The 53681-nt window shown below is 65.3% G+C and carries 58 protein-coding genes, 3 tRNA genes and 1 pseudogene (2 of these 62 cut by a window edge); 25 read left to right on the forward strand and 37 right to left on the reverse strand.

Annotation, left to right across the window (positions count from 1 at the left end):
- From GA0061098_RS16330 to GA0061098_RS16345, 4 genes are all read right to left on the reverse strand, one after another.
- Positions 1 to 299 carry the 5' end (the start) of an MFS transporter gene (locus GA0061098_RS16330; protein WP_091957548.1) on the reverse strand. It extends 907 nt beyond the left edge of the window, so the window shows 299 of its 1206 coding nt (coding positions 1–299); the start codon lies at positions 297 to 299; the stop codon falls past the left edge of the window.
- A 134-nt stretch (positions 300 to 433) separates the two neighbouring features.
- Positions 434 to 1261 (reverse strand): 3-oxoadipate:acetyl-CoA acetyltransferase, encoded by an 828-nt coding sequence (locus GA0061098_RS16335; RefSeq protein WP_091957551.1) that lies wholly within the window; start codon positions 1259 to 1261, stop codon positions 434 to 436.
- A 122-nt stretch (positions 1262 to 1383) separates the two neighbouring features.
- Positions 1384 to 2781, reverse strand: coding sequence for an MFS transporter (locus GA0061098_RS16340; protein WP_091957556.1), 1398 nt, complete (start codon positions 2779 to 2781; stop codon positions 1384 to 1386).
- Between the two features lie 270 nt (positions 2782 to 3051).
- Positions 3052 to 3780, reverse strand: a complete 729-nt coding sequence (locus GA0061098_RS16345; RefSeq protein WP_091957560.1) for an NUDIX hydrolase — start codon at positions 3778 to 3780, stop codon at positions 3052 to 3054.
- Between the two features lie 101 nt (positions 3781 to 3881).
- Here GA0061098_RS16345 and GA0061098_RS16350 point away from each other — a divergent pair, with 101 nt between their 5' ends.
- Complete coding sequence (locus GA0061098_RS16350) at positions 3882 to 4928, forward strand: SPFH domain-containing protein (RefSeq protein ID WP_091957831.1); 1047 nt, start codon at positions 3882 to 3884, stop codon at positions 4926 to 4928.
- Complete coding sequence (locus tag GA0061098_RS16355) at positions 4912 to 5847, forward strand: diacylglycerol kinase catalytic domain-containing protein (RefSeq protein ID WP_091957563.1); 936 nt, start codon at positions 4912 to 4914, stop codon at positions 5845 to 5847. Before GA0061098_RS16350 ends, GA0061098_RS16355 begins: the two co-directional genes overlap by 17 nt.
- Before the next feature lie 23 nt (positions 5848 to 5870).
- On the opposite strand, the gene GA0061098_RS45005 is transcribed toward GA0061098_RS16355, so the two are convergent.
- From GA0061098_RS45005 to GA0061098_RS16370, 4 genes are all read right to left on the reverse strand, one after another.
- Positions 5871 to 6041 carry a hypothetical protein gene (locus tag GA0061098_RS45005; RefSeq protein WP_018322208.1) on the reverse strand — a complete coding sequence of 57 codons (171 nt, stop codon included), beginning with the start codon at positions 6039 to 6041 and terminating at the stop codon, positions 5871 to 5873.
- Positions 6042 to 6079: 38 nt separating this feature from the next.
- Complete coding sequence (locus GA0061098_RS16360) at positions 6080 to 6283, reverse strand: hypothetical protein (protein WP_091957567.1); 204 nt, start codon at positions 6281 to 6283, stop codon at positions 6080 to 6082.
- Positions 6284 to 6350: 67 nt separating this feature from the next.
- The gene (locus GA0061098_RS16365; protein WP_091957572.1) at positions 6351 to 7688 is read right to left on the reverse strand and encodes a PQQ-dependent sugar dehydrogenase; all 1338 of its coding nucleotides are present in this window, start codon (positions 7686 to 7688) and stop codon (positions 6351 to 6353) included.
- The gene (locus GA0061098_RS16370; RefSeq protein WP_091957579.1) at positions 7685 to 8137 is read right to left on the reverse strand and encodes a DUF2231 domain-containing protein; all 453 of its coding nucleotides are present in this window, start codon (positions 8135 to 8137) and stop codon (positions 7685 to 7687) included. The genes GA0061098_RS16365 and GA0061098_RS16370 overlap by 4 nt, the downstream gene beginning before the upstream one ends.
- 224 nt (positions 8138 to 8361) lie before the next feature.
- Here GA0061098_RS16370 and GA0061098_RS43795 point away from each other — a divergent pair, with 224 nt between their 5' ends.
- Positions 8362 to 8952 carry a hypothetical protein gene (locus GA0061098_RS43795; RefSeq protein WP_129590871.1) on the forward strand — a complete coding sequence of 197 codons (591 nt, stop codon included), beginning with the start codon at positions 8362 to 8364 and terminating at the stop codon, positions 8950 to 8952.
- 81 nt (positions 8953 to 9033) lie between these two features.
- Here GA0061098_RS43795 and GA0061098_RS16380 read toward each other — a convergent pair.
- Both GA0061098_RS16380 and GA0061098_RS16385 read right to left on the reverse strand, forming a co-directional pair.
- A tRNA-Gly gene (locus GA0061098_RS16380) sits at positions 9034 to 9107 on the reverse strand.
- Positions 9108 to 9436: 329 nt separating this feature from the next.
- Positions 9437 to 11842, reverse strand: a complete 2406-nt coding sequence (locus GA0061098_RS16385; protein WP_091957588.1) for an ATP-binding protein — start codon at positions 11840 to 11842, stop codon at positions 9437 to 9439.
- Positions 11843 to 12187: 345 nt separating this feature from the next.
- Here GA0061098_RS16385 and GA0061098_RS16390 point away from each other — a divergent pair, with 345 nt between their 5' ends.
- Positions 12188 to 12901, forward strand: coding sequence for a substrate-binding periplasmic protein (locus GA0061098_RS16390; RefSeq protein WP_091957592.1), 714 nt, complete (start codon positions 12188 to 12190; stop codon positions 12899 to 12901).
- Between the two features lie 12 nt (positions 12902 to 12913).
- Here the strand turns inward: GA0061098_RS16390 and GA0061098_RS16395 are convergent, their stop codons facing one another.
- A complete protein-coding gene (locus GA0061098_RS16395) occupies positions 12914 to 13117 on the reverse strand; it encodes a hypothetical protein (protein WP_018322198.1) in 204 nt (67 codons plus the stop codon).
- Between the two features lie 21 nt (positions 13118 to 13138).
- Positions 13139 to 13321 (reverse strand): hypothetical protein, encoded by a 183-nt coding sequence (locus tag GA0061098_RS16400; RefSeq protein WP_038950498.1) that lies wholly within the window; start codon positions 13319 to 13321, stop codon positions 13139 to 13141.
- A 213-nt stretch (positions 13322 to 13534) separates the two neighbouring features.
- Between GA0061098_RS16400 and GA0061098_RS16405 the strand changes: the two genes are divergently transcribed.
- The gene (locus tag GA0061098_RS16405) at positions 13535 to 13915 is read left to right on the forward strand and encodes a YciI family protein (RefSeq protein WP_165637408.1); all 381 of its coding nucleotides are present in this window, start codon (positions 13535 to 13537) and stop codon (positions 13913 to 13915) included.
- A gap of 9 nt (positions 13916 to 13924) precedes the next feature.
- Here GA0061098_RS16405 and GA0061098_RS16410 read toward each other — a convergent pair whose 3' ends face one another.
- Positions 13925 to 14515, reverse strand: coding sequence for a TMEM175 family protein (locus GA0061098_RS16410; RefSeq protein ID WP_091957595.1), 591 nt, complete (start codon positions 14513 to 14515; stop codon positions 13925 to 13927).
- 127 nt (positions 14516 to 14642) lie between these two features.
- On the opposite strand from GA0061098_RS16410, the gene GA0061098_RS16415 reads away from it, so the two are divergent.
- Both GA0061098_RS16415 and GA0061098_RS16420 read left to right on the forward strand, forming a co-directional pair.
- Positions 14643 to 16700 carry an ATP-dependent helicase gene (locus GA0061098_RS16415; RefSeq protein ID WP_091957599.1) on the forward strand — a complete coding sequence of 686 codons (2058 nt, stop codon included), beginning with the start codon at positions 14643 to 14645 and terminating at the stop codon, positions 16698 to 16700.
- Positions 16701 to 16756: 56 nt separating this feature from the next.
- Positions 16757 to 17737: an NADPH:quinone oxidoreductase family protein gene (locus GA0061098_RS16420; RefSeq protein WP_091957604.1), complete on the forward strand. Its 981-nt coding sequence runs from the start codon at positions 16757 to 16759 to the stop codon at positions 17735 to 17737.
- 51 nt (positions 17738 to 17788) lie between these two features.
- Here GA0061098_RS16420 and GA0061098_RS16425 read toward each other — a convergent pair whose 3' ends face one another.
- The 3 genes from GA0061098_RS16425 to GA0061098_RS16435 are packed head-to-tail and all read right to left on the reverse strand — an operon-like array spanning position 17789 to position 20906.
- Complete coding sequence (locus GA0061098_RS16425) at positions 17789 to 19036, reverse strand: metal-dependent hydrolase family protein (protein WP_091957608.1); 1248 nt, start codon at positions 19034 to 19036, stop codon at positions 17789 to 17791.
- A gap of 17 nt (positions 19037 to 19053) precedes the next feature.
- Positions 19054 to 19551 (reverse strand): GAF domain-containing protein, encoded by a 498-nt coding sequence (locus tag GA0061098_RS16430; RefSeq protein ID WP_091957612.1) that lies wholly within the window; start codon positions 19549 to 19551, stop codon positions 19054 to 19056.
- The gene (locus GA0061098_RS16435) at positions 19548 to 20906 is read right to left on the reverse strand and encodes an MFS transporter (RefSeq protein ID WP_091957617.1); all 1359 of its coding nucleotides are present in this window, start codon (positions 20904 to 20906) and stop codon (positions 19548 to 19550) included. Before GA0061098_RS16435 ends, GA0061098_RS16430 begins: the two co-directional genes overlap by 4 nt.
- Positions 20907 to 20993: 87 nt before the next feature.
- Between GA0061098_RS16435 and GA0061098_RS16440 the strand changes: the two genes are divergently transcribed.
- Positions 20994 to 21941 carry a LysR family transcriptional regulator gene (locus GA0061098_RS16440; RefSeq protein ID WP_283807994.1) on the forward strand — a complete coding sequence of 316 codons (948 nt, stop codon included), beginning with the start codon at positions 20994 to 20996 and terminating at the stop codon, positions 21939 to 21941.
- Positions 21942 to 22086: 145 nt separating this feature from the next.
- The gene (locus tag GA0061098_RS16445; RefSeq protein WP_091957622.1) at positions 22087 to 23118 is read left to right on the forward strand and encodes an LLM class flavin-dependent oxidoreductase; all 1032 of its coding nucleotides are present in this window, start codon (positions 22087 to 22089) and stop codon (positions 23116 to 23118) included.
- A gap of 121 nt (positions 23119 to 23239) precedes the next feature.
- Here GA0061098_RS16445 and GA0061098_RS16450 read toward each other — a convergent pair.
- Positions 23240 to 23325: transfer RNA gene (locus GA0061098_RS16450), tRNA-Tyr, on the reverse strand.
- A 206-nt stretch (positions 23326 to 23531) separates the two neighbouring features.
- Here GA0061098_RS16450 and rlmB point away from each other — a divergent pair.
- Entirely contained in the window at positions 23532 to 24362 is an 831-nt protein-coding gene (gene rlmB, locus GA0061098_RS16455; protein ID WP_165637398.1) for a 23S rRNA (guanosine(2251)-2'-O)-methyltransferase RlmB, read from the forward strand.
- Positions 24363 to 24485: 123 nt separating this feature from the next.
- On the opposite strand, the gene GA0061098_RS16460 is transcribed toward rlmB, so the two are convergent.
- Both GA0061098_RS16460 and GA0061098_RS16465 read right to left on the reverse strand, forming a co-directional pair.
- Positions 24486 to 24977: a hypothetical protein gene (locus tag GA0061098_RS16460; protein WP_091957632.1), complete on the reverse strand. Its 492-nt coding sequence runs from the start codon at positions 24975 to 24977 to the stop codon at positions 24486 to 24488.
- Positions 24978 to 25020: 43 nt separating this feature from the next.
- Positions 25021 to 25506, reverse strand: a complete 486-nt coding sequence (locus tag GA0061098_RS16465; protein WP_091957636.1) for a hypothetical protein — start codon at positions 25504 to 25506, stop codon at positions 25021 to 25023.
- A 283-nt stretch (positions 25507 to 25789) separates the two neighbouring features.
- On the opposite strand from GA0061098_RS16465, the gene GA0061098_RS16470 reads away from it, so the two are divergent.
- Both GA0061098_RS16470 and GA0061098_RS16475 read left to right on the forward strand, forming a co-directional pair.
- Positions 25790 to 26251, forward strand: a complete 462-nt coding sequence (locus GA0061098_RS16470) for a hypothetical protein (protein ID WP_091957640.1) — start codon at positions 25790 to 25792, stop codon at positions 26249 to 26251.
- 166 nt (positions 26252 to 26417) lie between these two features.
- A tRNA-Thr gene (locus tag GA0061098_RS16475) sits at positions 26418 to 26492 on the forward strand.
- A gap of 18 nt (positions 26493 to 26510) precedes the next feature.
- Here GA0061098_RS16475 and GA0061098_RS16480 read toward each other — a convergent pair.
- From GA0061098_RS16480 to GA0061098_RS16495, 4 genes and pseudogenes are all read right to left on the reverse strand, one after another.
- Positions 26511 to 26925: pseudogene (locus GA0061098_RS16480) on the reverse strand (GFA family protein).
- 213 nt (positions 26926 to 27138) lie between these two features.
- Positions 27139 to 28971, reverse strand: a complete 1833-nt coding sequence (locus GA0061098_RS16485; RefSeq protein ID WP_091957842.1) for an outer membrane protein assembly factor BamB family protein — start codon at positions 28969 to 28971, stop codon at positions 27139 to 27141.
- A gap of 93 nt (positions 28972 to 29064) precedes the next feature.
- Positions 29065 to 29778 (reverse strand): class I SAM-dependent methyltransferase, encoded by a 714-nt coding sequence (locus tag GA0061098_RS16490; protein WP_091957643.1) that lies wholly within the window; start codon positions 29776 to 29778, stop codon positions 29065 to 29067.
- Between the two features lie 195 nt (positions 29779 to 29973).
- A complete protein-coding gene (locus tag GA0061098_RS16495) occupies positions 29974 to 31671 on the reverse strand; it encodes a methyl-accepting chemotaxis protein (protein WP_091957645.1) in 1698 nt (565 codons plus the stop codon).
- A 262-nt stretch (positions 31672 to 31933) separates the two neighbouring features.
- On the opposite strand from GA0061098_RS16495, the gene GA0061098_RS16500 reads away from it, so the two are divergent.
- Positions 31934 to 32134: a hypothetical protein gene (locus GA0061098_RS16500; protein WP_091957647.1), complete on the forward strand. Its 201-nt coding sequence runs from the start codon at positions 31934 to 31936 to the stop codon at positions 32132 to 32134.
- Positions 32135 to 32137: 3 nt separating this feature from the next.
- Here the strand turns inward: GA0061098_RS16500 and GA0061098_RS43800 are convergent, their stop codons facing one another.
- A complete protein-coding gene (locus GA0061098_RS43800) occupies positions 32138 to 32404 on the reverse strand; it encodes a hypothetical protein (protein ID WP_129590872.1) in 267 nt (88 codons plus the stop codon).
- Here GA0061098_RS43800 and GA0061098_RS16505 point away from each other — a divergent pair.
- Both GA0061098_RS16505 and GA0061098_RS16510 read left to right on the forward strand, forming a co-directional pair.
- Positions 32403 to 32780 carry a hypothetical protein gene (locus tag GA0061098_RS16505; RefSeq protein ID WP_091957845.1) on the forward strand — a complete coding sequence of 126 codons (378 nt, stop codon included), beginning with the start codon at positions 32403 to 32405 and terminating at the stop codon, positions 32778 to 32780. The genes GA0061098_RS43800 and GA0061098_RS16505 overlap by 2 nt on opposite strands.
- A gap of 304 nt (positions 32781 to 33084) precedes the next feature.
- Positions 33085 to 33339, forward strand: a complete 255-nt coding sequence (locus GA0061098_RS16510; protein ID WP_091957649.1) for a hypothetical protein — start codon at positions 33085 to 33087, stop codon at positions 33337 to 33339.
- Positions 33340 to 33366: 27 nt separating this feature from the next.
- On the opposite strand, the gene GA0061098_RS16515 is transcribed toward GA0061098_RS16510, so the two are convergent.
- The 4 genes from GA0061098_RS16515 to GA0061098_RS16530 form a co-directional block, all read right to left on the reverse strand.
- Positions 33367 to 33609, reverse strand: a complete 243-nt coding sequence (locus GA0061098_RS16515) for a DUF6719 family protein (protein ID WP_091957651.1) — start codon at positions 33607 to 33609, stop codon at positions 33367 to 33369.
- A 252-nt stretch (positions 33610 to 33861) separates the two neighbouring features.
- Positions 33862 to 34569, reverse strand: coding sequence for an outer membrane protein (locus tag GA0061098_RS16520; RefSeq protein ID WP_165637400.1), 708 nt, complete (start codon positions 34567 to 34569; stop codon positions 33862 to 33864).
- 287 nt (positions 34570 to 34856) lie between these two features.
- Positions 34857 to 35291, reverse strand: a complete 435-nt coding sequence (locus GA0061098_RS16525) for a hypothetical protein (RefSeq protein WP_179879913.1) — start codon at positions 35289 to 35291, stop codon at positions 34857 to 34859.
- A 210-nt stretch (positions 35292 to 35501) separates the two neighbouring features.
- Positions 35502 to 35939, reverse strand: a complete 438-nt coding sequence (locus tag GA0061098_RS16530) for a His-rich protein BRANT (RefSeq protein WP_091957661.1) — start codon at positions 35937 to 35939, stop codon at positions 35502 to 35504.
- A 250-nt stretch (positions 35940 to 36189) separates the two neighbouring features.
- Between GA0061098_RS16530 and GA0061098_RS16535 the strand changes: the two genes are divergently transcribed.
- Together GA0061098_RS16535 and GA0061098_RS16540 are read left to right on the forward strand one after the other, a co-directional pair.
- Positions 36190 to 36732, forward strand: a complete 543-nt coding sequence (locus GA0061098_RS16535) for a tetratricopeptide repeat protein (RefSeq protein ID WP_028141095.1) — start codon at positions 36190 to 36192, stop codon at positions 36730 to 36732.
- 106 nt (positions 36733 to 36838) lie between these two features.
- Positions 36839 to 38224: a serine hydrolase domain-containing protein gene (locus GA0061098_RS16540; protein ID WP_091957667.1), complete on the forward strand. Its 1386-nt coding sequence runs from the start codon at positions 36839 to 36841 to the stop codon at positions 38222 to 38224.
- On the opposite strand, the gene GA0061098_RS16545 is transcribed toward GA0061098_RS16540, so the two are convergent.
- Entirely contained in the window at positions 38214 to 39782 is a 1569-nt protein-coding gene (locus GA0061098_RS16545; RefSeq protein ID WP_091957671.1) for a S10 family peptidase, read from the reverse strand. The genes GA0061098_RS16540 and GA0061098_RS16545 overlap by 11 nt on opposite strands.
- A 248-nt stretch (positions 39783 to 40030) precedes the next feature.
- On the opposite strand from GA0061098_RS16545, the gene GA0061098_RS16550 reads away from it, so the two are divergent.
- The 3 genes from GA0061098_RS16550 (at position 40031) to GA0061098_RS16560 (ending at position 42062) form a co-directional block, all read left to right on the forward strand.
- Positions 40031 to 40810 (forward strand): NAD kinase, encoded by a 780-nt coding sequence (locus GA0061098_RS16550; RefSeq protein ID WP_091957674.1) that lies wholly within the window; start codon positions 40031 to 40033, stop codon positions 40808 to 40810.
- 99 nt (positions 40811 to 40909) lie between these two features.
- Positions 40910 to 41455, forward strand: coding sequence for a response regulator (locus tag GA0061098_RS16555; protein ID WP_008549760.1), 546 nt, complete (start codon positions 40910 to 40912; stop codon positions 41453 to 41455).
- A gap of 28 nt (positions 41456 to 41483) precedes the next feature.
- Entirely contained in the window at positions 41484 to 42062 is a 579-nt protein-coding gene (locus tag GA0061098_RS16560) for an Hpt domain-containing protein (protein ID WP_091957678.1), read from the forward strand.
- 153 nt (positions 42063 to 42215) lie between these two features.
- Here the strand turns inward: GA0061098_RS16560 and GA0061098_RS16565 are convergent, their stop codons facing one another.
- The 4 genes from GA0061098_RS16565 to folE all read right to left on the reverse strand — a co-directional run bounded on the left by GA0061098_RS16565 (position 42216) and on the right by folE (position 46124).
- Positions 42216 to 43391, reverse strand: a complete 1176-nt coding sequence (locus GA0061098_RS16565) for a DUF2336 domain-containing protein (RefSeq protein ID WP_091957682.1) — start codon at positions 43389 to 43391, stop codon at positions 42216 to 42218.
- 282 nt (positions 43392 to 43673) lie between these two features.
- Positions 43674 to 44753 (reverse strand): transglycosylase, encoded by a 1080-nt coding sequence (locus GA0061098_RS16570; protein WP_091957685.1) that lies wholly within the window; start codon positions 44751 to 44753, stop codon positions 43674 to 43676.
- A 172-nt stretch (positions 44754 to 44925) separates the two neighbouring features.
- Positions 44926 to 45348 carry a phosphoribosyl-AMP cyclohydrolase gene (gene hisI, locus GA0061098_RS16575; protein WP_091957688.1) on the reverse strand — a complete coding sequence of 141 codons (423 nt, stop codon included), beginning with the start codon at positions 45346 to 45348 and terminating at the stop codon, positions 44926 to 44928.
- Positions 45349 to 45431: 83 nt separating this feature from the next.
- On the reverse strand, positions 45432 to 46124 hold the full coding sequence (gene folE, locus GA0061098_RS16580) for a GTP cyclohydrolase I FolE (RefSeq protein ID WP_018322161.1): 693 nt from the start codon (positions 46122 to 46124) through the stop codon (positions 45432 to 45434).
- A 235-nt stretch (positions 46125 to 46359) separates the two neighbouring features.
- Between folE and GA0061098_RS16585 the strand changes: the two genes are divergently transcribed.
- On the forward strand, positions 46360 to 46815 hold the full coding sequence (locus GA0061098_RS16585) for an iron-sulfur cluster assembly scaffold protein (protein ID WP_028141104.1): 456 nt from the start codon (positions 46360 to 46362) through the stop codon (positions 46813 to 46815).
- 66 nt (positions 46816 to 46881) lie between these two features.
- On the opposite strand, the gene GA0061098_RS16590 is transcribed toward GA0061098_RS16585, so the two are convergent.
- On the reverse strand, positions 46882 to 47781 hold the full coding sequence (locus GA0061098_RS16590; protein ID WP_165637401.1) for a COG3904 family protein: 900 nt from the start codon (positions 47779 to 47781) through the stop codon (positions 46882 to 46884).
- A 247-nt stretch (positions 47782 to 48028) separates the two neighbouring features.
- Between GA0061098_RS16590 and yidD the strand changes: the two genes are divergently transcribed.
- Both yidD and GA0061098_RS47215 read left to right on the forward strand, forming a co-directional pair.
- Positions 48029 to 48367, forward strand: a complete 339-nt coding sequence (yidD, locus tag GA0061098_RS16595; RefSeq protein WP_091957692.1) for a membrane protein insertion efficiency factor YidD — start codon at positions 48029 to 48031, stop codon at positions 48365 to 48367.
- A 93-nt stretch (positions 48368 to 48460) separates the two neighbouring features.
- Positions 48461 to 48700 (forward strand): hypothetical protein, encoded by a 240-nt coding sequence (locus GA0061098_RS47215; protein ID WP_091957696.1) that lies wholly within the window; start codon positions 48461 to 48463, stop codon positions 48698 to 48700.
- Here GA0061098_RS47215 and GA0061098_RS16605 read toward each other — a convergent pair whose 3' ends face one another.
- Positions 48701 to 49915, reverse strand: a complete 1215-nt coding sequence (locus tag GA0061098_RS16605; protein WP_091957701.1) for a hypothetical protein — start codon at positions 49913 to 49915, stop codon at positions 48701 to 48703.
- Positions 49916 to 49917: 2 nt separating this feature from the next.
- Positions 49918 to 51285: an APC family permease gene (locus GA0061098_RS16610; protein ID WP_091957706.1), complete on the reverse strand. Its 1368-nt coding sequence runs from the start codon at positions 51283 to 51285 to the stop codon at positions 49918 to 49920.
- Positions 51286 to 51636: 351 nt separating this feature from the next.
- On the opposite strand from GA0061098_RS16610, the gene GA0061098_RS16615 reads away from it, so the two are divergent.
- Complete coding sequence (locus tag GA0061098_RS16615) at positions 51637 to 52926, forward strand: alpha/beta hydrolase (protein WP_245323374.1); 1290 nt, start codon at positions 51637 to 51639, stop codon at positions 52924 to 52926.
- 171 nt (positions 52927 to 53097) lie between these two features.
- A complete protein-coding gene (locus GA0061098_RS16620; protein WP_091957716.1) occupies positions 53098 to 53424 on the forward strand; it encodes a GrlR family regulatory protein in 327 nt (108 codons plus the stop codon).
- Between the two features lie 34 nt (positions 53425 to 53458).
- Here the strand turns inward: GA0061098_RS16620 and GA0061098_RS16625 are convergent, their stop codons facing one another.
- Positions 53459 to 53681, reverse strand: partial view of a hypothetical protein gene (locus tag GA0061098_RS16625; protein WP_028141112.1) — the 3' portion only. The gene runs 155 nt beyond the window's last position; 223 of the gene's 378 nt are visible here — the last part of the coding sequence; the start codon falls outside the window, past its right edge; its stop codon occupies positions 53459 to 53461.

Raw genomic sequence — 53681 nt, forward strand, 5'->3', positions numbered from 1 at the left:
GGCTCATGCGCGAGAGACAGCAGCACGAAGCCCGGCGCGGTGACGACCGTGCCGACCATCATGACCGTCCGCGCGCCATGCCGTGCAAACGATCTGGCGAGCCACGGCGCGCACAGCCCCATCGAGACATAGAGAACGGATGTCCCGGCGAACACCGCCGGCAGGCTCATGCCGAGATCGGCAGCGAGATCGCGCCCGACGATGGCAGGAAGACCTATTGTACCCCATCCAACAAGCTGGGTGATCGCGAGCACCAACAGGACCCCGATGAGCCTGCTGTCAGATTTCAAGAACCGCATTCCAACCGTCGCCTGCCCGGCAGGCGCCGATCACGCCTGTGACACCTCTCTTAGCCGGAGACTCAGCGCACGGGAACGCCGACCGCCGAATGGCAGAAGGCAGCCCGGAGCATGTCAGGAGGAGGCCGTAGCCTCTACCGCGCGATCCCGAGCAAGGATCGCGCCTCGGCGGCGGTCGCAACGCGGCGACCGTGGCGCGTGACAGCCTCGCAGGCGATGGTCACGAGCTCTGCATTGCTGGCGGCCAGGCGTGTCTTGTCGATCCTGATATTGTCCTCGAGCCCGGTCCGAACCGCGTCGGCGCCCCGCGCCAGCGCCCAGCCCATGACCTCGGCCTGGTGACGTCCGATTCCGGCCGCGGTCCAGGTCGCGTGCGGGATCAGCCGCCTGAGCTCTGCCAGCAGGATGTCGAGGACATGCTCATCGGCTGGCATCGCGTTCTTGACGCCCATGACGAACTGGACGTGCGGACGTGAGTCCATCAGCCCCGCCTCGATCAGGCGGCGGGCACCATGGATATGAGACAGATCGAAGATCTCGATCTCCGGCCGGATGCCATTCGTCTGCATGCCGGTGGCGAGGGTCTCGACCAGGGCGGTGCTATTCTCATAAACGATCGTCGGGAAGTTCACCGATCCCGTGGACAGCGAGGCCATGTCCGGCCGCAGATAGAGCGACGATCCACGCGCCGAGGGATCGCGGCCCCGCCCGCCGGTCGAGAACTGGACAATCATGCCAGGACAATGCTTCCTGATCCCCTCCGCTACCTTCGCAAAACGTTCGGGATCGGACGACGGCGTCTCGTCATCGTTGCGAACGTGGATGTGGGCAAGCGTGGCGCCGGCCTCGAAGGCCTCCTGCGTCGACTCGATCTGTTCGGACGGCAGAATCGGCACCGCCGGATTGTCCTTCTTGCGCGGAACGGAGCCGGTGATAGCGACAGCAACGACGACGGGGTTCATCCTGCAACCTCATGATGATCGCGCTCACGCGCACCAAGTTCGATCAGGCCCTGACATAGCGCGCGGAGCCCTGCCGCCGCAAACATCAATTGTCGCAGCGGCACGGCTTCCTTGCGTTCGCGTCAGGTCTGAACTGCGGCCACACCACTCGCCGCTTCCGCCCGCTGCCGCTCATAGTCGGCTCGGGCGATCGGAACGGCCTTGGGATTGCCGAGATCATCGATGCTGATCCGATAGGTCTCCCGGGCCGTGACGGCCGCCAGCGCCGCGATCACCGTAATGCCGAAGGCGATCGCGCCCACCGTCAAGGGAATGTTGGCCGAGCCGGGAGGCGCTACGACGGCGAACAGGGCCGGAAGCAACGCGGTGATGGTCGTTCCGATGTTCTGCGAGATCGCCATCGCCGACACCCGTGTGCGCGTCGGAAACAGCTCCGGGTAAAAGCTCGGGAAGATCGCATTATAGCCCTGATAGACGACGCCCCACATCAGGAGCGACAGCAGGATCGCCAGCGGCACGTTCCTGATGCTGATGGCGTAGAGATAGCCGAAGGCGAGCAAGCCGGAGAGCAGCGCGCCCACGACGATCGGAGGCTTGCGCCCGACCTTGTCCGAGAGATTGCCGACAAAGGGAATGACGAACACGGCCAGCATGTTTCCGAGGACCGGGATCCACAGATAAACGTCCTTGGCAAAGCCGATGCCGTAAGCCGGCTGCACCGCGTAGGCCGCGCCGAAGATGGTCGCGACAACCGGAATGACATTCATCAGCGCCATGCAGATGACCCTGAGCATGTCGGGCCAGTTCAGCTTGATGGCCTGAACGATGGGCGCCCGCGGCGTTTCTCCCCGCTCGCCCTCGCGCGCAAAGGCGGGGGTCTCGTCGACTTCGCGGCGAATGATGTAGCCCGCGACGATGACGAAGAAGCTGAGCAGGAAGGGAATCCGCCAGCCCCAGCTGTTGAAGGCGTCGGTCGGCATATAGGCCGCCAGCGGCAGGAAGACCGCAGCTGCGAGAATTTGTCCAGCCTGTACGCCCTGAAGGGCGAAGCTTGCATAGAAGCCGCGTCGACCGAACGGCGCATGCTCAAGGATCATCGAGCTTGCGCCGGAGATTTCACCGGCAACGGCAAATCCCTGCACGAGGCGCAACATGACGAGCAGGATCGGCGCCAGGATGCCGACCTGCTGATAGGTCGGCAGGATGCCCACCGCCATGGTCGAGATGCCCATCAGGAACATGCAGACGATGAGGACGGTCTTGCGGCCATGGGTGTCGCCCCAATGTCCGAGCACGAAGGCGCCGATCGGCCGGGCCACATATCCAACGCCATAGGTCGCCAGCGATGCGACGATCGCGACCGTGGGATTGTCCGACGGGAAGAAGATTTGCGGGAAGATCAGCGACGCAGCGGTCGCGTAGATGAAGAAGTCATAATATTCGAGAGCCGACCCGATCCAGCCGCTGGCAGCAGCCTTCCTGGACTGACTCATGTCGTGGATCGCGCGCGTGGTACCCATCACAAAAGTTCCTCCCGATCTGTTCGTTTGTTGGCGTCCCGTTGGCGGGCTTCGCTGGACAAATTGGACAGCAATCCCCGGGCGCTCTGCGGAGCTCCGCGAGCGCTTGGCACTGCCGGTCGGTGTCTTGAGTGAGGACAACACTAGGCTTTCGCTGGCCTAACACAATTACCCAGTTATGCGATAAACCTAACATGATGTTATCAGGGCTAGGGGCCGGAGCCGGCCGTCCTGCACGCTGACCGACGGCTCGGCATGCCGCCGCGGAGTTCATTCCGGCGGATTGAACGTCCGCACGAAATACACGGGATCCCGGCCCTTTCTGAGGCGATAAAGCTGAGCCGGGCGGTTCGGGCCGCGCCGCATCTTCGCGACCGGCTCGATCATGTCGGCCGACAGGATGCGGGTGCGGAAGGCGCTTTTCTCCAGCGGGCGGTCGAGCACGATCTCGTAGACGCGCTGCAAATCCGGCAGGGTGAATTCCGCAGGCATCAGAAACGCAGGCAGCGAGGTGTACTCCACCTTGTTGCGCAGGCGCTGGATCGCGGTTGCCAGGATGTCGCCGTGATCGAAGGCGAGCTTGTCCTTGAGCCTGCCCCCTCGAATTGGAAACCACCGCGCATCGTTCGCCAGCACGCTTGCGTCCGCCGGGATCAGCGCGAAATAGGCGTGCGTCGCCGACCAGCCGCGCGGATCGCGCGTCGCGCTTCCCCAGCTTCCGAGTTGCTCCAGATAAGGGCTGGTGACCCCGGTCTTCTCCCTCAGCTTGCGGGCCGCGCAAGCCGCGAGGTCGCGGTCCTTCGTGACGTCCACGAAGCCGCCCGGCAGCGCCAAGCTGAGCGGAAACGGCTCGCCCTCGCCCGCCGGGCGCTGCATCAGCAGCACCTGAAGGCTGTCGTCGAGGATCGTAAAGATCACGACATCGACCGTGGTCAGGGGTCGCGGGAAGTCCAATTGCCTTGATTTACCAGACCCTTCAGCCCGACCTTCGCCCGCCATCGGCAGCCTCCCCTGTTCGAACTTGACAGTAGCATAGTTAGTTGTACAGTCCAACTTACTTAGTTGCTCAGACACACTTATTATAGCCGTTGGAGAAGCACATGTTCGGCGTCAGGTTCATCAAGGCCCAGCCCACCACCTATCTGATGAAGTACCGCGCCGGCGCGATCGTCGCCGAGGGTGCTGGTCTTTCCGCGCTGTATTACGCGCCGGTGACCATGCTGGTGGCGGTGCCCATCGGCAGCCGCGACGCCTCGTTCATCTTCGAGCAGACCGCGCGCGACTTTCAGACGCTGACCGTGCAGGGTCAGGTGACTTATCGCATCAGCGAACCGAAGAAGGCGGCATCGATGCTCGACTTCACGCTGAAGGCCGACGGCAAGTCCTATGCGAGCGACGATCCGGAAAAGCTGCCGGAACGCATCCTCAGCGCGGTCGAGGTCCTCGCCCAGCAGGCGGTGAAGGAGCTGACGCTGAGGGACGCGTTGCAGGCGTCCGATCGCATCGCCGACATCATCGCGGGTGGCTTGAGGGCGCGCGCGGACATCGCCGCTCTGGGTCTCGAAATCCTCGGGGTGTCGATCCGCGGCATCAAGCCGACGCCGGACACCGCAAAGGCGCTGGAGGCGCAAGCGCGCGAAGCGATCCTGAAGAACGCGGACGAAGCCATCTTCGCCCGGCGCAACTTCGCCGTCGAGCAGGAGCGCGCCATTCGCGAGAGCGAGCTCGACACCGAGATCGCGGTCGAGCAGAAGAAGCGGTCAATCCGCGAGACCCAGATGGATGCCGAGGCGAGCGTTGCGGCAAAGCGCAATGAGCTGCGCGAGGCCGGCATGGCCGCGGACATCGTGCTGGAAGGCAAGCGCAAGGATTTCGTCGGCCTCAACGCCGAGAACACCAGGACGCTGGCCGACGCCGAGGCCTACCGCGTCGGTGCGCTGATGAAGATCTTCGAGGGCGTCGACACCCGCGTGATCCAGGCGCTTGCCGCCGCCGGCATGCAGCCGGGTCAGCTGATCGCACAAGCCTTCTCCGGCATTGCCGAGAAGGCCGAGAAGATCGGCCAGCTCAACGTCTCTCCGGACCTGCTCAGCCAGTTGATGGAGAAGCCGAAGCCGACGGAGGCCGCCAATGCCCGCCGCCAATGACCGCAAGGTGGTGCTGGTGACGCGCAAGACCAGGCTGGAGGACCTGATCGCGCGCCACCTGACGGCGGCGCAGGCGCGCTTCTATGTCGAACATCTCGGCGCCGACTTCTCCGACTATGAGCGCGAGCACGAGGTCTATCGTGCGCAGCGTCACACGACGCTGCAAGTGCTGGAGCAATGGGGGCGCTATCAGGTCATCGACCGTGGCTTCCTGCCGAACTTCCTCTTCGGGCCAGACGACATCGTGGCCGCGCTCGGCCAGGATGGCGTCGTCGCCAACACGATGAAATATCTCGACGACCATCCGCTGATCGGGCTCAATCCGGATCCCGCGCGCCACGACGGCATCCTCCTGCCCTTTGCGCCGCGCGAGTTCGCAAAACTCCTGCCCGAGGTCGCTGCCGACAAGCGCGACAACCAGGCCGTGACGATGGCCGAAGCGCGGCTCAACGACGGCCAGGTGCTCTACGCCGTCAACGATTTGTTCATCGGCGCCCGCACGCATGTCTCCGCGATCTACGAGCTTGCGGCTGGCGGGGCGACGGAACGGCAATCTTCGAGCGGATTGATCGTCTCGACCGGGCTCGGATCGACCGCCTGGTTCAAGAGCATCGTCACCGGCTCGCTGGCCATTGCCGGCAGCTTTGGCGGGCCTCCCCCGCTGACCGGTTACGAGGCCCTGCCCTGGGACGCGCCGGAGCTGCGCTTCGCGGTGCGAGAACCCTTCCCCAGCCGCCATTCGCAGACCAATCTCGTCTGCGGCCGGCTCGCCTCTGTAGACCACTTGCGCATCCGCTCCTTGATGGCGGAGAACGGCGTCATCTTCAGCGACGGCATCGAAGCCGACCGTCTCGACTTCAACGCGGGTGCCGAGGTGACGATCGGGGTTGCCGCGCGGCGCGGGCGGCTGATCGTGTGATCATGTTGGGCCGCCAAGCCGCATCACGCGGTGTGGCCGGGATCGACATGCTTTGGCGTCTTCTTGTCGCGCTGCGGCGTCATCTTGGCCGGATCAGGCGCACCGGGCACGCCGCGGGGACCCAGCTGTTCGCGCTGGATGTCGTCCTCGGAGCGGGATGGCTCGACGCCGTTCGGCTCACGCGGCTTGGTCATCGCGGCCTCCTTCTCGAATGCTGCTTCGTGGTTCGGCTCTAGACGCCGAGCGCGTTGCCGCCGGCTTCGCGTCCGGGCACGCTGACCTGGACTTCATGTCCCTCACGCAGCGCGAGGGATGCGGCGGCAACCGCCGATTCGAACGCAGCTTCCTTGGTGGCGTATGTGTTCTTGACGTCGCCGTCGTGCAGCACGCCCCATTCGTCCTGCACCGGCACGATGGCATATTGAGCAAGGCCCATTGTCCAACTCCTGGCTTGAGTTTCAGAATTTGGCTTTCACCGTCTGTCCGATAACGCGCCGGCGGACTTAACGTTGCGTCAGCTGCGGATGCGCGGTGGTGACGCGCCACACCGTGTCGCCGCTGTCGTCTGCGACCAGCAACGCGCCTGATTTGTCGATGGCGACGCCGACGGGCCGGCCGCGCGCCTTGTCGTCGCTGTTGAGGAAGCCGGTCACGACGTCCTGCGCCGGTCCGCTCGGCTTGCCATCCTTGAACGGCACAAACACGACCTTGTAGCCGTTGAGCACCTGCCTGTTCCAACTGCCATGCTCGCCGACGAAGGCGCCGCCGCGATAGGCGGCCGGCAGGCTGGAGCCGGTGTTGAAGGCGAGCCCGAGCGGGGCGACATGCGAGCTCAGGGCATAATCCGGCACGATCGCCTTGGCGACGAGATCCGGCCGCTGCGGCTTGACGCGGGGATCGACATGCTGGCCGTAATAGCTGTAGGGCCAGCCGTAGAAGCCGCCGTCCTTCACCGAGGTCATGTAGTCAGGAACGAGATCGGGACCGAGTTCGTCGCGCTCGTTCACCACCGTCCACAACGCGCCGGTCTGCGGCTCGAAGCTGAGCCCGTTCGGATTGCGCAGGCCGCTTGCGAACACGCGCCACCGGCCGCTGCCACGATCCACCTCGAGGATCGCGGCGCGATTGTGCTCGGCCTCCATGCCGTTCTCGGTGATGTTGCTGTTGGAGCCGACACCGGCATAGAGTTTCGAGCCGTCGGGGCTCGCGACCAGGCTCTTGGTCCAGTGATGATTGATCGGCCCGCCCGGCAGCGGCGTCAGCACCGTCCCCGGCGCGGTGATCTTGATGTCGCCTTCCGTGTAGGGATACTTGACGATGGCATCGGCATTGGCGACATAGAGCTCGTTGCCGACCAAAGCGATGCCGAACGGCGAATTGAGGTGGTCGAGGAAGACGCTTTGCGTATCCGGCACGCCGTCGCCATTGCTGTCGCGCAGCAGCGTGATGCGGTTGCCCGGCCCGGTGTCGTTGCCGCCCGAGGTCGCCCAGGACTCGATATAGCCCATGACGATCTCCTTGGGCCGCTTGATCCCGGCCCCCTTCGGCGCCTTGGATTCCGCCACCAGCACGTCACCATTGGGCAGCACGTAGAGGAAACGCGGATGCTGCAGGCCGGTCGCGAAAGCCTTGACCTGCAGACCTTGCGCCACGGTCGGCGTTTCGTCCTTCTTCCAGCCGACGATGCGCGCGATGTGGACCGGCGGCAGCAGATATTGCTGGATGTCGGGAAGCTTAGGATTGGCCCCGATTTGCGCCTTGGGATCGCCGCTGCCGTCGTTGCAGCCGGCCAAGAGCAGCAGTGAGGCGCACAGCAGCGCGCGGCCAATCGAGAACGTCATCGCGCAACTCCCACGCCGTGGCGGTAGACCATGGCCCAGCCGAGCCAGCCGGTGACGGGCAGGATCAGCACGGTGATCACCGAAAGTACGAGCCCGGTCGGCCACACCGAGGTCCAGGCATCGCGGGTGTGGATCAGCGCGTTGACGATGGCCAGGATCAGCGCCACGGCATTGCCGATCAGATGCGGCCAGGCCGGCGTCTGCGCCCGCACCAGGCGGTTGCCGAGGAAATCGGTGAGGCCCGCGATCGCCGCCAGCACGCCGAAGACGACACCAACGAGCAGAAGCCAGGCGGAAAAATCCGCCCACATGATCTCGGCGCTGGCGACATAGGCGATGTCGGTTAGCAGCGCCCCGACGAAGCACGCGATCGGGATCGGCACCAGCATCGGATGAATGGGATGACCCGCGATCTGCGCGGTGGTGCGCACGCGCACGTCTTGCTGCACGGTTTGGCCTCGTGTGACTTTCGGTCCTGCCCGACCGGCCAACTCATGCGCGGTGTGATGGTTCCTGGAGGACCCGCGCCGCTTCGTCCTGCCGCCGCGCGCGACATTGACCTGGATCAGGCCGGCGCGGCTGGGCCATCCTTGTTCTTGCGGGCAGAGGTCAATATGCTCGATGCTTTCTTTTGGGGGATAGAATGAAATCGATATTATCCGTGGCGGTTTCCTTGACGCTAGCGCTTTGCGCAACTGCTCACGGGCAGCCTGCGGCGAGTTGCGTCAACAAGTTCGTCGGCACCTGGATTCACCATGGCATTGTCGGCCAGACCAACACCGCGAACCTGCAACCGGATGGGCGGGCTCTCTGCAGCGACAACAAAAACTGCGTTGAGGGCACGTGGACCTGTAGTGGCAACGTGCTGAACTACGACAACGGGATGTACAAGACCGACTACACTCTTCAGGCCGACGGCACCATGACTGCGCGCGACGGCATCGTGGTCACACGCGTCGGACCCGCCCCAAAACTGTCGGCGCCGCGTGAGCCCGCAGGATCGAACACGACTGCCGCCTGCGGCGGTCTTCTTGCACAGGAGAAACAGGATAACGGCATCAAGGGCGGCAACGTTCACGAGCGATCGTACGTCGTCTGTCAGAAATTCGAGAACAAATGCGGGTACCCGGTGTCCTTTGCCGTGAAGAGCAACAAGGTCAGAATCAAGCTGTCCGCCACCGTTCAGCCGGGCAAGATGGAGAAGATTTGCGCCACGTCCGAGACCGAGACGCTGCAATATCTCGGCTGGAAGCAAACCCTCTGAGGAAGGGTGAGCTGCAGGAGACGCAGGGGGGCCCGACGCGCGCGGGGGCACCGTTGCCTAGACGCGGCGGGCGCTGAGGATTGGAGCGGGTGAAGGGAATCGAACCCTCGTATTCAGCTTGGAAGGCTGCTGCTCTACCATTGAGCTACACCCGCGTTACGGGCTCCCTAACACGGCCGGGCGGCGGTCTCAACTGCCCAGGCGGTCGCTTTCCGGCGCCTGCCCGGCCTTGCGAACCGCCCCGGTTCCTCCGGAGCCGCCGCCTCTTAACAGCGGCGGCAATGCCCCCTATATTGAAATCTTCCGAAACCAACGAAAGGAGGTGATCCAGTGTCTTTTACCAAGCGCTGTCACCTCGCTGGGATCGCCCGCTAAGCTCTAGATAAGGGCTTGGCATCGGGGCGCTCTCAGCCCTGGACCAGCGAGCAAGAAATCGGGCGCGACGGGGCTTCCCCGCCGCGCCTTTTTCGTCCGGGAGCTCCGCTCAGGCCGGCGGCTCGCCCGCCAGCACCTCGCGAATCTTCTGCGACAGCTTCGACTTCCGGTAGGGTTTCCTGAGCAGCGCCACGCCGGGATCGAGATGTCCTTCGTGGACGATGGCGTCGTCGGTGTAGCCGGAGGTATAGAGCACCCTTGCTCCCGGCCGGCGGAGCCGGACCGCATCGGCCAACTCCCGCCCGTTCATGCCGCCGGGCATGATGATATCCGTGAACAGCAGATCGAATTTGGCGCCCTGGTCGACCAGCACCAGTGCGGACGCGCCGTCGCCGGCCACCAGCGTGCGATAACCGAGGCTGCCGAGCCGGGCGATGACATAGCCCTGCACCAGCGGATCGTCCTCGACCACGAGGATCGTTTCGTGTCCGCGTGCCGTGTCGAGCGCGTGGACCGGCGCGGTCCTGACCGGCGCCTCGCCCTTCGACCGCGGCAGGAACAGCCGCATCACCGTGCCGCGCCCCTCCTCGCTCTCGACCGCGACGGTGCCGCCGGTCTGCTTGGCAAAGCCGTAGACCATGCTGAGCCCGAGGCCGGTGCCGCGACCGACGCCCTTGGTGGTGAAGAACGGCTCGAACACGTGCTCGCGGATGTCGGCGGGGATGCCGTGGCCGGTGTCGGCAACCGCGACCATCACGAAGGCACCGCGCATGGCATCGCCGTCGCCGGCAGCGTCGGTGTCGTCGAGCTCGCGGTTCGCGGTCTCGATCGTGAGCTTGCCGCCGCCCGGCATCGCGTCGCGCGCGTTGACGGCGAGGTTGACGATCGCGGAGGAGAGCTGCGATGGATCGGCCATCGCGGACCAGGCGTCGTCGGCGAGCCGGGTCACGATCTCGATATGGGCGCCGAGGATCGGCCTCAGCAGCTTCGCGGTCTCGATCACGAGGGCGTTGACGTCGATCTCGCGCGGCTCCAGCGGCTGGCGGCGCGCGAAGGTCAGGAGCTGCGAGGTGATCTCCGCGCCGCGCGCGGCCGCATCGTCGATCAGCTGCGCGATCGCGGCGAATTCTGGCTTGTCCGCAAGCCCCTCCTGGATGATCTCGATGGTGCCGGTGATGACCGTGAGCACGTTGTTGAAGTCGTGCGCGACGCCGCCGGTGAGCTGGCCGATCGCATCCATCTTCTGGGATTGGCGCAGCCGCTCCTCGGTCTCGTGCTGCTCGGTGAGGTCGGTCGCGGAGCCGCGATAACCCATGAAGCTTCCGTCCGCGGCGAAGATCGGCTGGCCGTTGACGCTGAAATGATGCATCCGCCCGGTGGTGTCGCGCCCCCGATATTCGAACTTCCGGAACGGCTCGTGGCGATCCAGCATCGCCATGTGCGCGTGCCATTTCTCGGGCTCGGCGTCGCTGCCGGACGCGGCATCGGTGCGGCGCTTGCCGATCAGCGCCTTGTTGTCCATGCCGAAGACGCCGGCCCGGTCGGATATGTAGGTGAACCGATGGTCCGGTCCGGTCTCCCAGAACCAGTCGGACGCGGTCTCGGCATAGTCGCGGAAACGCTCTTCACTCGCACGCGCGTCCTCTTCGGCGCGCTGGCGGACCTTGAGGTCGCGCTCGAGATTTGCATTGGCCTCGCGCAGCTCGCCATAGGCCCGCTGGAGGTTCGCGCACATGGCGTTGAAGGCGTCGATGACCTTGTCCAGCTCGTCGGCATCGTAGGGCGGCCGGCGCTCCAGGCGCAAAGGCGGCGGCGGCCGCGCCAGGCTGTATTTGCTGACGAACTCGGCGATGGCGACCAGATGCCGCGTCACCAGCAGATGGAACATGTAGATGATGAACAGCGAGACGAGGAACGTCTTGGCCGCCTGGCTTGCCAGGATGACCAGCGCGCGGTTCAGCAAATGCTGGTAGACGTCGGTCAGCGTCGCCTCGACGTGGAGCACGCCGATCTCGCGTGCAGTCCCCTGCACATTGGTCTTCAGCGGATAGTCGCGCGTCACGACCGAGCGGGTGCTCGGCTCGCCGATGGCGAGACGGATCGGATTGGGACGATCGGCAATCTCGCGCACCTCGGCGGCGCGGATGTCGGGCAGCCGCAGGATACCGTCGAGCTGGAGCTTGAGCAGGTTCTGGTCGAGATTCCACAGGCTCTCGCCGAGACTGCCGGTGGTGCTGCGGCCGATCTCGTCGAGCCTGGTCTCGATGAGGCCGACCTCGCGATCGTAATCGAGATAGAGCTGGAGCGCGGTCAGCGTCAGCGTCACGACCGAAGAGAACAGCAGCACGGCGGCGAGCAGGCGCGGCCCGACGCCGCTGCGCGACCAGTTGAAGAGCCGGGACAGCAGCGCGGCGAACATCGAAGGCGCGAGCGCGGTGCCGATCAAATCCTGCTTCGCAGCCGCCGGTGCAACTGCGCGGCCGCGATTGGAGTCCTCGTCACCAGCCTTGGCCATGCACCACATCCCCGGAAATGGCGGCACGCTGCGGCCGAGCGGTCGCAGCCTCGAGCATCTCGATCGTCGAGACTTCCCCTTCCCGCGATGTGCGCGGCGATCCCGTCGGCCGATTTCCTGTCAACCCCTGGGCGGCTTGAGGTCGGCGGGGTCATATCTTGCGTCCGGCAGCAGGATTGTCGCGCAAACTATCACTTCGCGTGGTAGAATGACATCGGTGAAAGTCCGGAAGTCGCCTGCACCTCAGGCGGGCAGTGACCGCTATGGCCACGCGCAGGACCCGTCTCCGTAGATCGGGCGGACATCGGAATCCAGCGATAGCATCGGGCAACGTGGAGGCGCGTCATGTGGCGGATTATCGTCGCCTGCCTGTCACTGCTTGCAAGCGGCCCATCGCAGGCGCAGGAAGTCATCCGGCTGGCGCGCATCGCCGACATCCCCGATCAATATGTCGGCGGCGAGATGCTGCGGGCCGTCTACGCCAGGCTGAATATCAAGCTGGAGTTCGAGGACGTCCCCGGCAAGCGCGCGCTCGCGCTGTCGAGCGCCGGCGCGGTCGACGGCGAGATCCAGCGCATCGGAACGCTCTCGCGCGACTACCCGACGCTGGTCCAGGTCACGCCGGCGATCAACTATATCGAGCCTGCGGTGTTTGCGACCAAACTCCGGTTCGACGTCGCCGGCTGGGATTCGATCAGGGACTACAGCATCGGCATCGTCCGCGGCGTCGGCTCCTCGGAGGCCGGCACGCGCGGCATGGCCCGCGTCACGGCGACCACTGGCCTCGACAACATGGTCAGGATGCTCGATGCCGACCGTTTCGACGTGATGGTCACCGATCTCTTCAGCGGGCTCGCCGCGGTGCGCAAACTCAATCTGCAGGCCAGGATCCACCCGCTTTCGCCGCCGCTCGAGCGCATCCACATCTACCATTACCTGCATGAACGCCATCGCGACCTGGTGCCTGAGGTCGGCAAGGTGATCGCCCAGATGGAGGCAAGCGGCGAATTGGCGGCGCTGCGCGAGGCCCTGGTCAAGCAGGTCTTGAACGCCCCGTAACGGGGCGCCGGCTCAGCCCGCGCGAAGCCTCTCGCGCAAGGCAACGGCGGCGATCAGCATGCCGACGCACCAGGCCACGACGGCGCGGTGAGGCTCCCCGCCGAGCAGCACCGTGAAGATGCTCGTCAGCAGGCACGGCACGATGACCTTGCCCGTCCGGCTCGTCAGTGCGAGCAGGAACGGCATCGCCGCGATCGATATTTGCAGGACGTCCATTTGGAGAACGGGCGCGAGGCTTCAGAAGCCGCAAACACCGAGCGCGCGCGGCCGCTTGCCGCGCCGGCTTTCGACGATGCGCTCGCCGCCATTCTCGGCCGAGCTGCCGTAATAGCGGTGATGGCCGCTTTGGTCGTGCAGATCGGCCGTCTGAGATTGTCCGGCCCGACGTGCGTCGCAGATGATCTTGATGTGACCCGACATTGCCGCCTCCAGCAGAAATCTTGTTGTTGTGGTCATCAGTCGCGACCACTTCCGGCGGCGTTCACACGGCAACGCCGCAATCGGGTTTCGGGACGGTTTCGTCGCGGCATGGCCACGCAATATTTTGTGCTTGAATTTCTTGTTTGGGGATTGTCGGCATCGCCTGCGGTGCTACGTCCTTTGGGATCGGTGCAGAAAAACAATGAGGTGACGATGCTGTACGCCATCCTGGCCTACCACGTGGAAGACGAGATCCTGTCCTGGACGCCTGAGCAGGACGCCGCGGTCGTGGCCAAGGTCATCGAGGTCCAGGCGCCCTTGCGGGCCAGCGGACAGTTCGGGCCGGCCGCCCGTCTGGATGAGACCCGAAAGGCGCGCACCTTGCGTGGCCCCGGCGCGGGCATGGTGCTGGACGGCCCGTTTGCGGAGACCAAGGAGCAGCTTCTGGGCTTCCACCTCATGGAATGCTCCACCGAGGAGGAGGCGATCGCGGCGGCGCGCAAGCTGCGTGCGGTCAACCCGACTGCGGTCTACGAAATCCGCCCGGTCAGGCTTTACGTGCCGGCCGATGGGTTCGGCGCGACGTCCGGGTGAGGCACGGCCTCACGCGCCCGGCTCGGTCCGCGCACCGTAGAAGCGCTGGATCGCGAGCCCGCCGAAGGCGATGAACCAGACAAAGGGCGCGACGTGCGGGGCGAATGCCGCCACGATCGTGCCCGGAATGAACACCAGAAGCGGAAACAGCGAGGCCATGATCTCGTTGCGCCAGCTGCCGAGGATGGTCCACCACAGCCAGGCATTGAGACCGGCGATCGCGGTCAGGTGCAGCCCGTAGAGCACCGCAACCGCACTGCTCATGCCGTAATTGGTGTAGAGGCCGTTGGTGACAGGCAGCAGCACGATCGAGAGCAGGAAGAACAGGTTCAGGATCACCGCGCCGCGGCTGCCGACCGGCTGGCGCGCCAGCCGCCGGTGATGGCTGATCCAGAACACCCCGGCGATGATGAAGCTGAGTGCGAAACCGGCGAGCTTGCCGGAATAGACATGGGCAAGATCGCTCCAGTCGGGCGCGCTGGTGAACACCGCGGCCTTGGGCAGGTCGTAGGCCAAAAGCGTCATGGCGACACCAAAAATGGTGTTGCTGAGCGATTCCAGCCGCCGCATCTCGAACTGGTCGGATTTGAGCTCGGTCATGCCGGGTGCGCTTTTCGGACTGGAACCTGGGGGCGTCTTTCCCCCTAAATCCTAAACCCGGTCCCGTCCAGCCGCATTGCGATTCGCGCCGGGATCGCCGACTCTCGCCCTTTCACCGGGGCGATTCGTGGCGACATATCTGGACACGCTCAATGCGGAGCAGCGCCGCGCCGTCGAGCATGGCGTGGCCGATGGCGCGACCGTGGGCGCTCCCCTGCTGGTGATTGCCGGCGCCGGCTCCGGCAAGACCAACACGCTGGCCCACCGCGTCGCGCATCTGATCGTCGCCGGCGCCGATCCGCGCCGCATCCTCCTGATGACGTTCTCCCGCCGCGCGGCGGCCGAGATGGCCGGCCGGGTCGAGCGCATTGCTCGCAAGGTGCTCGGCGAGAACAACGCCGCCATCATGCGCGATGCGCTGGCCTGGGCCGGCACCTTCCACGGCATTGGCGCGCGGCTGCTCCGCGAATATGCCGAACGGATCGGCGTCGATCCCGCCTTCACCATCCACGACCGCGAGGATTCCGCCGACCTGATGAACCTGGTCCGGCACGAACGCGGCCTGTCGAAGACCGAGAGCCGCTTCCCCGCCAAGGGCAGGTGCCTGTCGATCTACTCGCGCTGCGTCAACGCCGAGATGGAGATCGAGAAGGTGCTGGGCGTGCACTATCCCTGGTGCGCGGGCTGGGCCGCCGAGCTGAAGGGGCTGTTCGCGGCTTACGTCGAGGCCAAGCAGGCCCAGCACGTGCTCGATTACGACGATTTGCTGCTGTACTGGTCGCAGATGATGAGCGATGCGCTGATCGCCGAAGAGATCGGCGGCCGCTTCGATCACGTTCTGGTCGACGAATACCAGGACACCAACCGCCTGCAATCCTCAATCCTCCTGGCGCTCAAGCCCGACGGACGCGGGCTCACCGTGGTCGGCGACGACGCCCAGTCGATCTATTCGTTCCGCGCCGCCACCGTGCGCAACATCCTGGACTTTCCGCAGAGCTTCTCGCCGCGCGCCGAGATGATCACGCTCGACCGCAATTACCGCTCGACACAGACCGTGCTGGCGGCGGCCAACGGCGTCATCGGGCTCGCCCGCGAGCGCTTCACCAAGAATTTGTGGACCGACCGCACCGCCTCGCACAAGCCGCAGCTCGTCACCGTGCACGACGAGGCCGACCAGGCGCGCTACATTGTCGAGGAAGTGCTGGCGAACCGCGAGCAAGGCGCGCTGCTCAAGCACCAGGCGGTGCTGTTCCGGACCTCTTCGCATTCCGGCCCGCTCGAGATCGAGCTGACCCGCCGCAACATTCCCTTCGTCAAGTTCGGCGGGCTGAAATTCCTCGACGCCGCGCACGTCAAGGACGTGCTTGCGCTGCTGCGCTTTGCCGAGAACCCGCGCGACCGCGTCGCCGGTTTCCGCATTTTGCATCTGTTGCCGGGCGTCGGCCCCGCGACCGCGCAGCGCGTGCTCGACCAGATGGCGGAGAGCACCGATCCGCTCGCCGCGCTCGGCCAGCTCCCGGTGCCCGCGCGCACCGGCGCCGACTGGACCGACTTCGTCCGCACCGTCGAGAATTTGCGCTATTCGGAATGGCCGGTCGATCTCGAACGCGTGCGACTCTGGTACGAGCCGCATCTCGATCGCCTTCACGAGGATTCCGAGACGCGCCGCGCCGATCTGATGCAGCTCGAGCAGATCGCAAGCGGCTATGCCTCGCGCGAGAAATTTTTGACCGAGCTCACGCTCGATCCGCCCGATGCGACCAGCGACAAATCCGGGCCGCCGCTGCGCGACGAGGACTATCTGATCCTCTCGACCATCCACTCGGCCAAGGGCCAGGAGTGGAAGTCGGTGTTCGTGCTCAACGTCGTCGACGGCTGCATGCCCTCCGATCTCGGCGCCGGCACCAGCGCCGAGCTCGAAGAGGAGCGCCGCCTGCTCTATGTCGCGATGACCCGCGCCAAGGACGATCTGCACCTCGTGGTGCCCCAGCGCTTCTTCACCCACGGCCAGGTCGCCAAGGGCGACCGCCACGTCTACGCCTCGCGCACCCGCTTCATCCCGGAGCAGCTGGTCTACCTGTTCGAGCGTACCGCCTGGCCGAAGGCAGCAAGCGGCGCTGCCCGCACCGCGGCACAGGGCCCGAAGATCGACATCGGGGCGCGGATGCGCGGGATGTGGCGGTAGACACAAGAGGCTCGTCTCGGGACCTGTCAGGGTAACTGGAACAACAGAGGTCCGACATGAAAGCCGTCGTCGTCGAGCAATACGCACCGATCGATCAGATCGAACTGAAGGACGTCCCGCCCCCGTCCATGGAACCGGGACAGCTGCGCATCCGCGTGGAAGCTGCCGGGATCGGCTTCGTCGACGGCTTGAAGATCGAGGGACGCTATCAGACAAAAGATCCCCTGCCCTTCATTCCCGGTACGGAGTTTGCCGGGGTGGTGACGGACGCGCCCGGCGCACCCGGCGGCTATCAACCCGGCATGCGCGTGATGGGGATGACGCGGTCGGGCGCGCTTGCCGAGGAGATCGTCGTCAGACCCGAAGCGCTCCATCCCCTGCCGGACGGCGTCGCGGCCGAAGTCGCCGCCTCGTTTCGCGCCAATTATCTGACCGCGCTCTATGCGCTAAGCGCACGCGCCTCGCTCTGCGCAGGCGAACAGCTTCTGGTGCTGGGCGCAGCTGGCGGCACGGGAATTGCGGCAGTCCAGATCGGCAAGCTGCTTGGCGCCCGTGTGATCGCAGCAGCATCGACACCGGACAAGCGCGCCTTCGCCCAACAACACGGCGCCGACGCCGTGATCGACTACACGCAGGCGGGCTGGCGCGACACGCTGAAGGAATTGACGGGAGGACACGGCGCCGACGTGATCTTCGACCCGGTCGGAGGCGAGATGTCAGTTCAGGCCTTTCGCTCCATCGCCTGGCGTGGCCGTCATCTCGTGGTCGGTTTTGCCGCCGGTGCGATCCCGGCATTGCCGTTCAATCTGCCGCTGCTGAAGGGCGGCGCCCTGCTCGGTGTCGACCTCGCGCAGATTCCCGTGCGCGAGCCCGAGGTGCAGAAGCGCCTGATGTCGCAGTTGACGGGCTGGCTCGCCGACGGCCAGCTGAAGCCTGTGGTCGGTCGCGTCTTCGCGCTGGGCGATTTCCGGGAAGCGTTCAGGACCATGCAGACGCGCGGGGCGCTCGGCAAGATGGTGGTGCGCATCGCGACATAGGGCGCGCGATCGAAATCGGGGCGCGCGGATGCGCCTGATCTGTGGCGATAATTACGCGTTCAGCCGGTCGAACTGAACCTTGCCTGATTTCATCACCAGCGGAATGTGCTCGCCCTGGCCGAGCAGGCAAGCGACGTCGCGGAGCGGATTGCCATCGACCACGAGCAGGTCCGCGATCGACTCGGGCACGATACGGCCGAGCTTGCCCTCCATGCCGAGCACCTCGGCGCCGATCACCGTGGCGCTGGCGATTACGGCGCGCGGGCCGAGAATCTCGGCGCGGATGCGGAATTCGTCGCTCTGGAGGCGCTGCGACGGCCCGAGCAGGTCGCTGCCAAAACCCATCTTCACGCCGGCGTCGCGATAGATCGCGAGCGAACGCAGGCCGGCGTCGCGGACATCGGCGATCTTGGCCACGCTCTCGGGCGGCAGGCCATATTGGGCGCCCTCGTTGGCCAGCGCCTCGTAGGTGACGAGCGTCGGCACCACATAGGCGCCCTTCTCGGCCATCAGGCGCGCGGTCGGGGCATCGACCAGATTGCCGTGCTCGATGGTGCGCACGCCGCAGCGAACGGCGCGCTCGATCGCGGCAGCGGTGTAGGCGTGGGCGAGCACATAGGTCTGGCGCCCGCGCGCCTCCTCGACGATGGCGCGGATCTCGTCCTCGGAGTAGCCGAAGGCGCCGACCGGATCGGTGGGTGACGCGACGCCGCCGGATGCCATGATCTTGATCTGGTCGGCGCCCATCTGCAGCTCCTCGCGCGCCGCCTTGCGCACGCCGTCAACGCCGTCGGCAACGCGCGCCAGCGCGCCGACACGCACGCAGCACGGACATGGTGCGTCGCTGGCGAGATAATCCGAGCGCGCCCGCATGTCGCCATGCCCGCCGGTCTGGCTCAGCGCACGACCGGAGACGAACAGCCGCGGGCCGTCGGTGAGGCCGGTGTCGATCGCCTGCTTCAGCGCATGGCCGGCGCCGCCGGCGTCGCGAACCGTCGTGAAGCCACGGCGCAGCATGCCGCGCAGCAGCAGCGTCGAGCGCAGCGTCACCAGCACGTTCGGCATGTGCACCTGCTGCGCCAGGTTGAGCTCGACGGCGATCGCATGGACATGCAGGTCGATCAGGCCGGGCATCAGCGCCTTGCCGTTGAGATCGATGGTGCGGTCGACCGAAGCCTGGAGCGGCCGGTCCGAGACCTCCTTGACCACATTGTCCTCGACCAGCACGTGATGGCCCTCCAGCAAATCCGGCTGAAGCGGATCGAGCAGAGCGGCGTTTTTGAAGAGGGTGCTGGGCATGGTCGTTTCCTGTCTGGTCAGGACTGTGTGAGCAGCGCGGGCAATGCGAGCTGGGCAAATGGAAGACACGCGGCGGCATCGTCCGCGCCGTACCAGCCCGCCTCGTGCAGCAGGTTGAGCGAGCCGAGCGTGCGGCCGCGCCAGCGCACGGGCATGTTGAGCACGCTCTCGCAGCCGAGTGAAGCGATCAGCTCGTGATCGGCGAACACATTGCGCAGATCGTCGAGGCTGCGGCCGATATAGGCCTCGCCGCGGTCGAGCACGGCCTCGGTCCATGGTCCCGGCGCGAGGCGCTTGCGTCCGCCCGTCGGGTAAGGCCCGGGAAGATTGGAATAGATCCGCGCCGCTTCGCCGGTGTCGTCGTCATAGGTCAGGATTGTAAACAGCTTGTGCCCGATCGCCGATTTCAAGGCGTCGTCCAGTGCCGAGAACAGCGCCTCCGGCTGATCCGCCCTGCCCTGCGCCGCCGCCACGGCGTTGAGCAGCGGATCGGCCCGGCGTGTCGTCTCCCTCATGCGACTTCGCCCGCGGCAATGTCTTCCAGCGAACGGCCGCGCGTCGGCACGCCCATCACCACGACGGTGAGCGCTCCGAGCAGCAGCACGCTGGTAGTAAGGCCGAACACACCTGCGAAGCCGAAATTGGGATAGAGGTAGCCGACCAGGATCGGCGAGACGATCGCGCCGATGCGGCCGATCGCCGAGGCAAGGCCGGCGCCGGTGGTTCGCACCGGCGTCGGGAATACCTCCGCCGTATAGGCATAGACGCCGGCATAGGTGCCGTTCATGAAGAACGACAGCAGGATCCCCGCGACCATGATGTGCTGGTCGCTCTGCGCGAAGGCGAGTCCGAGCGCGCTGATACCGCCGAGCACCATGTAGGACGCAATGGTCGCCTGCCGGCCGATGCGCTCGTTGAACCAGGCGGCGCTGAAATAGCCGGGGATCTGCGCGCAATAGATCGCGATCGAATAGGCGAAGCTCTTGGTGATGCTCATGCCGTTCTGGACCAGCAGGCCGGGGATCCAGACGAAGAAGGAATAATAGCTGAAGGTGATCGCAAGCCACATGATCCAGGTCATGACGGTGATGCGCGCCTGCCGGCCCTCGAGCAGCGCCGCGAAATTGGCGAGCAGCGTTCCTCCGGCGACGGGCGGGCTGACTGCATCGACGACCGGCTGCGGCAGCACATGCCCCTGGCGTGCGAAGCCGGCTTCGATCTTGTCCAGCACCGCTTCGGCTTCCTTCGCCCTGCCCCGGCTTTCCAGCCAGCGCGGCGATTCCGGCAGCGCCCTGCGCCACCACAACAGCATGACGACCGGCACGGCGGTGATCACCAGCACGATGCGCCAGCCGTTCTCATAAGCGGGAACGATGAAGTAGCCGAGCAAGGCGGCCGCGACGAAGCCGAAGGAGAAGAACCCGGCCAGCGCGCCGGTGAAGCTGCCGCGGAAGCGCCGCGCCACGAACTCGGCGAGATAAGGCGCGATGATCGCGCTCTCGGCGCCGGTGCCCATGCCCGCGACGACGCGGGCGGCGAAGAAGGACGGCCAGCTGTCCACGGCGGCGCTGACGATCGATGCGGCACAATAGAGCGCCAGCGCCGACATCATCACCGCGCGGCGTCCGATCAGGTCGCCGAGCGTGCCCGCCAGCAACGCGCCGAACAGGAAGCCGATATAGGTGCTGCTGCCGAGCACGCCGATCTGCACGCTCGTCAAATTCCAGGCGGTGCGCAGCACCGGCAGGATGAACGCCAGCACGGCCGCGTCCATCGCGTCGAACATGTAGCCGAGCCCGCCCATCAACAACAGATGCGTGTGGAAGCGTGCGAATGGCAGGCGCTCGATGCGCGCCGAGATCATCGACATGTAAGTCCCCTCTGTCCGGCGGCCCGGCATCCGCAAGTCCCTGGGGGAACCATAGACAAAGAGATATTATCGTCATAATTTATAATCGTGATCCCATACATCACCACGGTGAATGTTCTGTCGTTTCGATCGCTCGACCTCAACCTGCTGAAAGTCTTCGAAGCACTGATGACCGAGGGCAGCGTCACGCGCGCCGCCAACGCGCTGCTGATGACGCAGCCCGCGGTCAGCAACGCGCTCGCGCGGCTGCGCGATGCGCTCGGTGATCCCCTGTTCGTCAGGTCCGGCACCGGCATCCGTCCGACCCAGCGCGCGGTGGTGTTGTGGGAGCCGATCGGCGAGGCCCTCGAAACCGTCCGCGGCGCGCTCGACGAGCAGGTGTTCGATCCGCGCCGCGCGCAGACCGAGTTCAGCCTGTCGATGTCGGACTACGTCGCCTCGCTGGTGATGCCGAATCTCCTCGGTCATTTCGGCAACGTCGCGCCCAAGGCGCGCGTGCACACCGTCCCCAACACCATTCTGGAGATCGCCGATCAGCTCGAAGACAATCGCGTCGATTGCGTGCTGAGCGTCTATGTCAACGAGGCGCAGCAGCCGGCCGCCATCCGCTCGCGCTCGCTGTGGACGGTCGACTACGCCTGCTTCATGCGGCGCGGCCATCCGCTCGCCGCCCAGAAGCGGCTCAGCACGCGCACCTTCCTCGGCGCAGGCCATGTCGATGTGAGCCTCGCCGGCAAGACCCTGCCGTCCTACGATCTCTTCCTCGCTTCGCGCGGGCTGTCGCGCAATCTGGTCGCGACCGTCAATCACTACAGCGCCGCCTACGAGGTGGTGCGCCAGTCCGACCTGATCGCGGTTCTGCCGAGCGATCTGCGCTCGCAATCCCGGCACGCGCCGTTCCTGCACGCCATGCCGCTGCCGCTGAAGGCGCCGCCGCGCATCGTCAGCCTGTTCTGGCACCAGCGCAACGACACCGTGCCGGCGCAGCGCTGGCTGCGCGAGACCCTGGTCGAGATGTTCACCCGATCCGACTGAGCGGGCGCTGGCCTGGCACGATCCAAAAAGGAAACGGTGGGTTTCTCAAAGCAGCATTGTTGCACCGGCCGCCGCGGCCTAGCTCCACCGCAAACGATCCCCTCCCACAGCGACAAGCGCAAGCTGCGTCCGCAGAGACCTACCGATGACTGCATCGCTTCAATTCGGACTGGATACATTTGGCGACGTCACCAGGGACGCCGCAGGCGCGATGCTTCCGCACGCGCAGGTGATCCGCAACGTCGTCGACGAAGCGGTGCTGGCCGACGAGATCGGCCTCGATTTCATCGGCCTCGGCGAGCACCATCGCGCCGATTTTGCGATCTCCTCGCCGGAGACCGTGCTGGCCGCGATCGCATCGCGCACCAAGCGCATCCATCTCGGCTCGGCCGTAACGGTGCTGTCTTCGGACGATCCGATCCGCGTGTTCCAGCGCTTCGCGACGCTGGATGCGTTCTCGAACGGGCGCGCCGAGGTGATAATCGGCCGCGGCTCGTTCACCGAATCCTTTCCGCTGTTCGGCTTCGACCTGCGCAAGTACGAAGAGCTGTTCGAGGAGAAGCTGGACCTGTTCGCCGCATTGCTGTCGCAGAAGCCGGTCACTTGGGAAGGCAAGCTGCGTCCACCGCTGCGGGATCAGCTGGTCTATCCCCCGGTCGAGAACGGCCGGCTTAAGACCTGGATCGGCGTCGGCGGCAGCCCGCAATCGGTGGTGCGCGCTGCGCATTACGACCTGCCTTTGATGCTCGCGATCATCGGTGGCGATCCCGCGCGCTTTGCGCCCTTCGTCGATCTCCATCACCGCGCCGCCAAGGAATTCGGCCGCCCCGCGCAGCCGATCGGCGTGCACTCGCCCGGCTATGTCGCCGAGACGGATGAAGAGGCGCGCGAGGAGCTATGGCCCGACTACAAGGCCATGCGTGACCGCATCGGCAAGGAGCGCGGCTGGCCGCCGATGGGCCGCGACGAGTTCGTCAACGAGGTCGAGAACGGCTCGCTCTATGCCGGCTCGCCGGAGACGGTGGCGCGCAAGATCGCCAGGACGGCAAAGACGCTTGGCGTTGAGCGGTTTCAGCTGAAGTATTCGGCGGGCCCCTTGCCGCATGAGAAGCTGATGAAGAGCATCGAGCTTTATGGGCGCAAGGTGGTGCCGATGGTGCGGGAGATGATGGGGTGAGTTACGTTCACGACCAGTCCGCCTACGCCCTGCGGGCTACGGCGCGACAGCCTTCGCTCACTTCGCGCCACGAGCACTTATGCTGGCTTGCCGAGCCGTAGCTCGCGAAGCGAGCGAAGGCTGGTGGGGGAGGCAGGACTCGAACCTGCGAAGCCATGAGGCGGCTGATTTACAGTCAGCTCCCTTTGCCACTCGGGACACTCCCCCGCTCGACGGCAGCACAATCGGGCCGGACCTTGCCGGCGACCGAAGACGGCCATGGAACGTGAAGGCCGCGACAGCCCGGATGGGGGCGCGACCGGGCGCGGTTATGGGCGATCCGATGGGGCAAAGTCAACCGAGGCGAACAGCTAAAATCGCCTTCGAAGCCACCCAAATTGCCATATTCCGGGACCCGTGACACAAGCGAGCCCATGAAGGATCGAAAATTCACCCCCAGGGGCCCTCGCGGCGGGGCTAAGCCCTTCAACAGGCCCGGGAAATCGGGCGGCCGGCCGGCCTGGCGCGACCGCGATTCGCATGCCGACGGGCCGGTCATCCTCTATGGCTGGCATACCGTCACCATGGCGCTGGCCAACCCGGAGCGGCGGATCCGCAAGCTGACGCTGACCGAGAACGCAGCGAAGCGGCTCGTGGACGAAAATATCCAAACCCGCGTCACCCCCGAGATCGTCCGGCCCCAGGAGATCGACCGCCTGCTGTCGCCCGACGCCGTACATCAGGGCCTGCTCGCCGAGGCCGATCCCCTGCCCTCGCCCGACATCGAGGACTTGGCGCAGGAAGGCATGGTGCTGGTGCTCGACCAGATCACCGATCCCCACAATGTCGGCGCCATCCTGCGCTCGGCCGCAGCGTTCGCGGTGAAGGCGATCGTCACCACCGCGCGCCACAGTCCGGAAGCAACCGGCGTGCTCGCCAAGGCTGCCTCCGGCGCGCTGGAGCTGGTGCCTGTTGTGACCGTGCAGAACCTCGCTCGCGCCCTGACCACGCTGAATGAAATCGGCTTCCAGACCGTCGGCCTCGACAGCGAAGGCAGTGAGGATCTCTCGGACGTCGCATTGCGCGAGCCGCTCGCGCTCGTACTCGGCGCCGAAGGCAAAGGCCTCAGGCAATTGACCCGCGAGACCTGCAGCGTCGTGGCGCGGCTCGACATGCCCGGCGAGATCAAGAGCCTCAACGTCTCGAACGCCGCCGTGCTCTCGCTTTATGTCGGCGCGAGCCGGCTGGGGCTGATGAAGCGGTAAGTGTTTTCGAGCGAAGTGGATACCGGTTCGCGTCAAGAAATCGCGTCAAACCAAAAATCCAAAAAGCAAAACGCCCGTCCGCATCGCGCGAACGGGCGTCTCTTTAGCTCAACCGATCAGAGATCAGTAGTAGCGGCGCAGCACGCGGTGACCGCCGTAGTACGGCGCCGGCACGTGACGGTGGGCGTAGCCGTAGCGCGGACCGTAGCCGTAATGCGTGCGCGGCAGGTAGCCGTGCCGCGGGCCGTAGCCGTAGCGGTACGGACGGTAGTACGGGCGGTGATAGGGAGCCACGGCGGCGCGATAGCCGTAGCCGTAATTGGCGGGCGCGACGACCGCGTCTTCACGGTAGGTCGGATACGGCGCGAAAGCGCCCGGGCCGGTGTAGGTCGGGCCCTGGTTGACGTAATAATACTGCGTGGTCGGCTCGGCGAGACGCTCGAAGGCGCCATAGCCGTAGCCGGCACCATAGCCGTAGCCGCCGCAACCGGTGTTGCAGCCGGAATAGACCGGCGCGACTGGCTGGCACGGGTTGAAGCCGCACGCCGCGGCGGGTGCCGTGGCGACGAACATCACGGCAGCTGCCGCGACCAGTCCCGAAATCATTTGACGCATTACTCTCTCCTGTTGATTTCTGTTTGTTGGATTTTGACGTTTCTTAACCCGGCGGCTTGCCGGGGACCTGGACATGCGGCCGCGGTCGCGGTGGCCGCGGACGATCGTTGATTTCAGGCGCGAGGATCACCGGCGGCGGATCGACGGGCACGTCCATCTGCGGCGGCAGCGGCGCCGATTGCGCGCCCCAGCTCTGGTGATAGCTCTCGGCGGGCTTCGGCAATTTGCGGTTCGCGGGCGGCTCGACCTCGAGCCGGCCGTAGCCTGGTCGCAGGCCCAGCGTCGGATAATAATGGCCGACGTCGGCGGGCTGCCGCTCGGCGATATAGCGCCCGCCATAGATCGTGGGCTGCACCTGCTGGTTCTTGCCCAGGCCCCAGACACCCTCGACCACGGCATAGGACGCGTCGATGTTGTTGATGATGATCGGCACGCCGGGCCGGCCGGGAACGACGATATCGAAGCCGCTGCCGGCAAACGCCGTCGCGGGCAGTCCGATCAGAAAGGCAGCGAGCGCCACAACGCGCATGAGGGGGACCCCGGTTATGCGGCGGCAACCTATCCGATCGCGGCGCAGAGAGGGTTAAGGCCCGCTCACCAAATTCCGGTAAGCCTAATGTGTAAGGATTGCGCGCCGCTCAAATGCTGCAAACCGAATGAGCGAAGCGTTAACGGCGTGTGACTCCGCCGCACGGAACCGCGCCGTGCGCTCACATCCGTTTGACCGTTTGCTTGCGAAATCCTCCGGTTTCATCGGAACGTCCGGCGCCGCAAGCGTTTAGCCCCCGTCAACAAAATGGGAGCCAACAACCATGAACATCAAACTTCTTGGAGCGACGGCGATTGCGGCGACCATGCTGGCAGGCTCTGCCATGGCACAGGCCGTCGTCACCAATCCCGGCCGCTGCTCGGCGCAATTCCCCAACGCCAATTGCCAGAATCTCGGCCCCGGCAATCCTTACACCGATAGCGGATACCGCCATCGCCGCGTGTCCTATCGTCAGACCAATGGCGACTGGAATAACGACTGGAACAGGAGCCGCACCGGCTTCTGGCCGACCGACGTCGCGGCCGGCGTAGCCGGCGCCGCGATCGGCACCGCGGGCGCGATTGCCAGCGCGCCGTTCCGCGCCTGGGACAATTCCTATGCCTACGACAATTCGTGGGACAACCGCGGCTGGGACACCCGCACCTACGCCCAGCGTAACGGCTTCGTCTGCACGCCCGGCACTTGGTTCAAGGGCGCAGACGGCCGCCGGCACATCTGCCAGTAAGGCGATCTAAATCGATGCGAGAGATCAGGCGGCCTCCGGGCCGCCTGATTCATGTCTGCGGCGACGGCCTTTCCGGTTCTGGCACTTTCCGATCAAGTCTGGTATTGCGGCGCGCAACGGGTGGACACCCCGGCCCATGCCGGCCCTACCCGCGTCGTCAGGCGTCGCCGGCTTAGCTCAGCGGTAGAGCAGCGGTTTTGTAAACCGAAGGTCGGGGGTTCAATCCCCTCAGCCGGCACCAGCATCTGGCGCGCAGTTTTCAGCTTGAACGCTTCGGCACGCTGCCTTGCTGGAAGTGCGCGGCACCTGACATCTCCACCCATCCATGTTTCGACTGCTCGAACACTGATCTGATGGGCGGTGGAAAATCGGAATTCGCGATCGCGCCGACGGCAACGCCGATCATCGCAGGCAAAATTCTCGGCTTGCCAATAAACCGTCGAGCCGCAGTCAGGACAAAAATAGCTGCGGACCTTGCCGCCGCTTGCGGCTGTCCGAACGTACGGCTTTGGCGTCCCTGTAATCGTGACGGTCTCTACTGGATAGAAGGCGCCGACGCCGAACGGCGCGCCGGTTCGTCGCTGACAATCAACACAATGACAGGCGACGACGAGTTGCGATGGTCCCGGAAGCGACAGTGCGAGAGCACCGCAGCTGCATCTGGCATCGATCATCGAATTCTCTCCTCGTTGGTCGGGATGCAAGTTGAAAGGGAGGCGCCTATGACGAGGTTGACGAAGCAGCCCTGCACTGTGCCCCCGACGCAGTGCAGCGCCTCTTCGGCGATGCGCTGCAGAGCCGGGGTCCATCGCGCCCATTCCTCCGTGCCGCTTTCTGGGTCCCGGCTCAGCCCCGCAACGCTGAAGGCGTTGCAGCGCGTCCGGGTCTCAGTCCGTCCCGACCTCGAACGCCAGCAGCACGTTGCCGGCGACGCCGCTCCATTGGCGGTAGCCGGAATTGGTGTAGAGCATGCCGCCGGCGATGACCGGCCCGGGGCCGTCGATCGCGCCGCCATGGGCGGGGACGCCGTTGACGGCCTTGAAATCCTGCGCGGTGTCGAACTCCCAGAGCAGCTTGCCGTCGGTGGCATAGGCGCGCAGGAAGCCGCTGACGCCGCCGGAGAATACCACGCCCGGGATCAGGCTCACCGCCGCCGAAAGCGCGGGGCTGCATTGGGGACGGTCGCCGCAGGCGACCGGCGGCACTTCCATCGCGATCTTGCCGCTGACGAGATCGAGGCCGAACAGGCCGCCGCCTTGCGTGGAATCGAGTTGCCGCGTGCCGTCACGCATGAAACGCACGTCCGAGTTGGCAACATAGATGCGCTCACCGTCCGCGGCCGAGCCCCACTCGCTGCCGCCGAGCGCACCGCCCTTCCCGATCCGGCTCTGCCACAGGATCTTGCCGCCGTCGTCGGGATCGAGCGCGTGCACGACGCCGGACTTCTGCGCGATGACGAGCACGCGCCTGCCGTCGCGCAAGGTCACGAGGATCGGCGATTGGCCGAAATCGTGATCGGGTCCGTGATCCTCGGGACAATTGGACTTGTCCGCGGTGAAGCACGCCACGACAAAGGCATCCTTCGGCGTGGCCTGCTGCTTCCAGAGCAGCTTCCCGGTTGCGAGCTCAAAAGCGAGGATCGCATCGGCGGTCGCCGCCGGCGGGTTCGAATATGAATTGCTGGTCGCCACATAGACGGCGCCCCGCTTCGCATCGATCGTCGGCGCCGACCAGATCGCGGCTCCGGACGGACCGAAGAGCTGCGTGCCCCTGGCATTCTTGCCGGTTGGATGCGGCACTTCCGGAATCGTATAGGCCTGCCAGACCAGCTTGCCGGTCGCCGCGTCCAGCGCCACGACGCTGCCGCGGAAGGTGCAGCATTCGTAACTGGCTTGCGAGCCTGCGGCTTCCTCGATCGAGGACACCGGTACGTAGAGCACGCCCGAATGCAGCGTCGGCGCGCCGGTGATGCGCGCGGCGGCATGCTCCTCGACCTTCGTCTTCCAGATCAGCGCGCCGGTCAGCGCGTTCACGGCATAGGCGTTGGCGCGCAAATCGCCGAAGAAGATCGCGAACTGGTCGGAGCCCGGAAGTGGCGCAAAGCTGATCGCGGCCCGCACCGCCGCATCGATCGCCAGCGTCCACAGCGTGCAGCCGCTGCGCGCGTCGAGCGCGTGCACCTTGCGATCGGTGCCGCCGATGAACAGGATTCCGCCCACGATGGTCGGCGGCGCAAACGACACCGAGGCGCCGGGGAACGCATAAGCCCATTTCAACCGCAGGCGCGGCACCTGCTCCGCGGTCAGCCCCGCCATGTCGGCGGGCTGGAAGCGGCTGTTGTTGGTGTCGACGCCCCATCCGTTCCAGCGCGGACCGTCAAAGGCTTGCGGAAAACCGCTGACCTGCTGCGTGCAGCGGCCTTCCGCGTCGGCTGCAATGCCATCGCTCGCGATCTTGCCGGTGACGAAGGAAGCGATCGCGCGGCGCTCCGCATCGCTGCGATCCTTCGCCATCGCCGCCATACTGCCCGAGGTCAAGGTGCCCAACACATGATCGAACGACATCGCCTGCATGGCGCCGCGGCCCGGCACGCGGCTCTGCGCATCGCCGTCGTGGCATTGCGCGCAATGCGCGGCATAGAGCGCTGCCCCCTCCTGCTGCGCCAGCGCCGGCGCGCTGCACCAGATCAACAACGCGGCCAGGACAGCACATGCTCTCATGGTGGGCTCCGGCATACGACAGGAGATCGCAACACAACCCGAAGTCTATCGCCGGGGCGATCACGGACGCAATGGACGTTCCGCCCGCAGCTGTCACACATCCGTGGCCGTGCGGACGCGATCCGGCAACTCGTCCAGCCGCCAGAGCCCGAGGCTCTTGTCGCGCCAGCCGCCATCGCCCTCCTCGCAGCGCTCGTCGATCAACTCACGCGGCGCCGGCCAGTCGAACGGCGCCTTCGTCATGTTGAGCGCGCGCCAGTCGCCATCCTCGCAATCGCGGTTTTCCTCCCACTCCGGAAACGTCGTGGCGAGCAGGAATTGCGCGCCGCTCTCGCGAAAGCGGGCGATGACGCGGGCGATGTTCTGAAAACTCAGATGCACCAGGCAGTCCCGGCACAGGATCAGATCGGCGCGCGGCAGTGCATCGCGCGTGATATCAGCCACCAGGAATCGGCCGGCCAATTCACCGCGCGCCGCACGCGCGTTGTTGGTCTCGATCAGCGACGGCACGATGTCGATGCCGATGTAATCGAGATCGAGATTGAGGTGGCCGATCCAGCCAGCATCGCCGCAGGGCGCATCAAGCAGCGAGCGTACGCCGAGCCGCTGCAGCAGCGAAGGAAGCGCCTCCCGGATCGCGGCGGTGGCCGTGTCCTCCGAGCCGAGGCCCGACACCGAGTCGGCAGCGCCCCAAAGGTTCGTCCGCTCGATCCGTTCGAACCGTGCGGCGAGATCTAGCCCTGAGAAATTGTCGCGGTCGGCGACGAAGCGTTCGTGGGCGAGCACGGGAGGACGATTGGCGATCATGGGATCGGACTCAAGGTCGAGATTCCGGTGCAAACACGCTATACTCGCGTCCGATGCGCTCGACCACCCCGAGAGAGAAGGCCAAGATCGCCGCTGGCGCGGTGACGGCCGTCGTCATGACGGCCGTGCTGTTGGTGTTCGTGCTCGCTTGTCTGCTGGCGCTCTAGAACGCGCGATGGACGGATGCCGGCGGACTTACGCCGTGCGCACCGTCCGCAGGAATTTCCCGACCTCGTCCTTCAGCCGGTTGCTGTCGGTCGCCAGCATCTTGGCGGTCGAGAGCACCTGCGAGGAGGCCGAGCCGGTCTCGGCCGCTCCGCGCTGCACGTCGGTGATGTTCGAGGAGACCTGCTGGGTGCCGTGAGCGGCCTGCTGGACGTTGCGCGAGATCTCCTGGGTCGCGGCGCCCTGCTCCTCGACGGCCGCGGCAATGGTCGAAGACACCTCCGACAGCCGCTCGATGGTCACGGAGATATCGCGGATCGCGTTGACGGATTCCTGGGTCGCGGTCTGGATGCCGGAGATCTGCAGACTGATCTCGCCGGTCGCTTTCGCGGTCTGCTCGGCCAGCGTCTTCACTTCGGACGCGACGACCGCGAAACCGCGGCCGGCCTCGCCGGCACGCGCCGCTTCGATCGTGGCGTTCAGCGCCAAAAGGTTGGTCTGGCCGGCAATGGTGTTGATCAGCTCGACGACGTCGCCGATCCGCGTCGCGGCAACCGAGAGCTCGCTGACCCGTTCCGTCGTGGTGCGGGCCTGGGCGACGGCTTCGCCCGCCATCCGCGCGGATTCCTGCACCTGCCGGCTGATCTCGTTGACCGAGGAGGACAGCTCCTCCGTGGCGGTCGCGACCGACTGCACATTGCCGGTGGCTTCGCCGGACGCGACTGCGACGACCGAGGTCAGCTCCTGCGCGCGCTGCGCGGTGGTCGCCAGCGTCGAGGACGACGCTTCGAGCTCGGTGGAGGCGGATCCGACCGTCTCGATGATCTCGCCGACTGCACGTTCAAAGCCGTCGGCGAGGTTGACCATGTCGCGACGGCGCTGCTCGGCAGCCTGCTTCTCGACTTCGAGCTGTGCGGCCTTGAGGCGCTCGACCTCCAGTGCATTGGTCTTGAACACTTCGACCGTGTTGGCCATGTCGCCGATCTCGTCGCGCCGGTCCTTCTCGGGCACCTCGGTCTTGAGGTCGTTGCGGGCAAGCCCCTCCATGGCGAGCTTGAGCCGGGCGATCGGCTGCGACATCGCCTTGAGGCCGATGAACAGCGCGATCGCAATGCCCAGGATCAGGCCGCCGGCGCTGACGCCGATCACGGTCCAGGTCGCGGCGTGAGCGTCGCGGCTGATGGTGTCCTTGCGCTTGGCGACGGCCTGGGCGGTCTCGGTCGTGAACTTGGCGATGCGCAGCAGGGCCGCATCGATCAGGGGATCGCACTCCTTGTGCGCGCGTTCGGCTGCCCTGGCATTCTCTTCCGTGCTGCTGGCCTGTGAGCCGGCCTGGAGCACCGGATCGCAGCCGATGAAGGCGGCTTTCAACTGGTCGCCGATGCTCTTCAGCTCGCGGGCACGCGATGGGTCGTCCTGCTCGGCCGCATCGAGGAATTGACGGATTTCGTCGCGGTTCTGGGTCGCGGTCTTGAGGCGTTTGGCATTGCCCGCCTCGGTTGCCTCGGTGAACACCGCATAGAGCGCCGCGTGGTAGGTCTCGGCGCGGCGCTGGGCGCGGGTGAGGTTGAGAGAGGAAGATTGCGCGGCGGAGAGCTCGCCGAAACCGTCCACGGTCGCGGAAAGTTCGCGCACGCCAAAGGCCGCGACGGCGATCATTGCACAGCCCATCACGGTCACGATCAACGCGACCTTCCAGACGATCTTCAGATTGTTCAAAAAGCTCATATAAGCCGTCCAATGATGTAAGCCGTCCAATGATGGTGCTGCCGGCGATAATCCCAGCACCGTGCATTGGAACCGGCGGATGTTAAGATTTAACCTCAAGTCGCCTGGGTATTCTTACGCAAAAATAACCCTTCTGCGCTCCGACGTAAGCTTGGCGTAAGCTTCGGCCCATTTCGGTCGCGCGATCCGCGTCGCCGGCCCGGAACCGAGCCTCCGCGTCAGCCGTTGTCGACCTATGCGGATCAGGGAAGAAAACCGAAATATGTTTCTGCTGGCGACCGTGACGCTGTGCTGTGTCGCCGTGGCCGGGACATTGACGTTGTTCGAGCCGATGCCTTCGCCGGCCCCCGAAAAGCGGGTCGCCGAGACAGCCGTGATCGACGTCACCCGGACACCGGTTCAGACACCGGTCCGGGTGGTTGGCGCACCGTTCGAGCCCAACATCAATCCGCGCCAACGATAGCGCTCACCTCGGCGACGCCTGCGTGCCCTCCTCGGGCCGGCCATGCGCACGCGCCAATTCCTCGACGAACGCGATCACCTCCGCCCGCTTGTCGGGCGGCAGCAACAGGAACGCGCGGATGAGCCTCAGGCCCTCCACTTCGTCCGACCGTTCTTTTCCGGAATCCATCCGCCTATTTTCAGGCGACCGGGAAAAATATGCAATCCCCTTGTTTCCGCCTTGATTCGGCGCGGCCGCTTTGCTGGAATGGGGCCGGCTGAGGTGGATCATGAAATGGATCGCGGAACGCGACGCGCTGATCGCGCAGACACTGGCCTTCGTCCAATCGGTGACCGGCAGGAAGGATGATGTCCTTCAGCCGGAAGGGACCCCGGTTGCCACGACAGTCGCGGTCGAGAGCATTGCCGTGGAAGCCGCCGCAGTCGAGATCGAGCTGGCGCAAGCTCCGGTACCGCCCCCACCACCCACTCCTCTGCCGCCACCGCGGGTGATCGGTGATTTCCGCACCGAGATGCAGGCCCGCATCGCCAATTTCCGCAAGCATCAGGAGCGGTTCGAGCGCGAGCGCGAGGAATATTGTGCCGAAACCCTGACCAAATTGCGCGCCGCCATCCACGACGCCTCCGGCCCATGGGCCAAAAAATAAGGCCGCCCTCCCGTCAGAGGGGCCCTACAGCCAGGACCACACCAGCCAAAGATTGGCCGCGCAGGCGCCGAATAACGCCAGCGTCAGCGGCAGGAGCATGTGCCCGCAGGAGGTCTTCAGGTCGCTCGTCATGGCGGAAAACATCCGCTGATTCCGCCAAACGAGTCCCAAGGATTCTTTTTTTCGCGATTCAGGACTCGTTAAGGACTCAGGGCCCGGCAGCCCGATCACGGCCCCGTGATCAGCAGCCGCCCGGAACCGGCGGCCCATGAGGTCGTTAACGCGGTTTCCGGGAGCGGGAAGAATGCCCTACGCCTTGTTCTGCAACGACGCCCAGATCAGCAAGGCCTATCCGAGCGAAGCTGACGTCTGGAAGCTCGCGTATCGGAGCGGCCTGGTTGTGGACGTCAGCGCCGACGAGGAGCGTCCCGGGCCACGCCGGGTGCTCGACAACGACTACGAGATCAGGCCCTGCCGGGTCGCCCAGGGTGAGGACCCCGCCCAAAACAAGGCCGAGGCCGACCGCCAGTCGACGATGGAGCTCGAGCTGAATTCGTGAGGTCCGGCGGAGCAAGCCGCAAAGCGGTCAAGGCGTTGCGGTTGCCAGCGAGGCCTGCTCACCGGCCAGCACCACGCAGGCCTTGCGGCGATGCAGCCCGCGGATCGCGCCGGTGACCTTGAGCACCTTGCCCGACGGGCAGGACGCGTCCTTGACGAAAGCCACCTCGTAAGGTGCCAGCATCAGAGGCTCGGATTTGAGGATTGTCTGTGCAGAGCACGGCAGGCAGACAAAGCACGAGAGCACCACCGCCGACACCAAGATACGCATGTCCGTCGTCCCACCAGCCCGGTAATTCTCATATAACGCTTTCCGGAGCGCGAGTTCCGTAAGCGGCAAAAATTATTTTTGCTTTACCCAAGTCCCATGACGCGCGTGAGAAGGCGCCCGTCGGATGTTTTCCTGCAAATGACGCGCCAGATGGTTCACGCAAAGCAAACATGGGGCCAGCAGGCAAGAGGCTGACAAACGAAAGGCCGGCGGGAAGCCGGCCTTTGTCAGAGCGATGATCGCGGTGGAGGGTCAGTAGCGCGTGGCTGCCGGACCGCCCCAGCCGAAGCGGTAGTTCACACCGACCTTGACGGTATGCTCGTCCTCCCGGCCGCGAACGCCGACGATATCGGCCGGGCCGGAGGTGAAGGTGGTGCTGCCGAAATTGTAGTACTGGTACTCGGCCTTGGCCGACCAGCTCGGCGCGAACATGTATTCGAGGCCGGCGCCGACGGTGTAGCCGTCCTTGCTGTTGCCGGTGGTGGTGAAACCCTGCGGCACCCCTGCGACATTGACGCCCAGGCCGCCATTGCGCCAAGCGTAACCGCCCTTGGCGTAGAGCAGCGCCGGACCCCAGGTGTAGCCGATGCGGCCGGTCACCGACCCGAGCTGGTCGGTGTTGGAGGTCACCTGCGTGCCCAGCGGGAACGTGACACCGTTGTTGTTGGTCGGCAGCCAGGAATACTGGGCCTCGATACCCACCACCCAATTGGGCGCGAACTGGTAGTCGAAGCCGCCCTGCACGCCGCCGAGGAAGCGGGCGTCGCTGGACTGGAAGCTGCTGTCGCCGGCGAACGCGCCGCCGACATGGCCGCCGATGTAGAAACCGGTCCAGTTATAAATCAGCTGCGGCGGCGTATAGGCCGGGGCCTTGGCGTAGGTGCGCGGCTGCATGTCCGCGGCTGCAGCCGGCGCGGCCAGCGCAAGCAGAGCAGCTGCACCCAGCAAAATTGATTTCATGATCATCCCCGTTCTTTCATTTACGACACTCAGGAAACAACGTGGCGTGAATTGGGTTGCTTCGCGGCGATGCCGGAACGTTGATCGCTCGTGACTGTGACGGAGGGGCAACAACGCGATTTTGTTCCGTCACGTCGTCCTGCACCGACTATTTTTGTCGTCTGCGCAGGGCCTGCCGTAACAATTTGTCGCGAGGTCAAACCACCCCGTTCAAAGCTCGCCGAAATGTGATCCAGCGGCTCCGGCAGTCATCGTTCTAACACCCGGCGATGAAGGCGGGCTTTGCGCTACCGCGTCATCTTTTCCAGTTCCGGAAAGGGTACGTAAACCGCGCCGGCGCAGAGCTCGCTCGTGCGGTCGACGACGCGGTCCGCCCGTCCGTTGACGAAGATCACAGCGCGTTCCCGCATGGCCTTGTAGCTGCCATCGGTTTCGCGCGGGGTGAAATGCAGACAGCTCACATAGAACTGCCGGCCGCCGACCTCGCGCTGGACGGGCTCGGCCATGCTGGCCTCGCGCACGCCGACCGGGTTGTTCAGATAGGTGCGCATCAAGGCCAGGATGTCGCCGCGGAAATTGTCGGGAAACGGCTGCGGGCCTCCGGCCTGGGTCCCACCGATGATGGTTGGACGATCACCGTCGCTGCCGAAACATGCCGCGAGCGCCAACGGCAATAACAGGACCGATGCCAAGCTCGCCGCACGTTTCGCCAATCGCCCCACAGTATCCGCTCCCGCTCGAACAGACTAAGGGGACTTTCTAGCCGCAAGGTCGTGCAAAGGGAATTCGCATCGCCGGGGCTTTGCGACGCACGCACCGTCCCGCCGCCGGCGTCTGCGCTTTCGCGCAAGGCGCCGAGACGACGGGCCGGGTCTGAAGTCCTGACGCGGCGGCGGGGCAATGCTTGGGATGCCGCCGCGCAGGATCAGTCGTTAGCTGCGCTTCTCGGTGGCCAGCGGCTTGGTCACCTCAGGCTGCGCCTTCAGCTTCTTCGCCGACAGATGCTTGTGGTGGTGGCGATGGGTGCGCACGGTCTTGTGCTCGTCGGACGTGACCGCGGCGTTAGCATTCATCGCCTTCGACTTGGTATCCACCTTGGCGTCCGCCTTGACGTCTGCGGGCTTGACGTCGCCGGCCTTCACGTCGGTCTTGGCAGTGGCCTTCGCATCGGTCTTGGCATCGGTCTTGGCCTCGACCTTGGCATCGGCCTTGATGGCGGTGTCCGGTTTCGCGGCGGTGGTCGAGGCCTTGGTCTGGCTCTGGTCCGCCTTGATCACCGGGGCCGTGGTGGTCTTGCCGGCCTCGGCGGCGAAGGCCGGGGCTGCGATCACGGAAGCGGCGAGCAAGGCTGCGGAAATGGTCTTCAACATGGTGGTCTCCTCTTGGAAGGATCTTGAGGCGGCGCCCTCTCGCCTACCCTTCGATCGTGGGTGGGAGCCTAGGGGCGGCGCGCTGAACCCTGTCTGAAGCCCCTTGCAGGCTTCCGTTCATCTCCATGACAAGTTTGTCATCCGCGCCCGGGCGAATAGATCGTGCGAAGCGGGAATGTTTTCGCCAGACGGGTGTTCCGGTCTTCGGGCAATCGTGTAGGATCGCCACGTTCCATACGGGAGAATTTAGATGCGCAAACTCTCAATGCTTGTCGTGCCGGGATTGGTCGCCATGTCGCTGGCGGCCGCGCCGGTGCTGTCCAGCGCCTATGCCGCCGGCAGTGACGAGCCCTCGCCGCCGCCGAAGTCGGACTCCTCGTCCAAGAAGGGCAAGAAGAAGAGCTCTTCCGTCAGCGATCCCAAATTCCTCGCCGCCTATCGCACCGCCTATACTGCGATCTACGACAACCACGACTACACCGGCGCGATCGATCAGTTGAAGTCACTCAAGCGCGACGACGTCGCCGACGTCGCCAACCTGATCGGCTACTCCTATCGCAAGCTCGGCGACTACCAGTCGTCGAAGGTCTATTACGAGCTGGCGCTGAAGGACGATCCGAACCACGTCCGCACCTGGCAGTATTACGGCCTCTGGCAGCTCGAGCAGGGCAACCGCGAACAGGCGCAGTATCATCTGAACAAGATCGCCTCGCTCGCCGGCACCGACAGCTCCGAGTATCGCTCGCTCGCCACGGCGCTCGACAAGCCGACCGGCGCGACGCTCGTCTACTAAGACAATCGCATCTTCAACCTCGCGAACGGGCACAACCTTTCGGTTGTGCCCGTTCGGCTTTCTCGGCTAGCCTCTCGCATCGATTTTCCCAGCAAATTGGTGTGCAATGGACCCGTGGCTGCGATCCGCGATCGACTACATCGGCTCCTGGATCGAATTCCAACTGACGACAATCCAGCAGCCAGGCGTCATCATCGCATTCGCCCATCGCGGCGAGATCGTCGCCGAGCATGCGTTCGGCCTTGCCAATCTCGACACCGGCGAGAAGCTCACCCCGCGCCACCGATTCCGCATCGCCTCCCATTCCAAAAGCTTCACCTCGGCCGGCATCATGAAGCTGCGCGAGCAGCGCAAGCTCCGGCTCGACGATCCGGTCGGCCAATATGTCGGTGGCCTGCATCCACGCGTCGCCGAGACCACGATAGCGCAGGTGCTCTCGCACAGCGCCGGGTTGACGCGCGACGGCGCCGATTCCGGCCAGTTCATCGACCGCCGTTCCTATCTCAACGCAAAGGAGTTGCTCGCGGAACTGAAGCTGCCGACCGCCATCGAGCCCGGCACCCGCTTCAAATATTCCAATCACGGCTTTGGCCTGCTGGGCCTCGTCATCGAAACGGTGACCAAGCAGCCCTACTCAGCCTGGATCAAGCGCGAGATCATCGAGCCTGCGGGCCTGCGCGCGACCGAGCCGGACGCGCCGCTACCCAAGGACGCATCGTTCGCGCGCGGCCATACGCGAAAGCTGCCATTCGGCGAGCGATGCGTGATCCCCGGCGACAATCCCGCACACGCGATGGCGTCCGCCGCAGGCTTCGTTGCGACGGCCGGCGACACCGCACGCTTCTTCGCGCAGCTTGCGCCCAATGCGAAGAAGAGCGTGCTCTCGGTCGCGAGCCGCCGCGAGATGACGCGCCACCAGTGGCGCATCCCGCAGAGCTTCGAGGGCTATTACGGGCTGGGCGTCAATGCCGGCAAGACCGACGGCTGGGACTGGTTCGGCCATGGCGGCGGTTTTCAGGGCTACATCTCCCGGACCTGCGCCATCCCCGCTTGCGAGCTCACGATCAGTATCCTCAGCAACTCCATCGACGGCGCGGCGCCGTTCTGGATGGACGGCGCGATGCAGATCTTGCGCGTGTTCAAGACGCGCGGCACGGCCGACCGGCGCCTGCGCGACTGGACCGACCGCTGGTGGACGATCTGGGGCGCGAGCGACCTCGTGCCGATGGGCAACCGCGTGCTCGTCGCCAATCCGCAATTCATCAATCCGTTCATGGATGCCGCCGAGATCGAGGTCACCGGCCGCGACACCGGCAAGCTCGCCTGGGCTGCGGGCTATTCCAGTCATGGCGAGCCGGTGCACCGGATCCGCGACAAGCGCGGCAGGATCAGCGAGGTCTGGATCGCCGGCGCCAACCTCAAGCCGGCGAGCGTCGTGGCGAAGGAGATCGCCCGTCGATATAAGCCGCGCAAACGTCGGCCTACTCCCTGATCAGCGCCTCGACTTCGCTGCGAAACACCTGCCGCGAGCCGCCTTGCGAATAGAACATGTGGCCGCCGGGATAGACGACGAACTTCACGCGCTGCGTCGCAAAGCCCGGCATCTGATCGAGCACCCGCTTCGTTCCGAAATAGGGCGTGGCAAGGTCGAACAGGCCGTGCGCGACCAGCACGTTCAGTTTCGCGTCGGTGGCGAGGATCTGGCGCAGATCGGACACCGATTGCGGCGGGTTGATGCCACGACCGAAATCCCAGTGACCTTCCACGCTGCCGTTCAGGACTTCATAGGAGCCGTCGGGCCGCCAGTTGAGCTTGCGCGTGAGCACGTCGACCGCGGCGCTCGTCAGCGGCGCCTGGAGTGCGTCGCCCGAGGGGTCGCCGAACCGCGAACTGCTCGAATCCGGATAGGGATCGAAGCCGCGCACCGAGGCATCGTAACGTCCCGTCACCTTGCCGTTCTTGCGGTCGAATTCGCGGCGGAACTCACCGACGTCGAAGCGGCCGGCGAGCCGGCGGCTCACCGCCTGGTCGATGCCGGTGAGCGCGGCGACCTTGTCGGCAAGACGATTGGTGGCCTCCTTGTCCGCCTCGCCCTTGACGAGATCGGCCAGGAATTCGCCGCGCGCGTAAGCCTCGACGTCGGCGAGATCGGCGCGCTTGACCGGCCCTTTTGCCTCGCGCGCCACCGCCACATAGCTCGGCAAGGTCGCGACATATTGCAGGAGGCTGGTGCCGGTGAACTCGCGGAAATCCAATAGCGGCGACACCAGGATCAGGCCCTTGACGCCGACGCCGTGCTGGAGTTGCAGCTGGCGCACCACCTTCGGCCCGCGAATGCCGCCATAGCTCTCGCCCGCGACGTATTTCGGCGAGGTCAGCCGGTCGTGCTTCTCGAGCCAGCGGCGGATCACCAGCGCGATCGCGTTGACATCGCCGTCGACGGAGTAGAACGATTTTCGTGCGTCCTCGCCGCTCGCAATGAAGCGGCTGTAGCCCGTGCTGACGGGATCGATGAAGACGAGATCGGTGAAATCGAGCCAGGTCTCCGCGTTCGGCTTCACCTCGGGCGAGGCTGACGGCGACAGCGCTTCGCCGTCGAGCGGCAGCCGCCATGGACCGGCCGCGCCGAACTGGAGCCACGCCGAGGACGCGCCGGGCCCGCCATTGAACAGGAACGTGACCGGGCGCGTGGCGCGGTCGGCGCCGTCGAGTTGGTAGGAGGTATAGGCGATGTCGGCCAGCGGCTCGCCCTTGCCGTCGAACACGCGGATGGAGCCGGCGGTCGCGGCGAAATTGAGGGTGCGGCCGGGCAGATCCAGCGTCTGCTTCGTGGTCGAATCCGGGGGGAGACGGTGCGGCTCGGCCGCGGACGGCGAGGCCTGCGTCGCGCTTTGCGGATTGGCGGCGCGCCCACCCTTCTGTCCCGCTGGCGATGCCGCCTCGGAGCGCGGCTGCGGCGGATCATCCGCGCGCGCGACACTCGCGAGCGCGGCCGCGGACACGGCCAGCACGAGCCCGGTTCGTCGCAGCGTCGGCAAGATCGTGAACATGATCGTTCTCCCTGCCCGGCTGTCACAGCCGGCGCGTATCGAACTAGCGCGGAATTGCGACGCTTTGCGGGATCACCGGTCCGATGGGCAAGTAAGGCGCCCGGGCTGGCTCAAATCAACCCGTTTTGTTCTCCGGATCGACAATCGCCCGTTTGCCTTGAGAGGCGGTCATCCTCGACAATGGAGCCCCAGGTCGTATAGACGAGCCCGGCGGAACTTCCTCCAGCCAGCGGCCTGCCCGACAAGCCATGATCAAGCCCCAGCGATACGACCGCATCGCCTTCGTCGCCAGCCCGAGCAGCGAGGCGCAGGCCGCCTTCAGCCAGCTCACCAGGGACTATGGCAATTGCGACCCCAGGGAGGCCGACGTCGTGGTCGCGCTGGGGGGCGACGGGCTGATGCTCCAGACGCTGCACCAGAACATGCGCACGGGAAAGCCGATCTACGGCATGCATCGCGGCACCGTCGGCTTCCTGATGAACGAATATGCGACGCACGATCTGCGCGCGCGGCTCGAGACGGCGCATGAATCCGAGATCAATCCGCTCCTGATGCGCGCAACCGACGTCAACGACCGCGTCCACCTGCACCACGCCATCAACGAGGTCTACCTGTTCCGGCAGACCTCGCAGGCGGCGCGCCTGCGGATCCTGATCGACGAGCGCGAGCGCATGCCCGAGCTGATCGCCGACGGCATCATCGTGGCGACGCCGGCCGGCTCGACGGCTTACAATCTGTCGGCGCAGGGACCGATCCTGCCGATCAACGCCGCCCTTCTGGCACTGACCCCGATCAGCGCCTTCCGCCCGCGCCGCTGGCGCGGCGCCCTGCTGCCCAACACCGCCTATGTCGTGATCGAGGTGCTAGAGGACGACAAGCGTCCGGTCGCGGCCGTCGCCGACCATGAGGAGGTCCGCAGGGTCCGGCGCGTCGAGGTCCTGTCCGACAAGAGCATCTCGATGCGCATGCTGTTCGACCCCGGCCACAGCCTGGAAGAACGCATTTTGCGCGAGCAGTTCGGCTACTGAGCCCCCGCCCCCCGCGCGCTGCGGGAGGCCGGTCGCAACCCTTCGTTAACCCTCGCCACGATATGGTTAACGAAGGTTGACCGCTTTGGCCCGGGCGTCATGTTCCGTATCGACTTCAACAAGCTGCGCTTCCTCGTCTGCGACGACAATCCGCACATGCGCCGCATCCTGCGGACGCTGCTGCATTCGTTCGGCGCGCGCGAGGTCTATGAGGCCGAGGACGGCGCCACCGCGCTCGAAATGTACAGCCATTACGTGCCTGACATCGTCATCACCGACTGGGCCATGCCGATCTTCGACGGGCTCGAGCTGGCGCAGATGATCCGGCAGCCGGAATCCAAGGGCAACCCCTACGCGCCGATCATCATGCTGACCGGCCACTCCGAGAAGCGCCGCGTCACCGTGGCGCGCGATGCCGGCGTCACCGAATTCCTGGCCAAGCCAATCTCGGCCAAGGGGCTCTATCAGCGCATCCTGAACGTGGTGGCCAATCCCCGCCCCTTCATCAAGACCAAGACCTATTTTGGGCCGGACCGGCGCCGCAACACCAATTCCGCCTATATGGGCCCCGAGCGCCGCGTCGGCGAAAAGCACGAGGTGCTCCAGCAGCCCTCGCTGCTCGACAAGGCCCGCTCATCCATCTAGCGCAACCTCTTCAGACGAGGCAGGCATCATGGCGAAGAACAGCGCAAAGGACATCGAGGTCACGGCCTTCGCCACGCATCAGATCATCACGCAGCCCAACCCGCTGCGGAAGGTTCTGCGCCGGGTCGAAGACAAGGACATGGACGATCCGATCGGCCGCGCCGAGCAGGCGCTCGCGGGCCTGTCCGGCGAGTTCAAGGATTGGATGACGACCGAGGTCAACCGTCTGTCGGCCGCCTATGTCGCCATCCGCAATGACGGCTTCACCAAGGAGCGGCGCGACGAGCTGTTCCGCGCCGCGCACGACATCAAGGGCGGCGCCGCGACCTTCGGCTATCCGGCCGCAGCCGGAATCGCCGAGAGCCTGTGCCGCGTCATCGAGCACGCGCCTGATCTGGAAAAGGTGCCGGCCGAACTGTTCACGCACCACATCAACGCCATCCTCGCCATCGTGCACGAGAACACCAGGCTCGACAGCATCAGCGTCTCCGCCGAGCTCAGCCGCCGCCTGCGCAAGGTCGCCGACGACTATCTCGCCCACGTCAACCGCGACCGCCCCGAGCATCTCGAGGTGATCCTCGCGCCGAGCATCGCGCCGACGGAGTAAGCGCCCGTCTTTTTCATCTCGTGTGAGGCCGCTCCATCCACACGGGCAGCATCGTAGGGTGGGCAAAGCGAAGCGTGCCCACGATTCATCTCGAATTATACTGATAAATGGTGGGCGCGGCGCTGTGCGCCCTGCCCACCCTACTGCAGCTCGCTACGCGGCAATCAGATCGTCGTACACAGGATCGATCGCCTCGTCCGCGACCAGCTCGTCGCAAAACAGCCTTGCCTCCTCCCGCGCGGATTCGGTGGCGAAGCGGCGCAGCAGGACCATCAGCGGCTCGGTGACGCCGCGGTCGGTCTCGCAATGGGTGAGCACGCGCTCGACCATGCGCCGGCGCAGCCGCACTGCGCCGTCGTCGCTGTCGACGAAGCCTTGCTCGTGGCAGGCATCGAGCGCGACCTGGAACGCCGCGAACGTCGCCTCGGGAAGCCCGGCGCGGCGAAGCAGCGCGTGCAGGCTGTTGCCGCCGCGGTCGTGCAGCAGCGCGGTGACGCGCGCCAGCGGCAGGTCGGCAAGCTCGGCCAGCGCCGCGTCGAACAAATCGAGATTGCTCGACAACAGCGCGCGCAGGATGAGACCCGCCGTGAGCTGGCCGGTGATACGCAGGTGCCGCACCAGGCCCTGCATGTCCTCGCCGCGCGAGCGCGATGCGATGTTCATGGTGGAGCGGTCGCGTGCCTCGAGCGCGATGCGTTCGGCGCGGTCGGCGCTGAGCCAGTTCCGCGCCACGACGAATTGCGCCAGCGTCTCGGAGAGTTTCGCCACCAGCGCGGCCCGGGTTGCGGACGGCAGATCGTCCAGCACCAGCATCGCCTCGCGGATCGCGGCGAGATGGCCGTGGCGCTCGACGATGCGGTCCCAGGAGAACGGCGCGAGCTCGGCGTTGGGATTTTCGATCAGCTCCAGCGCGGCCGCCGCGCAGCCGACTTCGGCGATGGCGGCGCAGACCGAGACCGGCAGCGCGATGCGGCGTGCGACCGCGCATTGCACCTCGTCATTACCGGTCGCGACGATGTCGACGAGATCGGCATCGATCAGCAGCGGGGAATGTTCGAGCACGGGCAGCGCGACGGTCGGCTGGTCCGCTGACAGCGCCCGCACGATCGATGCCGGCGCATCCGTGCTGCGCGCAAAAGCCTCGGCCATCGCCTGCCGCACCAGCGGCGAAGGATCGTCGAGCTGCATCAGAAGCGCGCCTTCGGCGGCGATGCGGTCGTCGGTCGAAAGGTCTGAGATCAGCCAGGCCCGGGCCAACGCCCGTGTGGCCTCGGCCCGCTCGCCCGCGGGCGCCGTCCTGATCCAATTGATAAACTGCCGAACAATCATGCTGCTTCCGGCTTACACAACAAACGAAAATGGTGACGGCTCGTCACCTGCAACACAAAATAAACCACGACGCTTAACAAAGCGTTCACCATAACTGGCTGGTTTTATTGACGTTTTGTTAAGGGAACAAAGGCGCTCGGCTTGCGTGCCCGGACGCAGCGCAGCGCGAAGTGATGTGCTGCTGAGCCGAGGGCCCACCATGTTCGAGAGCGCTTGCCGCATGGGTCCCGGCTCTGCGCAGCAACGCTACGCGTTGCGGCGCGTCCGGGACACAGGACGCGACTAGCTCGAGAACGTGCCGCTGCGATCGCTGAAAAGATCGAGCGGCTGCGGCGGACGCACATCCGGCGTCGCGGATGCAACTGAGGTCGCTGGTGCGACCGAGGTGAACGAGGCGTTGTTGCCCCACAATTTCTGCACCGTGGTCGAGACCGGCTGGGTGGCATCGCCGGGCTGATAGATCGAACGAAACACCGGCGTGGTCGGGGCATTGTCCGCGACCGTCGTCGGCGATGTCGCACTGACGGGCGTCACCGCGCGTGTGTTCGGGAAGGTCTGGAGATAGGCGGCATTGTCGATGACAGGTACGGTGGGCCGCACGCCGCTCGCGCTCGCAACCTCTGTTGTCGAGGGCGCGCCGCCATACATCGCCATCGCGCTGCGGGTCGTTTTCGAATTGGCCGCGCTGGCATAGCGCGCGTCGAGCACCGAATAGACTTCGGAGACGCTGCGGGCGCGGCCGTCCTTGGCGTAGAAGATCGAACGGTTGGCGGATGCGGCATTGGGAAACAGCCGCGCGCCGACCGCTTGCGGATTGTCCTCGGCATTGGCGATCAGTTTTGCGGCGCCGCCGACGCCCATGAAATGCGCCATGTAGAGTTCGCTGTCGCTCGGCCTGCGCCCGAGCAGGCCCGTCAGCTTGAAGCTGTTCGACTGCGTCAGCGCCGCCGCCATGCTGGAGGCGGCTTCGGGATCGTCGCGCAGCTTCATGATCGACCGCTTCATCGCGGGATCTTCAACGGCGTAGCCGCCCGACGTCGTCCTGGAGATCGCGTTGGCATAATTGCCATAGCCGAGCTGGGGGCCCGCCTCCTTCACCGTGCCGAGCCAGGTCTGGTCGATGAACTGGTAGAGCCCGTGCGCGGATGACGTCGTTGCACCCGCCGTCGGATCGAAATCCGATTCCATCTTGGCGGTGGTCAGCATGTACTGGAAGCTGACGCCGGAGACATTCGAGGCCTGCTTGATCGCACCGGCGACGCGCGCCCGCGACGGATCGAGAACCGCCGTTTGCGTGGCACTGGAATTGTCGACCGACATGATGAAGTGCCCGCCTCGCGCGGCGTTGAGCAGCGCCGGCAATTCGGCGCCTGTCGCATCACCGTGGGACAGGTATGGTTAATGCGGGGTTAATTGGCCGTGCCCGTCATTCCGGGGCGCGCGTAGCGCGAGCCCGGAATCCATCGCAGGGCATTACGCGCGGCTGAATGGATTCCGGGCTCGCACCTGCGGTGCGCCCCGGAATGACAGCGAGCTACTTCTTGTAGACCGCGTCCGGGTCGAACAGCCGCTCCGCATCGGCGAAGACCAGCTTCGCCCCGCCGCCTTCGGCCTCGACCTTGCGGTAGAAGCACGACCTTCGTCCGGTGTGGCAGGCCGCGCCGATCTGCTCCACGCGAATCCAGACTGCGTCCTGGTCGCAATCGGTGCGCATCTCGATCACGCGCTGGGTCTGCCCCGAGGTCTCACCTTTTCGCCACAAGGCATTGCGCGAGCGGCTGAAGTACCAGGCCTCGCCGGTCGCGATCGTCTTGCGCAGCGCCTCCTCGTTCATGTGCGCGACCATGAGCACGTCACCGGAGGCGACGTCGGTCGCGACGCAGGTCACAAGGCCGCTCGCGTCGAACCGGGGCTGGAAGGACAGGCCTTCCTCGATCTCATGGGAGTGGGCGGACACAGTGACCTCGCTAGAGCATGATCCGGAAAAGTGTGAAGCGGTTTTCCGAAAAGATCATGCTCAAACAACAAAGCCTTGCGAGGTCAGCGCTGCAGGCCTCGCACCAGGGACAGGAAACGGGCCTGCTCCGCCGGATTGTCGCGGAACATGCCGGTGAAGCGGCTGGTGAAGGTCGAGGCGCCATGCTTGGCGACGCCGCGCACCGACATGCAGGTATGTTCGGCCTCGATCAGCACCGCGACGCCGCGCGGCTTGAGGACCTCGTCGATTGCAGCCGCGATCTGCGCCGTCAGATGCTCCTGGGTCTGGAGCCTGCGGGCGAAGATGTCGGTGAGGCGGGCGAGCTTGGACAGGCCGACAACACGTTCCACCGGCGTATAGGCGATGTGCGCCCTGCCGTAGAACGGCATCATGTGATGCTCGCATTGCGAGGTGAACTCGATGTCGCGCACCAGGACGAAATCGTCATAGCCCGCGGTCTCGCCAAAGGTGCGGTCGAGCACCTCGGCCGGGCACTGGTGATAGCCCTGATAGAGCTCGTCGAAAGCCTCGACCACGCGGCGCGGCGTGTCGAGCAGGCCCTCGCGCTCGGTGTTCTCGCCGATATAGGCGAGCAGCGTCTTCACCGCCTGTTCGGCCTCGGCACGCGCCGGGCGCGGCTGGTCGGCGCGGACGGCGGCCGCGAGGAATTCGGCAGGGTCAAGCTCGGCCGGGCGGCTCTCGGGCTGCCGGTCGGAGGGCTTGTTGGGGCGGATGGATTTGATGGTCGCGTCCATGTCTACTCCGTTCGACGGCCTTGCGGCCGGAGTGTCACCGGCAGACGGGGCGGCAATGCCGCCGGACGCCTGAAGAGAACAGTTGAACCTGACGAAAAGGCCCTCACCTCTCCCGTCGGCTGCATGGCTATCGCCACCGCCGCTGGACTGTTTTTCCGCCAGTTCCGACCCTATATAGGACCGTGGACGGCGCCCGCCAAGGCCGATCCGATGCGGAAGTGCTGGACCCCATCACATGCTGAACGACATCTACAACAAGCGGATCATCGAATTGGCCGGGAATATTCCGCGCCTCGGACGGCTGCCGGACCCCGATGCCTCCGCCACCGCCCACTCCAAGCTATGCGGCTCGACCGTGAAGATCGATCTCAAGATGGAGGGCGACAGGGTCACCGACTTCGCTCATGACGTGAAGGCCTGCGCTCTCGGACAAGCCTCCTCATCCATCATGGCAAGTCGCATCGTCGGCTCGACTGCAAGCGAACTCCGTGAGTTACGCGAAACTGTTCGCAAGATGCTGAAGGAGAACGGTGCGCCTCCTGAAGGCAAATGGGAGGAGATCAAGTTCCTCGAGCCGGTCCGCGACTACAAGGCGCGGCACGCCTCGACGCTCCTGACCTTCGATGCCGTGGTCGACGCGATTGGCCAGATCGAAGCCAAGGCCAAGCAGCCGGCTGCGGCGCAGGGCTGAACTCCCCATGTCATTCCGGGGCGTCGCAAAGCGGCCAACCCGAAATCACTATCAAGATTTCAGAGCTTACTTCTGCGTCGCCGGAGCCGGCGCGGCCACGCCACCCGTCGGCACCAGGGCTTCCGCCGTCTTGGTCGACTTGGCAGCTTGCGACTGCTCCGGTTCTGCGCCGAACCTCGCCTGCGTCTTCGGCGCAAGCTCCGCCATCGCCGGCGCGGAGATGTCCACATGCGGCAGCACGTCGGCCACGAGGTCGGTGGTCACGAGATTGGTGAGCTTGAGCTCGCCGGCGTCCAGCTCATGCAGGTCTTCCCAGGGCGGCACGCTGAGCGCGAGCGACAGCAGGTCGCCGGCTCCGCCCATGTCGAAGGTGTATTTGGCAAGCCGGCCGATGTCGCGTTCCACGATCATCAGGTCCTGCGCGCTGTAGCTCGCCGCCTTGGCATCGTCGGCGCGGTCGCCCATCCAGATCTGGTGGACGCGGACATGGGCAGCTTCGGGTACGTAGCGCTTCTTGCCGGCCAGCAGCAGGAATACACACATGGATTCACAATAGGCCTCCGGCGCAACCGCCGGGCGGGCGGACTGCCCGCCGCGGAGACTTACGCCGACCGTCGTCAGGAGTCCGAGATTGCGGAAGCGTCGGCCGAGGGTGATCGCGTCGTTGACGGAACCGCCGCTGGAATCGAGCACCACGGTGGCGCCTCCGAGCTGCCGTCCGCGGGAAAACTCTTCGAACTCTTTCGGTGTGTCAGCGGTGATGATGCCGACCGCGCTGACCCAGCCGCGGCAGTTCGGCTCGCAGGCAATCCAGTTGAACTTCATCGGGAGCTTGCGCTCTTCGAGAGCAACACCCGCGCGGGCCGATGACCCGAGTGTCGCGACGGCGCCAGCCAGCACGACTCCACAGACGGCGGTTCCCACCAGCAACCAGCCGCGAAGATTAAGGGAGTTCAGAAGTCTCAATCTGGTTCCTTCCCCAAGCCCCTAAGGTCCCCAACAATCCTTGGTAGCGCCCTCTGAGTCCATCATACAGGCGTATGTTTCTACACATGGACGTCACAAAAATGGTATCCGTGGGAATACAGTTCGTCCACAGGTACTTGCTGCACTGCTCCCAAAAAGCACGCAAAATATGGCGTGCAAACAACAGCTTACGGTTCCCTGCGCCGGAACTGTGCAACACCTCGATTAACATCGCAGCAAACCGCACATGAAGCATTCAGCCTGCGAGCATTGTTCCAGTTCGATCGAAGGTGTGCTCCGGCTCCCACGCAGATTCGGCCGTGCGCTGATCTGGCTCTACCGGCACACGCTGTCGCCCCTGGTCGGGTACAATTGCCGGCATCTGCCGACCTGCTCCGTCTATGGCGACGAGGCGATCGAACGGTTCGGGCTCTGGGCCGGCGGCTGGATGACGCTGGCGCGCCTGCTCCGTTGCAATCCGTTCGGCACGTCGGGCATCGACAATGTACCGCTCGCCGCACCGCCAGGCGCACACTGGTATCTGCCATGGCGTTACGGCCGCTGGCGCGGCGTCAATGCATCCTGAGATTGCTGCGATGCTTTGCGCATCGGTGGCCTGAGGGGAACCGCAAGCTTTCTTCCCGCGTTGTTTTGATTGCTCCCCCGGGAGGAAACAACAATGCGCTGGAAAATCAGCCCTCATCTTCACTTCAGGCCGTTTCACTTCAGGCTTTCGCACTTGAGGCCTGGGCCCACCCCCGGCTCCAGGCGGCACCACGACCCCAGAACCTTGGATCTGCTCGCGATCGTCGCCTTGTTGGCGCTCGTGCTTGGCTCCGGCTGGTATCTGGCGACGAGCTTAGCCACCGCGCCGAGCACGACCGCCTTCATCGTGCCGAGCCAGAGCGTGCACTGGTAATTAGCGGAACCAGTAAAAGCGCCCGGGCGGCGGCGGGATCGGCTCGGGCGGCCGCAGCCGTTTCGGACGCGGCGGCTTCGGCGTCGGATCGGCCGACGAGTTGGCCTCCCCGCCCGGCGCCGTTTCGGTGCCCGGCACCCTGACCGCCAGCAGCAAATTGGACTCGTGCATCCGCCAGCGGTAGCCGACGCCGAAATCGATGGGCTGGGCCCGTGTGAACAACTCGGAATAGCGCTCCTGGTAGCGGCCGGGGAATTCGTCGATCGGCCCGAGATAGCGGCCGAACGGGAAGAACCGCCATTGCCGCGCGCCGTAGTTCGCAAGCGGAATCCCGGAATCGTCCTGGATGATGGTGGCGCTGTTGGCGAGCAGCCAGTCGCGAACGACGGTGAAGTTTCCGGAGTGCATGAGATAGGACGCACTCTTGAGCAGGCTGTTGCCGGGCCCGAGCGTCTCGCAGAATTTCAGGAATCCCGTGTTGCGCGCGCCGGCATTGGAGAGGTCGGTCGAGAAATAATATAGCGTGCGCGTTCCCCCATCGCTGCCGGCGAAGGTGATGCGAACGCCGCGCGTCGCGTTACGGCCCGGATTGTCGTCGCCGACATGCAAGCCCCCCTTGTCGTCGAGCGCGATCATCTCGACGTTGCGGATGGTCTTGCCGGAGCGCGCGAGGAAAACATAGAGGATCGGCAACGTGCCGTTGACCTGGTTGGCGTGCAGGTCGACCTTCATCTGCTTGGTGATGAAGAAGGAAAAGCTCAGGATCGAGCCGAGCGAGCGTTCGACATTGTAGAGCGCCGCGCCGACCGCGCCGCGCGGCAGCCGCGTCAAATCGGGCACGGCGCCGACCGGCTCCAGCGCGCCGAGCACGTAGGTGCTGGCCTTGGAATAGAAGGTGTTGGCGTAGAGGAAATCGGGGCCGCTGAACATGTAGAACATGGTCGGCCGGGGCGCGGCGAGATTGACGTCAGCCCAATCGCGGATCTTGGAGAGCTGGCGCTGTTCGAGCTGGGCGAAGGCGCCGTCGAAGAATTTTGCGTGGCGCTGCCAGCCCGGATCCTTCGTGAGCGGCACCAGCGGCGAGTCCGCCGAAGGCTGCATGCCCGCGAGGAAGCGCGCGGTGTCATCGAAGCTCACCTCGGCGGCGTGCGCGGAGAAGACGGCCGCGGCCAGCAAGGCAAGAGCTGTGGCCGCGATTCTGAGGGGACGAAACATGTCTATGCGCGATCGTGTGAATTGCCAGCGGCGACCGGCCGCCTGCGGAAAACGGCATAAATCAACAGGCCCGAGAGCATGACGAGCATCCCCGCGAGCGACTGCAGCGGCCGCTCGGTCAACAGGTAGTACATCATGAACGCGGTCACGAGCAGGAAAACCAGCGGCGTGAACGGGTATCCCCAGGCGCGATAGGGCCGCGGCAAATCGGGATCGGTGATGCGCAGCTTGATGACGCCGGCGACCGTGAAGAACGAGCAGAACAACAGTGCGAACTGGATGAAGTCGAGCACCGCCTCGAAGCTGCGCGTGAACAGCAGCAGATTGGCGACCGCGAGCTGAAACAGGATCGCGTAGGCCGGCGCGCCGCTCGCCGATCGCTTCGAGAACACGCGTAAGGCGGGAATGTCCTCCCCCATCGTCATCATCACGCGCGGGCCGATCCACATCATCGCGCTGATCGAGGAGATCAGGCCAACGCAGATCATCGCGCCGACGATCCGACCACCGAGGCTGCCGAAGATGGCGCTACCGGCGACGCTGGCGACATCGAGCTGACCGGCAAGCGCACCGACCGGCGTCGAATGGAGAAACACTGCATTCAGCGCGACGTACAGCACGAGCACGATCAGCGTGCCCGCAAGGAGCGCGCGCGGCAGATTCCGCTGCGGCATGTTCATCTCGCCGATGATGTAGGTCGCGGCGTTCCAGCCCGAGAACGAATACATCACGAAGACGAGCCCGATCGCGAACGGCGCGCTGACGATGTGCGCGAGATCGCCCGGCTGCGGCGCGAACGTGATCGGTTGCGGGGCCGCGATGACGAAGCCGGCGATCAGGAAGGCGACGATCAGCGCGACCTTGATGATCGTCGAGATCAGCTGGAAGGTCGAGGAGTGCCTGACGCCGGTCAGTTGCACGAGCGAGACCAGCCACACCACGGCGATGGCGAGCGGGATCGGCGGCAGATCGGGCACGACCGATTTGGCATATTCGCCGAACGCCATCGCGGCGAGCGCGACGGGCGCGGCAAAGCCCACCGTCGCCGACACCCAGCCGGCGAGAAAGCCGAAGGCGGGATGATAGGCGCGACTGAGGAAATTGTACTCGCCGCTCGAGCGCGGAAACATCGCCCCGAGCTCGCTATAGGCGAACACCCCGCACAACGCGACGATGCCGCCGACGGTCCACAGCAGCAGGATCGAGAAGCCGGACGGGATATCCTTGACCTGGAAGCCGAGGCTGGTGAAGACGCCGACCCCGATCATGTCGGCCACGACGATGGCGGTTGCGACCAGAACCGAGACCCCGGTCCCGCCTCCGGTCAGCCGGCCAGTCCAGGGCGCGGTTCCCGCATTTGATGCCGTCATCGGGGTCCTTAACCTCAGGCGTCGTGCCTCGTGGGCGCATCGTGCAGGTTGGCCCAGTCAATTCAAGCAGGGTTAACAAGGGCTAAATGAGGCGACGGAAGCGGGTAATAGAGCACCGCTTATTCCGCCCCCGAGCGATAACGCTGCCCCCGCCCCGGGAAATCCCGTTCCTCCTCCCCACAATCAGGACACGATTGCATGGTCCTTTTGAGCGTTCTGGATGTGGGGAAGTTTCTCCGGACACTTAACGTCGCCTAAACGCCAGTCGGCTCAATTGTCTAGAGATGCCGATGGACGTGACTTTGGGGTCATGGGTGGATGGTCGGGGCCGTTCCGAAACCGAGAGCTGACATGCGTGCCGACCGGACGACGTCCGGTGCGCGCGGTCGTGCGCTCCGGGTCGGCCTGATCTCAGCCTTGGTGCCGCTGTCCCTGACACTGGTTCAATGCGGCAAGGCGCCCAATCCGGCGGCGCTCGCGGCGAACTCGCAGGCCAATGTTCAGGTCGTTGCGAAGACAAATCAGCAAGTCGCGAGCGGCGACACCTTCGAGGATCGCTTCCCCACTCCGCAATTCGGGGAGCGCTTCCCCTCAGCGAGCGAGAGTTTTCTGCAGCGGCAGATGTCGGACTTCTCGCCGAAGCGCGCCGTGCAGCAACCGCCGGCGGAGACGGCCCCCTACAAGGTCGCGTCGCTCGAGCCGCAGGTCCCCTACAAGCGTTCGCCCCGCGACGACCTGACGACGCTCGTCAGCATGAAATCGTCGGCCTTTCCCTATTTCGGCAACAACCCCGCCTCCGACGCGCCGTTTCTCAACATCGCCAAGGGCGACCGCCGCGGCCATCGCAGCTATTCCGGTCGCGTGTTCTGGCAGGACGAGACCTACAATGACAGCCGCGTGCTGATGCACGTGCCCGAGCATTTCGACGTCCGCAAGCCGGGCGTGATCGTGGTGTTCTTCCACGGCAATGGCGCGACGCTCGAACGCGACGTGCGTGATCGCCAGCTGGTGCCCAAGCAGATCACCGATTCCGGCGCCAATGCCGTGCTGCTTGCCCCGCAGATGGCGGTCGATGCCGCCGATTCCAGCGCCGGCAAGTTCTGGCAACCGGGCGGCTTCAAGCGCTTCATGGCGGAATCGGCCGATCACCTCGCCCGCGTCACCGGCGATCCCAACAGCGCCCGCGCCTTCGCCAACATGCCGATCGTGATCGTCGGCTACAGCGGCGGCTTCCTGCCGACGGCCTGGAGCCTGGAGGTCGGCGGCATCAGCGACCGCGTCCGCGGCGTCGTGCTGCTCGACGCCGTCTATGGCGAAATGGACAAGTTCGCGTCCTGGATCGAGAGTCACCGCTCCGGCTTCTTCGTCAGTGCCTACACCCGCCACACCGCGCGGCGCGACCGCGAGCTGATGAGCATGCTCCGGCAGAAGGGCGTCAGTGTCGCCGAGGACATGGACGGCCCCTTGCGTCCCGGCAGCGTGGTGTTCGTCGAGACCGGCGACGGCATCACCCATCGCGACTACGTCACCCGCGCCTGGACGCGGGATCCACTCAAGGACGTGCTGGTGAAGATGTCGGCGACGCCGGCGCTGGCGCTGACCCGCGTGGCCGCCACCAGTTCCGCCGCATCGAGCCGATAGGTTTGGATATTGGTCCAGCCGGTGTCCGGCTGCATTGCCTGCAATTCCCCCAGGCTCTGATCAAAATGTAATGTTGATGGCCGAAATCCCCGGAAGCCACCGGATTGCTTCCGCCAGCAAGGCTCATACTTTGCCGGCCAGTTTGTGATTGGAATTTCGCGGGGACAGGCAGTGCGTCAGGGATTGTACAAGGTCGACTTCCATACCGTTCATGGAACGGGCTGCGGCGTCGTCTATGTGATGGATGGCAAGATGCGCGGCGGCAATTCCGCTTTCGCCTTCATCGGCACCTATACGGGCGAAGGCGACAGCATCAAGGTCAAGATCTCGACCCAGCGCTATAACGACGACCCGTCCTTCAAGGCTCTGTTCGGCGCCGACCGGATCACGCTGGCGCTCGCCGGCCGGGAGGACGGCGACAACGCGGAATTCGAAGGCAACGCGCTGCAGGCGCCGGGCGTTGCCTTCCGAGCCGTGCTGAGCCGGATCAGCGACTGAGCATCAGCTCATTCAAGATTGGCTCTTGTAAGTATCAGCTCTTGGGCAGCTTCGGAATGCTCTCGGCAAAGCCGTTGAAGCAGGCCAGCCGCTCGTCCTCTTCCTTGAAGAAACGGCAATCGGCGTAGCCCTTGGCCTTCGCCGGCTTCGGCTTCGGCGCCGGCGCGATCACCGCGTCGTAGCAGTTGAGGCGGTCCTTGGTGCCGTCGTCGAGCTCGAGGCAGGCCTGGAGCCGGGCCGCGATCGACTGCGGCTTG

Origin of the sequence: Bradyrhizobium shewense (assembly GCF_900094605.1) — a bacterium.
GTDB lineage: Bacteria > Pseudomonadota > Alphaproteobacteria > Rhizobiales > Xanthobacteraceae > Bradyrhizobium > Bradyrhizobium shewense.

Bases quoted from the DNA above. Each gene is read 5' to 3' on its own strand.
- GA0061098_RS16335 (WP_091957551.1), bottom strand. From the start codon at position 1,261: ATGAACCCCGTCGTCGTTGCTGTCGCTATCACCGGCTCCGTTCCGCGC.
- GA0061098_RS16340 (WP_091957556.1), bottom strand. From the start codon at position 2,781: ATGGGTACCACGCGCGCGATCCACGACATGAGTCAGTCCAGGAAGGCT.
- GA0061098_RS16345 (WP_091957560.1), bottom strand. From the start codon at position 3,780: ATGGCGGGCGAAGGTCGGGCTGAAGGGTCTGGTAAATCAAGGCAATTG.
- GA0061098_RS16350 (WP_091957831.1), top strand. From the start codon at position 3,882: ATGTTCGGCGTCAGGTTCATCAAGGCCCAGCCCACCACCTATCTGATG.
- GA0061098_RS16355 (WP_091957563.1), top strand. From the start codon at position 4,912: ATGCCCGCCGCCAATGACCGCAAGGTGGTGCTGGTGACGCGCAAGACC.
- GA0061098_RS45005 (WP_018322208.1), bottom strand. From the start codon at position 6,041: ATGACCAAGCCGCGTGAGCCGAACGGCGTCGAGCCATCCCGCTCCGAG.
- GA0061098_RS16360 (WP_091957567.1), bottom strand. From the start codon at position 6,283: ATGGGCCTTGCTCAATATGCCATCGTGCCGGTGCAGGACGAATGGGGC.
- GA0061098_RS16365 (WP_091957572.1), bottom strand. From the start codon at position 7,688: ATGACGTTCTCGATTGGCCGCGCGCTGCTGTGCGCCTCACTGCTGCTC.
- GA0061098_RS16385 (WP_091957588.1), bottom strand. From the start codon at position 11,842: ATGGCCAAGGCTGGTGACGAGGACTCCAATCGCGGCCGCGCAGTTGCA.
- GA0061098_RS16390 (WP_091957592.1), top strand. From the start codon at position 12,188: ATGTGGCGGATTATCGTCGCCTGCCTGTCACTGCTTGCAAGCGGCCCA.
- GA0061098_RS16395 (WP_018322198.1), bottom strand. From the start codon at position 13,117: ATGGACGTCCTGCAAATATCGATCGCGGCGATGCCGTTCCTGCTCGCA.
- GA0061098_RS16400 (WP_038950498.1), bottom strand. From the start codon at position 13,321: ATGTCGGGTCACATCAAGATCATCTGCGACGCACGTCGGGCCGGACAA.
- GA0061098_RS16405 (WP_165637408.1), top strand. From the start codon at position 13,535: ATGCTGTACGCCATCCTGGCCTACCACGTGGAAGACGAGATCCTGTCC.
- GA0061098_RS16410 (WP_091957595.1), bottom strand. From the start codon at position 14,515: ATGACCGAGCTCAAATCCGACCAGTTCGAGATGCGGCGGCTGGAATCG.
- GA0061098_RS16420 (WP_091957604.1), top strand. From the start codon at position 16,757: ATGAAAGCCGTCGTCGTCGAGCAATACGCACCGATCGATCAGATCGAA.
- GA0061098_RS16425 (WP_091957608.1), bottom strand. From the start codon at position 19,036: ATGCCCAGCACCCTCTTCAAAAACGCCGCTCTGCTCGATCCGCTTCAG.
- GA0061098_RS16430 (WP_091957612.1), bottom strand. From the start codon at position 19,551: ATGAGGGAGACGACACGCCGGGCCGATCCGCTGCTCAACGCCGTGGCG.
- GA0061098_RS16435 (WP_091957617.1), bottom strand. From the start codon at position 20,906: ATGTCGATGATCTCGGCGCGCATCGAGCGCCTGCCATTCGCACGCTTC.
- GA0061098_RS16445 (WP_091957622.1), top strand. From the start codon at position 22,087: ATGACTGCATCGCTTCAATTCGGACTGGATACATTTGGCGACGTCACC.
- rlmB (WP_165637398.1), top strand. From the start codon at position 23,532: ATGAAGGATCGAAAATTCACCCCCAGGGGCCCTCGCGGCGGGGCTAAG.
- GA0061098_RS16460 (WP_091957632.1), bottom strand. From the start codon at position 24,977: ATGCGTCAAATGATTTCGGGACTGGTCGCGGCAGCTGCCGTGATGTTC.
- GA0061098_RS16465 (WP_091957636.1), bottom strand. From the start codon at position 25,506: ATGCGCGTTGTGGCGCTCGCTGCCTTTCTGATCGGACTGCCCGCGACG.
- GA0061098_RS16470 (WP_091957640.1), top strand. From the start codon at position 25,790: ATGAACATCAAACTTCTTGGAGCGACGGCGATTGCGGCGACCATGCTG.
- GA0061098_RS16485 (WP_091957842.1), bottom strand. From the start codon at position 28,971: ATGAGAGCATGTGCTGTCCTGGCCGCGTTGTTGATCTGGTGCAGCGCG.
- GA0061098_RS16490 (WP_091957643.1), bottom strand. From the start codon at position 29,778: ATGATCGCCAATCGTCCTCCCGTGCTCGCCCACGAACGCTTCGTCGCC.
- GA0061098_RS16495 (WP_091957645.1), bottom strand. From the start codon at position 31,671: ATGAGCTTTTTGAACAATCTGAAGATCGTCTGGAAGGTCGCGTTGATC.
- GA0061098_RS16500 (WP_091957647.1), top strand. From the start codon at position 31,934: ATGTTTCTGCTGGCGACCGTGACGCTGTGCTGTGTCGCCGTGGCCGGG.
- GA0061098_RS16505 (WP_091957845.1), top strand. From the start codon at position 32,403: ATGAAATGGATCGCGGAACGCGACGCGCTGATCGCGCAGACACTGGCC.
- GA0061098_RS43800 (WP_129590872.1), bottom strand. From the start codon at position 32,404: ATGATCCACCTCAGCCGGCCCCATTCCAGCAAAGCGGCCGCGCCGAAT.
- GA0061098_RS16510 (WP_091957649.1), top strand. From the start codon at position 33,085: ATGCCCTACGCCTTGTTCTGCAACGACGCCCAGATCAGCAAGGCCTAT.
- GA0061098_RS16515 (WP_091957651.1), bottom strand. From the start codon at position 33,609: ATGCGTATCTTGGTGTCGGCGGTGGTGCTCTCGTGCTTTGTCTGCCTG.
- GA0061098_RS16520 (WP_165637400.1), bottom strand. From the start codon at position 34,569: ATGAAATCAATTTTGCTGGGTGCAGCTGCTCTGCTTGCGCTGGCCGCG.
- GA0061098_RS16530 (WP_091957661.1), bottom strand. From the start codon at position 35,939: ATGTTGAAGACCATTTCCGCAGCCTTGCTCGCCGCTTCCGTGATCGCA.
- GA0061098_RS16535 (WP_028141095.1), top strand. From the start codon at position 36,190: ATGCGCAAACTCTCAATGCTTGTCGTGCCGGGATTGGTCGCCATGTCG.
- GA0061098_RS16540 (WP_091957667.1), top strand. From the start codon at position 36,839: ATGGACCCGTGGCTGCGATCCGCGATCGACTACATCGGCTCCTGGATC.
- GA0061098_RS16545 (WP_091957671.1), bottom strand. From the start codon at position 39,782: ATGTTCACGATCTTGCCGACGCTGCGACGAACCGGGCTCGTGCTGGCC.
- GA0061098_RS16550 (WP_091957674.1), top strand. From the start codon at position 40,031: ATGATCAAGCCCCAGCGATACGACCGCATCGCCTTCGTCGCCAGCCCG.
- GA0061098_RS16555 (WP_008549760.1), top strand. From the start codon at position 40,910: ATGTTCCGTATCGACTTCAACAAGCTGCGCTTCCTCGTCTGCGACGAC.
- GA0061098_RS16560 (WP_091957678.1), top strand. From the start codon at position 41,484: ATGGCGAAGAACAGCGCAAAGGACATCGAGGTCACGGCCTTCGCCACG.
- GA0061098_RS16565 (WP_091957682.1), bottom strand. From the start codon at position 43,391: ATGATTGTTCGGCAGTTTATCAATTGGATCAGGACGGCGCCCGCGGGC.
- folE (WP_018322161.1), bottom strand. From the start codon at position 46,124: ATGGACGCGACCATCAAATCCATCCGCCCCAACAAGCCCTCCGACCGG.
- GA0061098_RS16585 (WP_028141104.1), top strand. From the start codon at position 46,360: ATGCTGAACGACATCTACAACAAGCGGATCATCGAATTGGCCGGGAAT.
- yidD (WP_091957692.1), top strand. From the start codon at position 48,029: ATGAAGCATTCAGCCTGCGAGCATTGTTCCAGTTCGATCGAAGGTGTG.
- GA0061098_RS47215 (WP_091957696.1), top strand. From the start codon at position 48,461: ATGCGCTGGAAAATCAGCCCTCATCTTCACTTCAGGCCGTTTCACTTC.
- GA0061098_RS16605 (WP_091957701.1), bottom strand. From the start codon at position 49,915: ATGTTTCGTCCCCTCAGAATCGCGGCCACAGCTCTTGCCTTGCTGGCC.
- GA0061098_RS16610 (WP_091957706.1), bottom strand. From the start codon at position 51,285: ATGACGGCATCAAATGCGGGAACCGCGCCCTGGACTGGCCGGCTGACC.
- GA0061098_RS16615 (WP_245323374.1), top strand. From the start codon at position 51,637: ATGCGTGCCGACCGGACGACGTCCGGTGCGCGCGGTCGTGCGCTCCGG.